The following is a 56,518-nucleotide window of genomic DNA, read 5'->3' on the forward strand; positions in this document are numbered from 1 at the left end:
TCGTTAGCTCAGTTGGTAGAGCAGTTGACTTTTAATCAATTGGTCGCAGGTTCGAATCCTGCACGACCCACCATCTTCCTCAGACGCGCTTTTACCGCGCAGTTTTAAGAAGAACACTTCAGCATTGCTTCACAACCTAAGATGGGTCGTTAGCTCAGTTGGTAGAGCAGTTGACTTTTAATCAATTGGTCGCAGGTTCGAATCCTGCACGACCCACCATCTTATCTCAGCCGCCTGGCGCGTTGAACGGTTGTAAGCCCCCAGCGGGTCGTTAGCTCAGTTGGTAGAGCAGTTGACTTTTAATCAATTGGTCGCAGGTTCGAATCCTGCACGACCCACCAATTAAGAAAAAAGCGCCCTCAGGGCGCTTTTTTTGTTTATGCGGCACGGCGTTCCCCGTGCAGGGTGAGAACCTGCAGCAGGTTCGACTGAATCGCCAGGCGATTCAGGCTGATGCGACAGCATCACCCGAAGGGCGAGGCCCCGGATGGGCCGAGGCAATCCTGCACGACCCACCAATTAAGAAAAAAGCGCCCTCAGGGCGCTTTTTTTGTTTCTGCGGTATCTGAAAATTTTTTCAAAGCAAAACGTCACTGGTTTTTGAAGTTGTTGGCAAACTCTGGCCCGTTCCGCTGAGAGATCGAGCCTGCGCAGAGAACAGGATCAGATCGGAAAGACGCAAAAGCCGTCATCCCTGACCTGCTCGGCCCGCACCGTACCTGGCGCGGGACGCTTTCCTCTTCTGACCCTGTTCCCTGCGCGTTGAGCTTTTTCGTTGCGGCCAAATCCAGTCGGGTGCGAGTTTGTAAGCAGTCTGGAAAAGCCTCTGGCGATGGCTGTCGGCCGCGCCATTCTCTTCTGACCCTGTTCCCTGCGTGTTGAGCTTTTTCGTTGCGGTCAGATTCAGTCGGGTGCGAGTTTGTAAGCAGTCTGGAAGAGGCTCTGCATTTTTAGTTTCTGCGATACCGACTATGCAGATCAGGGCAGACTATCTGCATCCTTACATCAACCGTCACGGCTTTTTCTTTGCCTTTGCTACTGCCAGGCTCTCCCAGATATGCATCACTGCATAGCTGCGCCAGGGACGCCATGACTGCGATCGCGCCTCCGCTTCTTTCGATGACATGCCGCCCAGGTTATTCCGGATGGCAATATCCTCTTTGGGAAAGGCATCCGGCCAGCGCAGGGCGCGCATCGCGATGTAGTGCGCGGTCCAGGGACCAATACCCGGCAGGCTGACCAGCTTTTTGATGACCTCGTCTGGCGCCTGAGCGGCGCTGAGACGCAAATCTCCGCTGGCGCAGGCATTTGCAAAGGCGATGATGGCGCGGGAGCGGGCGGCACTGACAATCCCCATCGGCGCGACATCGTCTACCGTCAGTCCGGCGATGCGTTCAGGATGGGCGGTGTAGCGGGTCAGATCGGCGAACGGCGTCTCACAGGGTTCGCCAAAAGCGGCGGCAAAACGGCTGCTGACCGTGGTGGCCGCTTTGACCGTCACCTGCTGGCCGATAATGGCGCGCACACCCAGCTCAAAGGCGTCGAATGCGCCAGGCACACGCAGACCCGGATGCGAGAGCAGGCTGGGTGCCAGCAGTGGGTCCTGCGCCAGACAGGCGGCGATACGCTGCGGCTGTGCGTCGAGATCGAACAGATCGCGCAGACGGCGCAGCAGCAGAGGCAGAACCGGCGTCAGCGAGGTGGAGAGCGTCACCTGCAACGCATTCTTTTGCGGCAGATGCGAAACAGAAACCCAGCCCCGGCAGCGGCCCAGCACCACGGTGCGTCGCCAGCTGCCATCTTCCACCGCCTCGACCTCTTTCATCAGATGCGTCTGCAAAAACCAGAGCATCGCCGCCCAGTCGTAGGGAGGGCGATAGGCCAGCCGCAGCGTCACACGGTCGCCGGGCTGCGCACACTGAGAGCCCGTATCGTCCCTGCGCAGCGAGCCTGGCGTCATGCGGTAACGCGCCTGGAAGACATCATTAAAGCGCCGCAGGCTGCCAAAGCCGCTGGCATAGGCAACGTCAATAATTGGCAGCCGGGTTTCGGTCAGCAGCTGTTTAGCCAGCAGCATGCGCCGCGTCTGCTTCAGTTCCAGCGGCGAGACACCCAGCTCCTGCTGCACGATACGGCGCAGCTGACGCAGGCTGATACCGAATTCAGCGGCAATCGCCTCCAGTCCTTCACGTTCCTCCAGCATGCCTTCCTCGATACGCTGAACCAGCCGCTCGGCCACACGGTGCGGCTGATCAACCGGCGCATTACCGGGTGCCAGTTCGGGCCGACAGCGCAGGCAGGGGCGAAAGCGGGCTTTCTCCGCCGCTTCCGCGCTGCTGAAGAAAAGGCAGTTCTTCTGCATTGGCGCTTTGACCGGGCAGACCGGACGACAATAGATACCGGTTGAGGTCACGCCAACAAAAAAAACGCCGTCAAAGCGGGTATCACGAGAGGTCAGCGCCTGATAGGCAATGTCGGGATCGAGCATGGCAGTTCTCCGGTAAATAAGCGCAGCCTACACCGGTGAATCCCGGCAGACTGGCTGTTTTCGGACAGCACAACAGTTTATCGCCATGACCGAAAACAGCCAGTCAGGCTGATGAAAAGTGCGATAATAGGCGACAGAACCGTGACGGGAGAATCACCATGTACTACTTCAAACCGATAGTCACCCCGGTGGGTGAACTGAAACTGGTCGCCAGCGATAGCGGCCTGGCGGGTATTTTGTGGGAAAACGACGATCCCAAACGCACCCGGTTTTTGCCGCAAACGCGCGATGACGATCATCCCATTCTGATCGAAACTGAGCGTCAGCTCAGCGAGTACTTCACCGGTGCTCGTCGCTGCTTTGAGCTGCCGCTCGATTTTGTCGGCACTGAGTTTCAGAAAAAAGTCTGGCAGGCGCTGGTGGCGATCCCGTTTGGTGAGACGCGCAGCTACAGCCAGATTGCGCGGGAGATCGGCCATCCGCTGGCGGTGCGAGCCGTCGGTGCGGCCAATGGGCGTAATCCGCTCTCGATTGTCGCACCGTGCCACCGCGTGATTGGGGCCAACGGCAAGCTGACCGGCTTTGCGGGCGGACTGGATATCAAAGCCTTTCTGCTGGCACTGGAAGCGCCGCAAAAACCGCTGGTACTGGCAGATGAAACGCAGCCCGGCAGGGTCGGCGCTGTGATGCAGACAGAATAAATATCGCACGACACAGCCAGGCTTTTCCGCTATCGTGTTTAGCATATAAAACACGATGGCGAATTCGACGCCATAAGTCGCCGGAACAGGCGATTTTCGTTAATTAGACAAAACGAGAGCTGTGTCATGAGTGTGATGTTCGATCCAGAAAGCGCCGTTTATCCCTTTCCGCCCAAACCCGCCCGTCTGAGTGACGACGAGAAGGCGTTCTACCGTGAGAAAATTAAAGCGCTGCTGAAGGCGCGAAACGCGGTGATGGTGGCGCACTACTACACCGATCCGGAAATTCAGGCGCTGGCAGAAGAGACGGGCGGCTGCGTTTCCGACTCGCTGGAGATGGCACGCTTTGGCAGCAACCATTCGGCGACGACACTGCTGGTGGCCGGCGTGCGCTTTATGGGGGAAACCGCCAAAATCCTCAGCCCGGAGAAAACCGTACTAATGCCGACGCTGCAGGCGGAGTGCTCACTGGATCTCGGCTGCCCGATTGAAGAGTTTAACGCCTTTTGCGACGCCCATCCCGATCGCACCGTGGTGGTCTACGCCAATACCTCGGCGGCGGTAAAAGCGCGGGCCGACTGGGTGGTGACCTCAAGCATTGCGGTCGAGCTGATTGAGCACCTCGACAGTCTGAGCGAAAAAATTATCTGGGCGCCGGATCGCCATCTTGGCCGCTACGTTACCCAAAAATCGGGTGCGGACGTGCTCTGCTGGCAGGGCGCATGCATTGTGCACGACGAGTTCAAAACCCAGGCGCTGCAGCGTATGAAAGCGCTCTATCCCGACGCGGCAGTGCTGGTGCATCCTGAGTCACCGCAGGCGATTGTCGATCTGGCCGATGCGGTCGGCTCGACCAGCCAGCTGATTCAGGCCGCCAAATCCCTGCCGCATCCGCAGATGATTGTGGCGACCGATCGCGGCATTTTCTACAAAATGCAGCAGGCGGTGCCGGATAAAGAGCTGCTTGAAGCGCCCACAGCCGGTGAAGGTGCCACCTGCCGCAGCTGTGCTCACTGTCCCTGGATGGCGATGAACGGCCTTAAAGCCATCGCAGAGGCGCTGGAGTCGGGTGGGGTGGAACATGAGATTCAGGTGGATGAGACGCTGCGTGAGGCGGCGTTACTGCCGCTTAATCGCATGCTATCCTTTGCAGCGGAACTTAAACTCAACGTGAAGGGAAACGCGTAAGCGTTTTCCGGACAGGTGCTCAGCATGGACTTCTTCAGCACACATAATATTCTGGTTCACATTCCTCTGGGTGCCGGAGGCTACGATCTCTCATGGATTGAGGCTATCGGCACGCTGGCAGGCTTACTCTGCATCTGGTTTGCCAGCCTGGAAAAAATCATCAACTATCCCTTTGGCCTGATTAACGTCACGCTGTTTGCGGTGATTTTCTTTCAGATCCAGCTCTACGCCAGCCTGCTGCTGCAGCTCTTCTTTTTTGCCGCCAATATCTACGGCTGGTACGCCTGGAGTCGGCAAACCTCCGATCATCAGGCGGCGCTGAAAATCCGCTGGCTGCCGCTGCCTAAGGCGCTGGCCTGGACGGCGGGCTGTGTGATTGCGATTGCGCTGATGACCCTCTATATCGATCCGGTGTTTGCGCTGTTAACCCGTGCGGCCGTCACGCTGATGAGCGGCCTTGGCCTGTCGGTGGCGATGCCCGCGCTGCAGCCGGATGCGTTCCCGTTCTGGGACTCCTGCATGATGGTGTTGTCGATTGCGGCGATGGTGCTGATGACGCGCAAATATGTTGAGAACTGGCTGCTGTGGGTCATCATCAACGTGATTAGCGTGATGATTTTTGCCCGACAGGGCGTCTATGCGATGTCGCTGGAGTATGTGATTCTGACGCTGATTGCGCTGAACGGCTCGCGCATGTGGATCCGCAGCGCGCGGCAACAGGGTTCCCGCGCGCTGTCGGCTCAGTGAGTGTGCGCTTCGCCTTTAGCGTGAGCGTGGCCATGATCATGGTCGTGAGAATGACTGTGGTCATGGCCGGTGGCGGCAGCGCCGCTTAAGCCGAGTTCACACTCGGCACCGGCACAGGGCTGATACTCCATCTGCACGGTCGCATGCGCAATCTGATAGTGCTGGCGCAGATAGTCGTGGATACGCTGCAGCAGCGCATCGTGATCGTAAGGCGGGATCACCTGCGCATGCAGCGTCAGCAGCGGCTTTTCGCCTACCTGCCACAGATGCACATGGTGAACATTGCGCACCTCTGCGATGTTCAGGGTGAGATCCCGTATCAGCCGGTTCACATCCAGCGAACGCGGCGCCCCTTCCAGTAACTCCTGCAGACTCTCACGCAGCAGCGCCCAGGCGCTGCGCAGCACCAGCAGTGACACCAGCAACGAAAGAATCGGATCGATTGGGGTCCAGCCGGTCAGCATAATAATCACCGCCGCGACAATCGCACCCACCGAGCCAAGCAGGTCGCCCATCACATGCAGCGCCGCGGCCCGCACGTTGAGATTCTTCTCTTCGCTGCCGTGATGCAGCAGCCAGAACGACAGAATATTGGCCAGCAGGCCGCCAATAGCAATCCCCAGCATCAGGCCGCCGGTCACCGGTTGCGGGTCGGCAAAGCGGCGCACCGCCTCCCAGACGATCAGTGCGGTAATGCCCAGCAGCGCAATGGCGTTAACAAATGCGGCCAGCGTGGTCAGACGCAGCAGGCCAAAGGTGTGGCGTGCATTGGGTTTACGGCGCGAGAACTGCACCGCCAGCAGCGCCATCAGCAGCGCGGCGGCATCGGTCAGCATATGCCCGGCGTCCGCCAGCAACGCCAGTGAACCCGAGAGCCAGCCGCCAATCACTTCAGCCACCATAAAGACAACGGTCACCCCGAAGGCGGCCGCCAGACGCGTGCGATTACTATCCTGCCCGCTATGAGTGTGGGTATGTGCCATAAGATTCCAGTTTTTTCAGTAACCTGTTTGCTAATAATATCAGTAATTGCCACGTCTCAGACGTGTCCTGATGCTGTTTTGCCTGCTCCGCCAGTTGCTGGCTGAGCTGTGCGCCGTGATCCAGTCCCACCAGTAACCAGCTTCCTTTCATCCGGTGCGCCGCTTCGGCGAACGGCATCCACGCCTCGCGCTCGCGTGCTTCGCGCATCACGGCCAGATCCTGCGTCACCGTGTTGTGCAGCGTCTGGCTCAGACGGCGGAGGAATTTCTCATTCTGCTGCGCCAGTTGCCACAGATTATCATCCAGCGCCGCCAGCGGATCTTCCTGCCACTCTGCCAGCAGCGCGCTGAGATCGGCTAACTGCACCGGTTTTATTATTACCCGCTCCCGCGCCTCCAGCGGTCGTGACAGCAGCTGGGCATCCGCGGAGCAGAGCACCCGCATCGCCTGACGCTTCCGCTGACGGTCACGCCGCCGCAATATCCGCAGCAGCAGTGTGCCGTCAGGCCGCGGCATCATCTGGTCGATAAACAGCAGGTCATAAGGCTGCTGCGCATCGGCCTGCAGCAGCGCGCGTCCCTGCTCAAAGATGTCAGCCTGAATCGCAAAACGCGACAGCTGCTGCTGCATCACCAGCAGATTGGTCGGATGGTCATCGACAATCGCCACCCGCAGTTGTGGAAGGTCGGGCAGGGCAGTTTCATCCACGTGGTTTGCTGGTGCGCAGACCGCCAGTGGCAGCGTCACGGTGACCTGGGTGCCGTGACCGGCTTCAGAGGCAAGCCGGATGTCGCCGCCCATCCGCTGCACCATTTCCCGGCAGATAAACAGCCCCAGGCCGCTGCCCTGCACCGAAACCGATTTACCGGACGGCGCCTGATACCAGGGATCAAACAGCTTCTGCTGCTCCTCTGGCGGAATACCGCTGCCGCTGTCGCTCACCGTCAGAATCAACTGTTGTTGCTGTGCGGCCAGCGTCAGGCGAATCGCGCCGTGGCGGGTAAATTTCAGCGCATTGGTCATCAGGTTGTTGACCACCTGCTGCAGGCGATCGGCATCGATCATCACGGCATCAGGCAGCGGCGTCAGCGCCTCGACGATCAGATGCGGGCCGTCTTCGCGCATTAACGGATGATAAAAGTGCTGCTGCTGATTGAGCCACTGCGCCAGCGCCAGCGGACGGGGCGCCAGGGTAAAACTGTTGCTCTCGATGCGCGCATGATCCTGCAGATCATTCAGCAACGTCAGCAGCGATTGCGCACTGCTGTGCAGCAGCGTCAGGTTCTGGCTGCTGTGCTGCTGCTTCTCCAGCTCCAGCAGGCCGAGGATCGCCTGCATCGGCGTGCGCAGCTCATGGCTGACGGTCGCCAGGAACTGGCTCTTCATCGCATTGGCGTGCTCAGCCTGTTCACGCTGCTGACGCTCCCGGCGCTGTTGCCAGTAGCGGCGCGCCAGCAGCAACAGCAGCAGCGCAATGGCCGCACCTGCCACCGCCAGCACCATCATCGGCAGCGAACGCATCACCATCACGCTGCCGGGCTGTGGCGGGGTTGACCAGCTGTCGCGCATCTGACTCTGTGTGTCAGCCGGGATCTGCTGCAGCGCGCGATCCAGCAGGGTGCGCAGCACCGGCTGGTCAGGCGTCACACCCAGCGCGATCGGCCAGGCGATGTCGCTGGCGGCAAAGGCGAGATGGATGCGCGCATCATCGCGGCTGGCGATACGCCAGCGGGCGGAGAGCACGTTATCCACCAGCGCATCGATCTGCCCCTTTGCCAGCGCGTCATAGAGGCTATTACGATCGGCAAACTGCTGCGGCTGCAGATCCGCAGGCAGCAGACGCAGCGCCAGGTCATCCTGCAACACGCCGACCCGCTTGCCGCGCAGGTCGCGCCAGTGCGCCAGCGTATCGGGCTGCAGGCTGTAGATGCCCCACAGTGCGCGCCACACCGGCAGCGAGGTGCTCTGCATCGCATCGCCGTTCAGCGGCTGCATCAGCTGCAGCATCGCCTGCTGCTGACCGATCAGCGTGTTCGCCTGACGCGGATTGCTGACCCACACCGGTTCAAACTGCAGGCCGGTGCTCTGAGCTATCGCTTTCAGCAAATCCACGCCATAGCCTCTGGCGGTCCCGCTGGCATCGCGATAACTCCAGGGATAGTTGTCCGGTTCGGCGGTGTAAGTAATACGCGGATGATCGGCAATCCAGGCACGTTCAGTGGGGCTGAGCATCAGGGTCTGCGTATCCTGGTAGCGCGGCAGGGTACTGCTCCAGCGCGCCTGCAGCGTGTTCATCAGTTCTGCTGGCAACTGACGCAGGCTCTGATTAATCCAGCTGATAAGCTCCGGATCGCGGGAGACCGCGCGCAGGTTGAGCTGTCCGGCCTCGATGTGTGAGGCGATCTGATAAATCTGGCCCTGTTGCAGCTGGCTCAGCAGAAATCCGGCGCTGGTCTCATCCGCCACCACATAATCATTCTGCTGATTCAGCAGGGTATAGAGCGCCTGCAGATCACTGCTGTAGCGTCGCCAGCTGTGGCGGGCCGCCAGCGCAGGCGGCAGCTGTGCCAGCGTGCTTTCGCTGATCGCCAGTTGGGCATTCTGGCTGTTAAACATCACGGCACGCTGGTTTTGCTGATTGCGGTAGACCCGAAGCGGGCTGCTGTACCAGTTATCGCTGCTCAGCGCGCCGGCTGGCAGGGGAGAAATCCACATGCCAAGCGCAAAATCGATCTGGCCGCTGTTCAGCGCCTGCATCAGATGCGGCTGATCGCTGTAGAGGTTGAGGCTGAACTGCGCGCCAGTCAGCTGGCGCAGTGCGGAAAGATAGTCAGCATTGATGCCATACAGGTCGTTGCCGATGCGCATCGCCCAGGGGGCGTGGTTCTCTTCCAGCAGGCCAACACGCAGAATTTTGCCCTGCATGGTTTCCGCGTGTGTCACCGGTAGCATCATCGGCAGATTGATGCTGCTCACCGGACGCACCTCAGCCAGAACGGAGCCGCACAGCAACAGCAGCATCAGCAGGAGAGTTCTCACTGCTGCGCCTTCCACAGGTCAGCCAGTTCCACCACCGAACGGGCGCCGGTTTTTTCCAGAATGTTCTTTTTATGGGTGCTGACCGTTTTGTTACTGATGTGCAACTGGGCGGCGATTTGCAGATTGGAGAGGCCGCTGGCCAGCAGCGCCAGAATCTGACGCTCTTTCTGGGTCAGCGGGAGTTCCGGCTCATCATCCATCACCGGAAACGCCGTCTGACCGCCCAGCACCGCCAGGATAGCGCTAAGCAGTTGCGCCATGCGCTGGCTCTTCACCACATAACCGGCGGCACCCAGCGCCTGGGCGCGACGCACATAGTGGCGGGTCTGCTGAGCAGAGTAGATCAATACCGGACAGTCGGGCCGATGGATCTTCAGGCGACGCAGGAACTCCAGCCCATCGCTGTCCGGCAGGCCAATATCCAGCACGATGATGTCCAGTGGCTGCTGAAGCAGGGGACGGGCGGCTTTTTCACTGCTGGCAGAGAGGAGCTGAACCGGAATGGGTGACTGGCTCAGAGCGGCTTCAAGTGCCACTTCAACCAGCGGATGATCGTCAATCAGAAGCAAAACGGCCATGAAGGATTTCCTGTAAAATTCACAGGATTAGCATAGCGGAAGAGTGGGACAGAGGGGAGAAAAACCAGGAGAGCGTCAGCTCTCCTGGCTAAACAGAATTACTGGGTGGTGCCGTCGGTTTTGGTATCTACGTCACCGCCGCCCACTTTAGTCTGAACTTTTTTATTGATGTTCGGACATTTACCATCTTTACACTGGGCGTTCTGGTCCATTTCGTTAGCAGACATATTACCATGGCTGGTGGTGCTGCCGGACGTTGCAGGATTGGTATCGTTGCCAGTGTTATTAATTTTGCTGTTATCGACATTATTTGGCGGCAGATTCTCTTTCGCTCCGCCCGCTGCTGCACCTGCACTGGCTGCCTGATTCGATGTACCGTTATTGCTGCTGCTGTCTGCAGCCAGTACCGCACCGCTGCTCAGTGTCATTGCTGCTGTCAAAAAGAGTAAGGCAAACTTTTTCATCATTATGCTCCCGTTAATAAATGAAGGTGCTTTAAGCCCAGAGGTGCAATTTCGGGTAATAAAATCCCTGACGAAATATAATTCGCCGGTTGGCTTAAACAGGGTGATTTAATTTGGTAAGCGGGACGTTCCTCAGTGCTTACCATTAAAAAGTCTAGTCGCTAACCTGATTAATGCAAATATCACCCGCACATTTAACCCGCAGCGGGAATTTACACCCCAGGCGCTTCGGGCTACATTGGGCAGGTTGTGTCCGGCGGGCGCCGGGCCAGAAATAATATGGAATCAGTATGAATTACCAGAACGATGACTTACGCATCAAAGAGATTAAAGAGCTGTTACCTCCGGTTGCGCTGCTCGAAAAATTCCCGGCGACCGATCGTGCTGCACAGACCGTTTCACAGGCCCGTCAGGCGATTCATCAGATCCTGCAGGGCAAGGACGATCGCCTGCTGGTGGTGATTGGCCCCTGCTCAATTCATGACACTGAAGCGGCAAAAGAGTATGCCGACCGCCTGCTGTCGCTGCGTGATGAGCTGAAAGGCGAGCTGGAAGTGGTGATGCGGGTCTATTTTGAAAAGCCGCGCACCACGGTGGGCTGGAAAGGGCTGATCAACGATCCCTACATGGACAACAGCTACCAGCTCAACGACGGTCTGCGTCTGGCGCGTAAACTGCTGCTGGATATTAACGACAGCGGCTTACCGGCGGCGGGCGAGTTTCTGGATATGATTACCCCGCAATATGTGGCTGACCTGATGAGCTGGGGCGCGATTGGTGCGCGCACCACGGAATCCCAGGTACACCGTGAGCTGGCGTCCGGTCTCTCCTGTCCGGTCGGCTTCAAAAACGGCACCGACGGCACCATTAAGGTGGCGATCGATGCCATTAACGCGGCGGGATCGCCGCACTGTTTCCTGTCTGTGACGAAGTATGGTCACTCCGCCATTGTGGAAACCAGCGGCAACGGTGACTGCCATATCATTCTGCGCGGCGGCAAAGAGCCGAACTACAGTGCGCAGCATGTTGCAGAGGTCAAAGAGGGCCTGGCAAAAGCGGGTCTGCCACAGCAGGTGATGATCGATTTCAGCCACGCCAACAGCAGCAAGCAGTTCCAGCGTCAGATGGTTGTGGCAGACGATGTCTCACAGCAGCTGATTAATGGTGAGCAGGCGATTGTCGGTGTGATGATCGAGAGTCATCTGGTGGAAGGCAACCAGAGTCTGGAGAGCGGCGAGCCGCTGGTCTATGGCAAAAGCGTCACCGACGCCTGTATCGGCTGGGAAGATACCGACAAGGTGCTGCGTCAGCTGGCGGCAGCGGTTAAACAGCGCCGCGGCTGAGTGGGATAACTGACAAGGTCTGACCCGGTTCGCTTTGAGGATTGTGCCTCTGACCGTGTACCCTGCGCTTTGAGCTAATCAGTTGTTGCCAGGCTCATTGAATTCTTTATTCTGACAACGAACACAGTGCGCAGCGTTCGTGCGCGCAGCCCAATAAAAAAGGCCAGACTTTCGTCTGGCCTTTTTGCATTTCAGCGAGAAATTACTTCGCTTTACCCTGATTCGCAACGGCTGCGGCTTTCGCGGCAATCTCGTCCTGGTCGCCAAGGTAGTAGCGTTTCAGCGGTTTGAAGTTTTCATCGAACTCATAAACCAGCGGTACGCCGGTAGGGATGTTCAGTTCGAGGATTTCATCTTCGCTCAGGTTATCCAGATATTTCACCAGCGCACGCAGTGAGTTGCCGTGTGCGGCAATGATCACTTTCTCACCGCTTTTGATGCGCGGCAGAATGGTGTCGTTCCAGTAAGGGATAACGCGGTCGATGGTCAGCGCCAGGCTTTCGGTGGTTGGCAGCTGCTCTGGGGTCAGTTTCGCGTAACGCGGATCATGGCCCGGGAAGCGCTCATCTGAACGATCCAGCTCTGGCGGAGTAACGGCAAAGCCGCGACGCCACTGCTTAACCTGCTCATCACCATATTTGGCAGCGGTTTCCGCTTTATCCAGACCCTGCAGCGCACCGTAGTGACGCTCGTTCAGACGCCAGGTTTTCTCAACCGGCAGCCAGGCCTGATCCAGCTCATCCAGCACATTCCACAGCGTGTGAATGGCACGCTTCAGTACTGAGGTGTAAGCGAAATCGAAAACAAAGCCCTCTTTTTTCAGCAGCTGACCTGCTGATTTGGCTTCGCCACGACCTTTCTCTGAAAGGTCAACATCATACCAACCGGTAAAGCGGTTTTCGTTGTTCCACTGGCTTTCGCCGTGTCGCACCAGAACCAGCTTAGTTACAGCCATAGCTTAACTCCTTAATACTGTGATGTTTCTGTGAGATTGGAAACCTGCTGCTGCCCGCCTGACACGCGAGCTGATTGCGCCATACCATAACGGAAAAGCGGGCAGCGCGTAAGCCTGTGTGTGACGCACTGCGCGTTTTTCAGCCGGAGGCTCAGCGTGGCGTGAAGCGATAACGCGTCACGGATTCCCAGCGATCTCCCGGCTGCAGCCAGCAATCAGGCTGAGGCCATTCATCATGATTAGGCGAATCCGGTAAAAATTCGCTCTCCAGCGCAATACCCTGAAATGCAGTATAGCTCGCCTGCTCACGGGCACGGGTGCCCGCCAGGTAGTTGCCGGAGTAGAACTGCAACGCCGGTGCCGAAGTGGTCACGCTGAGCTGCAGTCTGCCATCTTCCGACCAGAGTTCTGCCGCAGGCTGAGTGTCGTCGCCTGCGCTGTTGAGCAGAAACGCATGGTCATAGCCCTTCACCGCTCGCTGGTCGTCGTCTGCCAGAAACTCCTGTGCCACGACTTTGGCCTCGCGGAAATCAAAACTGGTTCCGACAACCTCTTTCAGCGGCGCATTCGGGATGCCTTCGCTGTCGACCGGCAGATAATGGTCGGCGTGCAGTTGTAAGCGATGCTGGCGGGCGTCGCCATGATGCGCATCAAGGTTAAAGTAGGCGTGGTTAGTCAGATTGACCGGGCAGGGCTGATCGCAGCGCGCTTCATAGCTAATGCTCAGGCAGTTCTGGTCATCCAGCTGATAGCGCAGATCGGCAATCAGATTGCCGGGATAGCCCTGATCGCCATCAGGCGAATCAATACGGTAGTGCACCTCGCTGTCAGACTGGCTGACAATCTGCCAGCGGCGCTTATCAAAGCCTTCCGGTCCGCCATGCAGCTGATGTGCGCCCTGGTTCGGCACCAGCTGGCGGTTCAGTTTATTCAGTTTTGCCCCGGCGATGCGGTTAGCGTAGCGGCCGACCGTCGCGCCCAGATAGGCATCCTGATGGAGATAGTCAGAGGGCGTGGCGCAGCCGAGCAGCGCTTCACGCACCGTGCCATCCTGCATCGGCACGCGGGCGGAGAGCCAGGTCGCGCCCCAGTCCATAAAGGTTGCCAGCATGCCGTTGGCATTGCGCAGCACCGTTATGCGCCACGGCTGACCGTCGGGCGCATGGGAGTTGACGTCGTTCAGCATTGGCCGGCTCCTTCAGAGGCTTTGCAGACGTAGAAGGTCTCTTTGATGCCGGTTGCTGCTTCATACTGCTCTGCTACGGCGGCTTTGACCTGATCGACCAGATCCAGTGGCATCAGCGCGACGATACAGCCACCAAAGCCGCCGCCGGTCATACGCACGCCGCCGCGCTCACCGATCTGCGCTTTCACGATCTCAACCAGGGTATCGATCGGTGGCACGGTGATCTCGAAGTCGTCACGCATCGAGGCGTGAGATTCGGCCATCAACTGGCCCATACGGGTCAGGTCGCCCTGCGTCAGCGCATCGGCTGCTTCCAGGGTGCGGGCGTTCTCGGTCAGGACGTGACGCACGCGTTTTGCCACCTGCGGGTCGAGCTGCGCCTGTGCCGCTTCAAACTCGGCCAGTTCAACGTCACGCAGCGCCTTCTTATTGAAGAAACGCGCGCCTGCTTCACACTGCTCACGACGCGTGTTGTATTCGCTGCCAACCAGGGTACGACGGAAGTTGGAGTTGATGATCACCACCGCGATATCTTCCGGCATCGACACCGGACGCGTGCCCAGCGTGCGGCAGTCGAGCAGCATGGCGTGATCTTTCCGGCCCAGCGCTGAGATCAGCTGGTCCATGATGCCGCAGTTACAGCCGACGAACTGGTTTTCCGCTTCCTGACCATTCACGGCAATGGCGGCGCCATCCAGCGGCAGATTATAGAGCTGCTGCACCACGGTGCCGACCGCCACTTCCAGCGACGCAGATGAGCTGAGGCCCGCGCCCTGAGGCACGTTGCCGCTGATCACCATATCGATACCGCCGAAATCGGCATGACGCTGCTGCAGATGTTTCACCACGCCGCGTACATAGTTGGCCCACATCGGTTCCTGCAGGCTGACGATCTCTTCATCGAGAGAGAATGTGTCCTGCGCATTTTCATAATCCGCAGCGACCACCCGAATCTGGCGATCGTCACGGCGGGCACAGGCAATCACCGTCTGGTAATCGATGGCGCACGGCAGCACGAAGCCGTCGTTATAGTCGGTATGCTCGCCAATCAGGTTAACGCGGCCCGGTGCCTGAATGGTATGCGTAGCGGCGTAACCGAAGATGTCAGAGAAAAGCTGCTGCGTGATGGTTTTTAAGCTCATTGTTGTGCCTCACGGAAGTGAACGTCGCTGACAGAACGCAGACGTTCCGCCGCCTGTTCCGCCGTTAAATCGCGTTGGGTTTCGGCCAGCATTTCATAGCCAACCATAAATTTACGCACCGTTGCTGAGCGCAGCAGCGGCGGATAGAAGTGAGCATGCAACTGCCAGTGATCGTTGGCTTCGTCGTTAAACGGCGCGCCGTGCCAGCCCATGGAGTAGGGGAATGAGCACTGGAACAGGTTGTCGTAGCGGCTGGTCAGCAGCTTCAGCGCCAGCGCCAGATCGGTACGCTGCGCCTCATTGAGGTCGGTAATTCGTTTGACGTGCGCTTTCGGCAGCAGCAGGGTTTCAAACGGCCAGGCGGCCCACCACGGCACCACCGCCAGCCAGTGATCGGTTTCCACCACGGCGCGGCTGCCATCCTGCTGTTCGCGAGCCAGATAATCGACCAGCATCGGCGAGCCATGTTTAGCGAAATAGTCGCGCTGATGATCATCTTCACGCTGCGCTTCATTCGGCAGGAAGCTGTTGGCCCAGATCTGACCATGGGGATGCGGGTTGGAGCAGCCCATCGCCGCGCCTTTGTTCTCAAACACCTGCACCCAGGGATAGTGCTGACCCAGATCGGCGGTCTCTGCCTGCCAGGTACGCACCACCTCTTCCAGCGCGTTCAGCGACATCTCCGGCAGGGTTTTGCTGTGATCGGGCGAGAAGCAGATGACCCGACTGGTGCCGCGTGCGCTTTCACAACGCATCAGGATATCGTCGCTCTCAGGCGCGTCTGGCGTGTCGGTCATCAGCGCAGCAAAGTCATTGGTAAAGACGTAGGTGCCTGCATAGTCCGGGTTTTTGTCGCCGGTGATGCGGGTGTTTCCGGCACACAGGAAGCAGTCCGGATCGTGCGCCGGTAACGTATTGACCGCCGGGGTTTCCTGCGCGCCTTGCCACGGACGTTTGGCCCGATGAGGTGAAACTAAAATCCATTGATCAATCAGTGGATTGTAACGGCGATGCGGGTGATCGACCGGGTTAAATTTTTCCATGTTAGATCCTGGTAAGCGTCAAAAGCCAAAAAGGCATCGGTAAAAAGTAGCACATCAGCGCGCCCGAAAGCGTGATCAAGTCTGGATAAATGGTATCGTTTACACAAGCTGAATATTCTTATTTCGTGGCAATGTGCGCGGATATATGGCGTGAAAGGTGATGTGGAATGGTAGCGCTTACACAAGAGCGCTTTAAAACGCCGCAGCAGCGGCGTGGGGTGACGCGTTACAAGAGCCTTAGTGCAGGGTTTCCTGCTGATAGTGATAGCCGCCGTCATGGGTGATAAAGCTCAGGCGATGTGTGATGCAGGCGGGCGCATCTTCCGCGTGATGCGAAACAAACAGCAGCTGAGTCCGTCCCTCGCCAATCAGCACATCGACAAAGCGCCGCACCAACTGGCGGTTAATCGGGTCGAGCCCCTGTAGTGGCTCATCCAGTATCAGCAGCGTCGGATGCTTAACCAGCGCGCGAGCAATCAGCACCAGCCGCTGCTGTCCCCATGAGAGCGAGTGGAATGGCGCATCGGCCTGTCCGTTATCCATCCCCAGCAGTGCCAGCCACTGCTGCGCCAGCGCTTTTTGCCGGTCAGAAGCCGCCTGATAGAGACCAATAGAGTCGAAGAAGCCCGACAGGATCACCGTGCGCACATTGGTGCTGACGCGGTAATCGAGATGCAGGCTGCTGCTGACATAGCCAATATGCTGCTTGATATCCCAGATGGTTTCACCACTGCCGCGACGGCGGCCAAACAGGGTTAAATCATTGCTGTAGCCCTGAGGATGATCGCCGGTCACCAGGCTGAGCAGGGTCGATTTCCCTGCGCCGTTCGGGCCGGTAATCTGCCAGTGCTCGCCGGCGTTGACCTGCCAGTTCAGCCCCTGAATTACTGGCTTATCGTTATACGAGACGGTGCCGTTGCGCAGGATAACGCGCGGCGCATCATCCGCCAGCGATGGCAGCTGATCCGGCGCATCCGCCTCAGGTAACGCCATTCCCATCAGCTGTTCACTGTGTGCCAGCTGCGCCACCAGCGCTTCCGTTAAAATGGACTGGCGTGGCCCGCTGTGGGTGAGGGTGCACTCCGCCAGCACGCCAACCTGCTGAATGAAATCGGGAATATCGTCAAAGCGATTGAGCACCAGCACCAGGGTAAATGTCGGTTGCTGCAGGCCGCGCAGCGTGTCGGTCAGGCTGGCGCGCGACGCCACATCCAGCCCGTCAAACGGCTCATCCAGAATCAGCAAATCTGGCTGGTTCATCAATGCCTGACAGAGCAGGGTTTTGCGGGTTTCGCCGGTAGAGAGATATTTGAAGCGGCGTGAAAGCAGCGCTTCGATGCCGAACTGCTGTGCCAGCTGCTCGCAGCGCTCGGGCTGCTGCACCTCCGCCTGAATCACCTCTGCCACGGTCAGCCCGGTATCCTCTTCACCTTCGCTGAGCATATCGGTGTTGTTGCGCTGCCACTCCTGCGCCACCAGGGTTTGTAGCTGCTCCAGCGACAGCCGGACCGGCCGTCTGAAATCGCTGCTGACTGAACCGGCCAGCGGCGGAAGTTCTCCAGAGAGTGCACGCGCCAGTGATGATTTGCCGCTGCCGTTGGCTCCGACAAACGCCCAGCTTTCGCCGCGCTGCAGTTCCACCTGATTCAGACTCAGTATCCGGGTATCGCTAAGACGAAACGTGCCTTGCGAAATGTGCAATGAAGCCATGATCTGTTCCATTTTTTGCATCGTGTCACTGAGTTGTAACCATTGCCCTTAATGAAGTCAAATCAACCGCTAGAGCAGGGTGGCGACGATGGCGTGTTCGGCATTGAAACTGGCGATCACGGCGTCGCCGGGCTGCAGCGTCAGTTGCTGCAGCTGATCGTTGCTCAGGGTCGCGCACAGGGTTTCGCCGCTGGGGAGCTTCATCAGCACTTCACTCATCTGCTCGCCGGGTTCGATGGCACTGACCGTCGCTGCCAGCTGATTGTCATCCTGTGCGGCGTCACGACTGATGCGGATCCACGGCGCCTTGATCAGCACCAGCACCTCTTTACCTGCGGCCAGTTGCAGGCGATCGGCGCTGCGCTGGGTCAGCGCCACATTAAGCTGCGTGACGCCATCGGCCAGTTGAATCAGCAGATGCTGGACCACCTGCTGCGCATCGTTACTGACGACGGTGCCAAACAGCTGGTTACGGGCGCTGGTTTGCAGCGAGAAACGGGCGATGGCCGCCAGCAGACTGTCGAGCGGTAACGTATCCTGCTGCAGCGCATCAAAGGCTTTCTGCTGGATCTGCTCCATCAGCTGGAACAGCTGAATCAGGCGTTCACCGTAGCGGGTCAGCGTTGCACCGCCGCCGCCTTTGCCACCGGTGGCCCGCTCCACCAGCGTTTCATCCGCCATCTGGTTCATCTCATTAATCGCATCCCAGGCACTTTTGTAGCTGATACCGGCCAGCTTCGCCCCCTGACTGATCGACCCGGTCTGCTGTACGCGTTTCAGCAGCTCAATACGTCGCGGATCGGCAAACAGTTTCTGTTGTAAACGGATATGAAGGGACAGTTCGGCTTCCATGACAGCTCCGGCAAAGGGTTAAGGCGAAGGCCGATGATAGCGGCGTTTTGTGACCAAAGTAAAAGCACGAAAAGGGCTGCGCAAAATTTTGCTGACCCGTTACAATCTCTTTTTTGTTAGCAGAGTGAGACTCTCCATGCTGGAATTACTTAAAAGCCTCGCCGTTGCCATACTGATGGTGCCTGTCGTGATGGCGCTGATGCTGGGCATGATTTATGGCCTGGGTGAAGTGTTTAACGTCATCTCTAAAATTGGTCATCGCGAAAAATCCTCAGCCCGTTCGCACAATTAATTGCTGCTACGCCCGCCATCTGCGCGGGCGTGGTCGTTTTTATCTCTCCTGATTTAACCTTTTGTTCCCCCTGCCGATAATTTACTGAACCTCACTGACATTGCGCTATATTATCCGCTACACAACGAATAGCCGGAGAAAATCATGTCATTTAAACACTATCGCTGGGGCGTCGCGGCCCTGATCACCGTTTCGCTGGCCGGGCAGGCTGTGGCCGCCGACAGCATCACTGTGTTTGCCGCGGCTTCACTGACCAACGCGATGCAGGATATTGCCAGCCGTTACAAGCAGGAAAAGGGGGTGACGGTGGTCTCTTCGTTTGCCTCCTCTTCAACGCTGGCGCGCCAGATTGAGCAGGGTGCTCCTGCCGATCTCTTTATCTCTGCCGATCAGCAGTGGATGGATGATGCGGTGGCGAAAAAAAGTGTGATTACCAGTAGCCGCTATACCCTGCTGGGCAACGATCTGGTATTGATTGCGCCACGCAGTGCTGACGCGAAAGCGGTGACGCTGGACCCGCAGACTGACTGGAAAACCTTGCTGCACGGTGAGCGTCTGGCAGTCGGCGATCCGGACCACGTTCCTGCGGGCATCTACGCCAAAGAGGCGCTGCAAAAGCTGGGTGCCTGGGAAGGCGTTGCGCCTTCGTTAGCGCCAGCCAATAATGTGCGGGCAGCGCTGGCGCTGGTCGAGCGTAATGAAACGCCCTATGGCATTGTCTACGGGTCTGACGCGGTCGCCAGCGATAAAGTGCAGGTCGTCGGGCATTTTCCGGCAACCAGCCATAAACCCGTAGAATATCCGATGGCGATCGTGAACGATCACGACAACGCCGCCGTTAAAGCGTTTTATGATTATCTGAAAGGGCCTCAGGCCGCGGCTATCTTTAAACATTACGGATTCACACCGACGAAATGATACTCAGCGATCCCGAATGGCAGGCGGTACTGCTTAGCCTTAAAGTCTCTGGCATAGCCGTGATAGGCAGTCTGCCGTTTGGCATCCTGATGGCCTGGATTCTGGTGCGCTGCCGTTTTCCTGGTAAAGCGCTGCTCGACAGCCTGATCCATCTGCCGCTGGTGCTGCCGCCGGTGGTGGTGGGTTATCTGCTGCTGATTAGCCTTGGGCGGCGCGGCATCATAGGCGAAAAGCTTTATGACTGGTTTGGCTTCAGCTTTGCTTTCAGCTGGCGCGGTGCCGCACTGGCCTCTGCCGTGATCGCCTTTCCGTTGATGGTGCGTGCCATCCGGCTGGCGCTGGAGGCGGTGGATAGCCGGCTGGAGCAGGCGGCGCGCACGCTGGGCGCCGGACGCTGGCGGGTCTTTTTCACCATTACGCTCCCGCTGACGTTGCCGGGCGTGATCGTTGGAACGGTGCTGGCGTTTGCCCGATCGCTGGGCGAGTTCGGCGCCACCATCACCTTTGTTTCCAATATTCCCGGCGAGACGCGCACGCTGCCGCTGGCGATGTTTACCCTGATAGAGACACCGGGTGCGGAAGGGGCGGCGGCACGGCTCTGCGTCATCGCGATCGTGCTGGCCCTGGCGTCACTGCTGGCGTCGGAATGGCTGGCACGTGCAGGCCGTAAGCGGATGGGAAACTGATGCTATCACTCAACATTATGCAGCAGCAGGGCGATCACGTGCTGGAGGTCGACCTGCAGATCCCGGCCAAAGGGATCACCGCTATTTTCGGCGTGTCAGGTGCCGGAAAAACCTCCCTGATCAACGCGATCAGCGGGCTGACCCAGCCGCAGCGGGGACGGATCCAGCTGCACGATCGTCTGCTGTTTGATGCAGAGCAGAAGATTGCGCTGCCGCCGGAAAAACGGCGTATCGGTTATGTATTCCAGGATGCGCGACTGTTCCCGCACTATCGGGTCCGTGGCAACCTGCAATATGGTATGGCACCTAAGATGAAAGCGCAGTTCGACAGTCTGGTCTCTCTGCTGGGTCTGGAGGCGCTGCTGCCGCGCTTTCCGCTGTCGCTGTCGGGCGGGGAAAAGCAGCGGGTCGCGATTGGCCGTGCGCTGCTGACCGCACCGGATATGCTGCTGCTGGATGAGCCGCTGGCGTCACTGGATCTGCCACGCAAACGTGAACTGATGCCCTATCTGCAAAAGCTGGCGAAGCAGGTTGAGATTCCGATGCTCTACGTTTCGCACAGTCTGGAGGAGATCCTGCAGCTGGCTGATAACGTGCTGGTGCTGGATTCGGGCAAGGTCAAAGCCTTTGGTCCGCTGGAGCGGGTCTGGAGCAGCAGCGCGATGCGGCCCTGGCTGCCGGTGAGTGAACTGACCAGCGTGCTGCGGGTGCAGGTGCTGGAGCAGCATCCCGACTATCCAATGACCGCGCTGTCGCTGGGCGATCAGCACATCTGGGTCAGCCGGGTGAATCAGCCGGTTAAAACTCCGCTGCGTATTCGCATTGCCTCGGCCGATGTCTCGCTGGCGCTGCAACCGCCGCAACACAGCTCGATCCGCAACATTTTACCGGCACAGGTGGTGGAATTGCTGGAGGTCGGGGACCAGGTTGAGGTAAAGCTGCGCATCGGCATCAGCGAACTCTGGGCGCGCATCACGCCGTGGGCGCGGGATGAGCTGGGCATCCGGCCAGATCAGTGGCTTTATGCCCAGATCAAAAGCGTCTCGGTGACGCCCTGATTACAACACGTACTGATAGAGGGTATCGGCAATACCGGTTTCAAGGTTGGTGCCGATCACCATTTTCGCCCGCGCTTTAATCGCCTCATCGGCATTACCCATCGCCACGCCCAGTCCGGCCGTTTCCAGCATGCTGAGATCGTTATAGTTATCACCGAACGCGATCACATCGGACATACTCAGCCCCAGTGATTCAACCCACTGCGCCAGTCGTTTGCCTTTGCTGTTGCCGCCTTTGGCGATATCCACCTGATCGTGCCACGACCATTCGCAGGCCAGTCCCAGTTCCGCTTCCACCCTGGTGGCGAACTGCTGCAGTTCCGGGATGTTGTTGTGCGACAGGGCAAACTTCCAGATCGAACCGGCGTCGCGTGCCGCCTGGGCCAGGTCGGGCACCTGGCGGAACAGTGGACGCTGGTGGGCGGGCAGCGATTCGGCCCACTTCAGGGTGCGCATCACGTGGCCGGTCGGGGTCTGATAGAGCATCGCATCATCCACGTAGAGCAACCCGTGAATCTGCTGCTGATTCAGCATCTCAATCACCTGCAACGCCAGCTGCGGGTCGAGGGGATCGGACGCCAGCACCTTTTTCGCCTGGTAATCATACAAATAGGTGCCATTACAGCAGATTGCGGGTGTATCCAGCTGTAACGCCTGATAAAAAGGGTGGATAGCGCAGTGATGGCGTCCGGTCACGATAGCGACATGAACGCCCGCCTGGCGTGCCTGATTTAGCGCTTCGATTGACTGCGGCAGAATCGTTTTGGCTGGGGTCAGCAGCGTGCCGTCGAGGTCGAGGGCAATTACACGGTAGTTCATTAATCCTCTCGTTTTTCCTGGTTTGCAGGGGCTGAAGTCTACACCTCACCACGGCCCGGAGACAAAAAACAGGGCACAAATGATCCCAGCGCAGGGCAATAAAACAGGCTACAGTGATTCACAGATCATGATCAGGCAGCAAAAAAGGAGAATGCATGAAACAAGTTGTCTACACCGCCAGTCCCGAGAGCCAGCAGATCCACGTCTGGCAGATGAATGATGAGGGCGGGCTGACGTTGCTTCAGGTGACCGATGTCGCCGGCCAGGTTCAGCCGATGGTGGTGAGTCCGAACCGCGATTTTCTCTATGTCGGTGTGCGTCCCAATTTCCGCGTGCTGGCGTTTCGCATTGCCGCCGATGGCACGCTGACCGAAGCGGGTCAGGCGCCGTTGCCCGGCAGTCCGACTCACATTTCCACCGATCGGCAGGGCAGGTTCCTGTTCTGCGGCTCCTACAATGATGCCTGCGTCAGCGTCAGCCCGATTGGCGATGACGGCATTCCGCAGGCCCCGCTGCAGGTGATCAGCGGACTGGATGGTTGTCACTCGGCCAACATCGATAATGACAACAAGACGCTCTACGTGCCGGCTCTGAAGCAGGACCGTATCTGTTTGTTTACGCTGGGCGAAGATGGTCAGCTGACGCCGCGTAAACAGACGCAGGTCACGACGGTAGAAGGCGCTGGCCCGCGTCATATGCAGTTCCATCCGGGCGGCCAGTATGCTTACTGCGTGAATGAGCTCGACAGCACGGTTGAGGTGTGGGCATTAAATACGGGCGAAGGCGAAGCAGAAAGCGTGCAGACGCTGGATATGATGCCGCCTGACTTCAGCGGTACGCGCTGGGCAGCCGATATTCATCTGACGCCGGATGGCCGTTTCCTCTATGCCTGCGATCGCACCAGCAGCACGCTGGCGGTCTTCAGCGTCAGCGACCTGGGCGATGAGCTGACCCTGGAAGGGTTCCAGCCGACGGAAACGCAGCCGCGCGGATTTAATATCGATCACAGCGGACGCTATCTGGTGGCGGCGGGACAGAAATCTCATCACATCGAAGTTTATGCGATTACCGAACCGAAAGGGCTGCTAAAGCCGCTGGGACGTTATGCGGTGGGGCAGGGCCCGATGTGGGTTGTGATTCATCAGTTACAGGCGTAACCCGCTACGAAAAACGCCTCTCCTGTCAGGAGAGGTATGAGATAGTTGACGAAGTCTGCCACAGCCCAGCTGTGAGATCGAGCTGACACAGGGAACGGCGTCAGATCGGAAAGACGCAAAAACCGCCATCCATGGCACGCTCTGCCCCCGCGATTACGCACCTCATCCCTGAGGTGCGCCCGTAGCCGGGCCAACGCTTTGCGTTGTTCAAAAACGCTCCCGGCGTTTTTGTCCCTGGGCGTGGGACGCTTTCCTCTTCTGACGCCCTTCCCTGCGTTTTGAGCTAATACGTTGCTGCCAGGTCACCCAGCCTTGGGTTTGCCAGTAGTCTGTCGTGCTGAATTACTGATAATTCACGGTCAGCGAGGCGCTCGCCAGTGCGTGGAAATGCACATTAAAGCCGACCATTGCGCCACTGGCGCCTTCATCTACTTCAATCGTCTCCACATCCAGCGCATGCACGGTGAAAATGTAGCGATGGGTTTCGCCCTGTGGCGGCGCCGCGCCACCGTAACCCGCCTGACCGAAATCGGTACGGGTCTGGATTGCGCCTGCTGGCAGTGACGCTTTGCCGGAACCGGCACCCTGCGGCAGTGACGTCGTGCTGGCCGGAATATTCGCCACCACCCAGTGCCACCAGCCGGAACCGGTCGGGGCATCAGGATCGTAGCAGGTCACCACAAAACTTTTGGTACCCTCTGGTGCCGCTTCCCAGGCAAGATGGGGAGAGATGTTCTCGCCCTGATAACCCATGCCGTTGAAAACATGTTTTTCAGGCATCTTCTCGCCGTCATTAAAATCCTGACTAAAAACGCGCATCACATCTCCTTAATTGTCGATGAATAGCCTGTCATCATAACCAAAAGTGCCGTCAGTGCCAGCGGTCAGCCCGCTTCAGGCGGCAAAATGTTGAGAATGCTCCAGCGCGCCGCCAATCGCCTGCACCAGCCTGCTCAGCGCCTGCGGCGTGATGATGTAGGGTGGCATCAGGTAGATCAGCCGGCCAAAAGGCCGGATCCAGACGCCCTGTTCAACAAAGAACTGCTGCAGCGCCGCCATATTAACCGCCTGATGGGTTTCCACTACGCCAATCGCGCCCAGCACGCGCACATCGGCCACCTGCGGTGAACTGCGCAGCGGCAGCAGCTCAGCCCGTAACTGCTGTTCGATCGCCGCCACCTGGCGCTGCCAGTGACCTTCCGCCAGCATGGTCAGGCTCTCCGCCGCGACCGCGCAGGCCAGCGGATTGCCCATAAAGGTCGGGCCATGCATAAAGCAGCCCGCCGCGCTGCGGCTGATGGTGTCCGCGACCTCGCGGCTGGTCAGGGTCGCCGCCAGCGTCATCATGCCACCGGTCAGCGCTTTGCCGACGCAGAGAATATCCGGGGTAATGCCCGCATGCTCGCAGGCAAAGAGTTTGCCGGTACGGCCAAAGCCGGTGGCGATCTCATCCGCAATCAAAAGCACGCCATAGCGATCACAGGCTTCCCGTACCTGCTGCAGATAGCGCGGATGGTAGAAACGCATGCCGCCCGCACCCTGCACAATCGGCTCCAGAATGACGGCTGCCAGTTGCCGGTGATGCTGTTCTATCAGCCTGGCGAAATCATCGAAATCAGGCTGGTGCCATTCATCATCAAAGCCGCAGGCAGGGGCCGCCGCAAAGTGATGCTCGGGCAGATAGCCGCGCCACAGGCTGTGCATCGAGTTCTCGGGGTCGCACACCGACATCGCTGCAAAGGTATCGCCGTGATAGCCGCGTTTCAGCGTCAGGAACTGCTGACGCGTCTCGCCACGCCCCAGCCAGTACTGCAGCGCCATCTTCATCGACACTTCCACCGCCACCGAGCCTGAATCGGCCAGGAAGACGCACTCCAGCGCCTCAGGCGTCATCGCCACCAGCTGACGGCAGAGCGCCACCGCCGCCGGATGGGTAATGCCGCCAAACATCACGTGCGACATCTGGGTGACCTGCTCTGTCAGCGCCCGATTCAGGCGCGGATGGTTGTAACCGTGGATCGCCGCCCACCACGAGGACATCCCATCCACCAGCTCACGGCCATCGGCCAGTTGCAGCTGAAAACCCTGTGCGGCGACCACCGGGTAGCAGGGCAGCGGATCCTGCATCGAGGTGTAGGGATGCCAGATATGCTGGCGGTCAAAGCGGGCATCGTCTGAGGAGAAAACGGGGATAGTCATCGGAGTTGTAAACCAAAATAAAAAAATATAGTTTACAAGTATAACCCTGCTTTTCGTCGGGATGACACCCTTTTTGGAGTAAGTAATGGCTCAACGCTGGACAATTGCACAGGCGCAAGCGCTGTTTGATCAACCTTTTCTTGAACTGATGTTTAACGCGCAGCAGGTGCATCGGCAGCACTTCGATCCGCGCCAGGTGCAGGTCAGTACCCTGCTGTCGATTAAAACCGGTGCCTGTCCGGAAGATTGTAAATACTGCCCGCAGAGCGCGCGCTACAAGACCGGCCTGGAGTCGGAGCGGCTGATGGAAGTGGAAGAGGTGCTGACCTCAGCGCGTCAGGCCAAAGCCGCCGGTTCAACCCGTTTCTGCATGGGTGCCGCGTGGAAAAACCCGCACGAGCGCGATATGCCCTATCTGGAGAAGATGGTGGAAGGCGTGAAGGCGATGGGAATGGAAACCTGCATGACGCTGGGCACGCTCAGCGAGCACCAGGCGCAGCGACTGGCGGGCGCGGGGCTCGATTTTTACAATCATAACCTCGACACCTCACCGGAATTCTACGGCTCCATCATCACCACCCGCAGCTATCAGGAACGTCTGGATACGCTGGGCAAAGTGCGCGACGCCGGCATTAAGGTCTGTTCGGGTGGCATTGTCGGCCTGGGCGAAACCGTTAACGACCGCGCCGGTCTGCTGGTGCAGTTAGCCAACCTGCCAACGCCGCCGGAGAGTGTACCGATCAATATGCTGGTGAAGGTCAAAGGCACGCCATTGGCGGATAACGATGATGTGGAACCGTTCGATTTTATCCGCACCATCGCGGTGGCGCGCATCATGATGCCGACCTCGCATGTGCGCCTCTCAGCGGGCCGTGAGCAGATGAGTGAGCAGACCCAGGCGATGTGCTTTATGGCCGGGGCGAACTCGATTTTCTACGGCTGCAAACTGCTGACCACGCCGAATCCGGAAGAGGACAAAGACCGCGTGCTGTTCCGCAAACTGGGTCTTAACCCGGAGCATACTCACACTCAGCACGGCGATCAGCAGCAGGAGCAGCAACTCAGCGAGCAGCTATTCCATGCCGACACTGAACAGTTCTACAACGCGGCGCTGTAATGGGCTGGCAGCAACGTATCCGTCAGGCGCTGACGCAGCGCCGGGTGGCCGATGGCTGGCGGCAGCGACGGGTGATCGATCAGCAATCGACCCGCACACTGCACAGCGGCGGCCGCAGCTATCTCCACTTCTCCAGCAATGATTATCTCGGCTTAACCCAGCATCTGGCGGTGATTGCGGGCTGGCAACAGGGCGCGGCGCAGGCGGGCGCAGGTGCCGGTGCTTCAGGGCATGTCACCGGTTATCACCGTCAGCACGCCGATCTTGAGGCGCAGCTGGCCGACTGGCTCGGCTACGACCGTGCGCTGCTGTTTATCTCTGGCTTTGCGGCCAATCAGGCGGTCATTCATCTGCTGGGCGAGAAAAACGATCGCATCCTGGCCGATAAACTCAGCCACGCCTCGCTGCTCGACGCCGCCAGCCATAGTCCGGCACAGCTACGACGTTTCCATCACAACGCGCCGGAGAGCCTGGCAGCCCGGCTCGCCTCCCCCTGTGAGGGCGAAACGCTGGTGGTGACGGAAGGTATTTTCAGCATGGATGGCGACAGTGCGCCGCTGGCCGCCCTGGCGCAACAGACGCGCCAGGCAGAGGGCTGGCTGCTGGTGGATGATGCGCACGGCATTGGCGTGGTGGGTGAGCAGGGGCGCGGCAGCTGCTGGCAGCAGGGCGTTAAACCGGAACTGCTGGTGGTCACCTTTGGTAAAGCCTTTGGCGTCAGCGGTGCCGCGCTGCTGTGCGACGCAGCCACCGCCGACTATTTCTTGCAGTTCAGCCGACATCTGATCTACTCCACCGCGATGCCCGCGGCGCAGGCGAGCGCGCTGCAGGCGGCGCTGCGTGAAGTTCAGCAGGGCGATGCCCTGCGGCAGCAACTGCAGCAGAACATTGGCCATTTCCGGCGCGGTGCGGCCTCGCTGCCGTGGCAACTGATGGACTCCGGCAGCGCGATTCAGCCGCTGCTGGTGGGCGAAAATGGTGATGCGATGGCGCTCTCCCAGCGGCTGGCTGAGGCGGGCTGCTGGGTCAGCGCGATCCGGCCACCGACCGTGCCGCCGGGGACGGCCCGGCTGCGCATCACCCTGACCGCGGCTCATCGCCCCGAGGATATTGACCGGTTACTGGAGGCGCTGCATGACGCTGCGGGTTGACAAGCAGGCGGTGGCACGCGCCTTTGGCCGGGCGGCCAGCCATTACGATGCCCATGCGGCGCTGCAACGCCTCAGCGGCGATGCCCTGCTGGCACTGGCGCCCGCACAGAGTGGTCTGCAGCTGCTGGATGCCGGTTGTGGCACCGGCTGGTACAGCAGGCTGTGGCGCGAACGTGGCAAACAGGTAACGGCTCTGGATCTCTCTCCGCAGATGCTGCAACAGGCGCGGGACAATGACGCGGCGCAGCACTATCTGGCCGGTGATATCGACGCGCTGCCGCTGGCGGATAACACGATTGATCTGGTGTGGAGCAACCTGGCGGTGCAGTGGAGCGAGGATCTGCCCGGCGCGCTGAGCCAGTTCCGGCGGGTGCTGCGGCCCGATGGCACGCTGCTGTTTTCCACTCTGGGCGACGGTTCTCTACAGGAGGTTCATGAAGCCTGGTCCCATCTGGATGCGCTGCCTCACGCTAATCGCTTTCTCAGCGAGCCGCAGATTGCGGCGGCCTGCCACGCAGAGCAGCTGCGCTGTACCTCAGAGGTGGTGACCCTGCATTTTCCCGATGCGCTCAGCGCCATGCGCTCCCTGAAGGGGATTGGCGCGACTCATCTGCATCAGGGGCGTGACGGGCAGGTATTAACCCGACAACGGCTCAACCAGTTAGAGGCGCGCTGGCCGCGCGATCGGCACGGCTATCGCCTGAGTTACCATTTAATCTATGGAGTAAGTGCATCATGAAACGCCTGTTTATCACTGGCACCGACACCGAGGTCGGTAAAACCGTGGCCAGCGGCGGGCTGCTGCAGGCGGCAGCCGCAGCGGGCTATCGCTGTGCGGGCTATAAGCCGGTTGCCTCTGGCTGTGAGATGACGCCAGAGGGCATCCGTAACAGCGATGCGCTGGCGCTGCAGCGTTACAGCAGCGTGCCGTTAACCTATCAGCAGGTCAATCCACTGGCGTTTCTTGAGCCGACATCGCCGCACATCGTCAGCGCCGAAGAGGGCAGGCCGATCACCCATCTGGCGCTGTCGGCGGGTCTGGCGGCGCTGCAACCGCTGGCAGACTGGATTCTGGTAGAGGGCGCGGGCGGCTGGTACACCCCATTGTCGGAGACGCACACTTATGCGGACTGGGTGGTCAGCGAAAAGCTGCCCGTGATTCTGGTGGTGGGGATTAAGCTCGGCTGCATCAATCACGCCATGCTCACCGCTGACGCGGTGCGGGCAAGCGGCCTGTCGCTGGTGGGCTGGATCGCCAACACCGTCGAACCGCCGGGTAAACGCTATCAGGAGTATCTCACCAGCCTGAAAAACAGGTTACCTGCGCCCTGTCTGGGCACCATCCCGTTTCTCACCGATGCGGCGCAGCAGGCATCCTGTGGTCAATACCTGACGCTGCCGGAGTAACCGCGTGGCCTGGCTATTTTATTTGTCGTGCTGAATCCGGGCAGTGCTCTCCATCCTTGCGCGCTGTGTACACGCTCCGGTGGTTCCGCGCGCTCCGTCTCCAGCCTGCCTGCAACACTTACGCCTAGTGGGGCAGGCGCTGAGTGTCAGGCCACCGTCAGCCATTTATCGACGGTGTGGTCATCGAGCTGTTCCATGCTGCCCTGCGCCACATTGCGGCCGCGGTGCAGCAGCAGGAAATAGTCCGCTACGCGACGGATCAGCGACAGGCGCTGCTCCAGCAGCAGGATGGTCAGCCCGTAGTCGAGGTTAAGCCGACGGATCAGATTGCCCATCTCCTCTTCCAGCCACGGCGACATCCCGTCGGTCGGCTCATCCAGAATCAGCAGTTTGGGCTGCAGCACCAGCGCGCGCGCCAGGGCCAGCTGTTGCTGCTGATCGATCGGCAGATCGCCGCTGCGCTGCTGGCGCAGAGAGTAGAGCGCCGGGAAGAGGTCGAACACCATTTCGGGAATGGCGCGATGCCGATCACGCTGGCTGGCACCCGCCAGCAGGGCAATCAGCAGATTATCTTCCACGCTCATCTGGGTAAAAATATGGCGGCCCTGCGGCACATAGCCAATCCCCATCTGCGCCCGCTGTTCAGCCGGTTGCAGCAGCAGATCTTCCGGCGGCGAGCCATCCTCTTTCCAGGAGATAGAGCCGCTGTTAATTGGCAATCTACCCATGATGCAGTTTACCAGCGTGGTTTTACCCATGCCAGGACGGCCCAGAATGCCGGTGCAGGTGCCAGGCGACAGATCCAGGTCCACATCCCACAGAATATGGTTTTGACCGTAAAATTGATTTACCGAACGTAAACTCAGCATCTGACACTCTCCTTCCCGATCGTTAGCCTGATTGCTTCCGCGCTCTGTCGTCTGGCAAACAAGTCATCAGCAACGGCAGCCTCGCCATTGCAGCACAGTGCGCGTTTCGCGCGGTGACGCCACTGAACTCCTGCAATTCCCAGGCCAGATCTAAAAACGGCCCTGTTTCCTGCTGCAGCGCCGCGTGTCAGGGATGAAAGGTGAGAAAAACTTATCAATTCCCCACGGTGACCACGCGCCTGCACTTTTGCAGTGCCCTGGAGCGCTGTTTCTGGTGCAGACGTACTGTAACGTGGCAGGAAGTCCGATTAAGAATCTTAGTATGAGGCGTGCAAATTTGCGTACGACACCCGGTGACAGATTAAAATTGCAGAATAATCCGTCAGCAGGTGATGCGAAATTTAACGCAAAAAAAATTATTTTCACGGTAGTGAGAAGGCAGGGAAAAATTATACACAGCTGATGGCGTCGGGGCTGCCATCACTTATCCACCATTCCTGTGGATAACCTTGTGCATTAGGTAATGAAAACCAGTTGGAAGCGAGGAAATACGCGGCCTGGTAACATAATGACGAGAATCTGGCCTCATAGCCTTATATCAGTAAAATCAGTTGTTTATCAAAAAACAAGCCTGAGAATTATCTGTCAGGTAACCGTACTGTAATTTTGTGACACTCTATTGACAAATGTTAAATCAGATCTCTGCCTGGGGATAACATTGCGCAACATGCTGAGCGATAACGCTGCCAGCCTGCGGGGACATCAGGTGCCATCCTGCTGGCGTTAACATTGCACCAATACTGTTTTTATATCCAGTATTATTTTCTGGCAAAATCACCATAGCAGAGTAAAATAAGTGCCTGCCCGCCGACTTCTCCAGCAGGAACTGCATTCATGAGCAAAGCCTTTAAATTGAACTCCGCCTTTAAACCTTCGGGCGACCAGCCTGAGGCGATACGTCGCCTGGAAGAGGGGCTGGAGGATGGACTGGCCCATCAGACCTTATTAGGCGTAACCGGCTCCGGTAAAACGTTTACCGTCGCCAACGTGATTGCCGACCTCAACCGGCCGACCATGGTACTGGCGCCGAACAAGACGCTGGCCGCCCAGCTCTATGGCGAGATGAAAGAGTTTTTCCCGGATAACGCCGTCGAGTTTTTCGTCTCTTACTACGACTACTACCAGCCTGAAGCCTATGTGCCGAGCTCCGACACCTTTATCGAAAAGGATGCGTCGGTGAACGAACATATCGAACAGATGCGTCTGTCGGCCACCAAGGCGCTGCTGGAACGGCGCGATGTCATTGTGGTGGCATCGGTTTCGGCTATCTACGGTCTGGGCGATCCCGATCTCTATCTGAAAATGATGCTCCACCTGACCCGCGGCATGATTATCGATCAGCGCAGTATTCTGCGCCGTCTGTCAGAGCTGCAGTACACCCGCAACGACCAGGCGTTCCAGCGCGGCACCTTCCGGGTGCGCGGCGAAGTGATCGATATCTTCCCGGCGGAGTCGGACGATATTGCGCTGCGCGTCGAGCTGTTTGATGAAGAGGTTGAGCGTCTGTCGCTGTTTGACCCGCTGACCGGCCAGATCGATTCGGTCGTGCCGCGCTTTACCATCTACCCCAAGACGCACTACGTCACGCCGCGTGAGCGTATTCTGCAGGCGATGGAAGATATCAAAGTTGAGCTGGCGGACCGCCGCCGGGTGCTGCTGGAGAACAATAAGCTGCTGGAAGAGCAGCGCATTACCCAGCGTACCCAGTTTGACCTGGAGATGATGAGTGAGCTGGGTTACTGCTCTGGCATTGAGAACTACTCACGCTACCTCTCCGCACGCGGACCGGGCGAAGCGCCGCCGACGCTGTTTGACTATCTGCCCGCCGATGGCCTGCTGGTGGTGGATGAGTCGCACGTGACCATTCCGCAGATTGGCGGCATGTACAAAGGCGACCGGGCGCGTAAAGAGACGCTGGTGGAGTATGGCTTCCGCCTGCCGTCGGCGCTGGATAACCGTCCGATGAAGTTTGAAGAGTTTGAGGCACTGGCACCACAGACCATCTATGTTTCGGCGACGCCGGGCAAATATGAGCTGGAAAAGTCGGGCGACGAAGTGATCGATCAGGTGGTGCGTCCTACCGGTCTGCTGGATCCGATCATCGAAGTGCGTCCGGTCGGTACCCAGGTCGACGATCTGCTGTCAGAAATCCGTCAGCGCGTGGCGATCAACGAACGTGTACTGGTGACGGTGCTGACCAAACGCATGGCGGAAGATCTCACCGAATATCTGTCTGAGCATGGTGAGAAGGTGCGTTATCTGCACTCCGATATCGACACGGTAGAGCGTATGGAGATTATACGCGACTTACGTCTGGGCGAGTTTGATGTGCTGGTGGGCATTAACTTACTGCGTGAGGGGCTGGATATGCCGGAAGTGTCGCTGGTGGCGATTCTCGATGCGGATAAAGAGGGCTTCCTGCGCTCCGAACGCTCGCTGATTCAGACCATTGGCCGTGCGGCGCGTAACATCAACGGTAAGGCGATTCTCTACGGGGATAAAATCACGCCGTCGATGGCGCGCGCCATTGAAGAGACCGAGCGCCGCCGTGAGAAACAGCAGTTGCACAACGAAGAGAATGGCATCGTGCCGCAGGGCCTGAATAAGAAGATCACCGATATTCTGGAACTGGGCAAAAACGTGGTGAAAACCCGAGGCAAAGCGAAACCCGCCCGTCCTGGCGAAGCCCAGGCGCTGGCCGATTTCCAGCTGTTAACGCCGCAGGCTCTGCAGAAGAAGATCCACGAACTGGAAGGGCAGATGCAGCAGCATGCTCAGAACCTGGAGTTCGAACAGGCGGCCAACGTGCGCGATCAGCTGCATGAACTGCGAACGCTGTTTATTGCGGCCTCGTAGCGCCGTTAAAGCCCTGAATGGCGTGTTCCAGCGCCACCCGTAACAGCTGGCGGTCGTGACGATATTGGATATCGGCGGCCTCCAGCGGTTCACGGACAATCAGCCGGTTTTCAATGCCACGGGTGTCCACCGCCGGGCTGACGACCAGCGCATCAATCACCCGCTTGCCGATATAACGCTCCATCATCTGCAGCTTGTCAGCCACTGAGAGACTGGCGGCGGCAGGACTCAGCTCGCGGCCCAGATTGCCGATAAACACCATAGTGGCAGGCGTGCGACGCAAGGCCTGCGCCATCTCTTCCATCAGCAGAATCGGCATCAGGCTGGTGTAAAAGCTGCCGGGTCCAATCAGGATCAGATCCGCTTCACCAACCGCCTGCAGCGCTTCCCGCGTTGGCTGGACGTTGGGATGCAGCATCAGCTCCTGCGGCGGCTGTTTCATCTCGTCAATTGCGGTTTCGCCATAAACCATGTTGCCTTCAACATCCATCGCCACCAGATCCACCGGCTGCTCCGACATCGGGATTAAAAAGGCGTCGACCTTCAGCAGGTTACGGATAATGTTGATCGCTTCCAGCGGACGAACGCTGAGATGATCCAGCGCCCGCAGCATCAGATTACCCAGGTTGTGTCCGGCCAGTTCGCCGTTACCGGCAAAACGGTACTCAAACATCGCCGAGGCGACGCTGGGTTCTGCAATCAGCTGGTTAAGGCAGTTACGCATATCGCCCCAGGCGATACCGCCTTCTGAGCGACGAATACGGCCGGTCGATCCGCCGTTGTCGGTGGTGGTGACTATGCCGGTGAGACGCGAGCCCAGCGGGGAAAGGGCAGACATGACGCGGCCTAAACCGTGTCCGCCTCCCAGTGCCACAACGCGATCAAGATCGGCCAGTGTGCGATTCATACTTCTCCTTAATATCCCTTCGCGTGGCGTGGCTCTAATCGCTAAGCCCACGCGGATGACTTACGTCAAAATCTGGATCGCATTTTAACGTATCCTGTCGCGAAAATGCGGTGAAAATTCGATATGTATAAGAATATATAGCGAAAACAGCAAATGGAAGAGTGACGAAAATCACGCTACCATCATGCTTACCGCGCTGATCAACGGGTCAGCGTACACTCAAGCCTGAATGCCTACGTCTGCGGATAGGGGGTTCAGGCCGTAGCCATCGAGCTGCCAGGGTGCAGGAAGAAATGACTGCATCTCCCAATCTGGAAAGGTGTTCTGGTGTCACAATTTACTGATGCATACGCGCGTAAGTTCTATTACCTGCGCCTGTCGGTCACGGATGTCTGTAATTTCCGCTGTACCTACTGTCTTCCTGACGGCTACAAACCGCAGGGAATTCGTAACAAAAGCTTTCTCTCGCTGGATGAAATCCGCCGCGTCACGCGGGCCTTTGCCGCTGCCGGAACGGAAAAAGTGCGGCTGACTGGCGGTGAGCCGTCGCTGCGCCGCGATTTCACCGACATCATTGCGGCGGTGCGCGAAAACGCCTCCATTCGCCAGATCGCGGTAACCACCAATGGCTACCGGCTGGCGCGTGACGTGAAACAGTGGCGTGACGCGGGGTTAACCGCACTCAACGTCAGCGTCGACAGCCTGGATGCCCGTCAGTTTCACGCCATTACCGGTCAGGATAAATTCCATCAGGTCATGAGCGGTATTGATGCTGCCCTCGACGCCGGTTTTCGTCAGGTCAAAGTCAACAGCGTGCTGATGCGCGATCTCAACAGCCGTAATCTGGCCACGTTCCTCGACTGGATCCGCACCCGTCCGATTCAGCTGCGCTTTATCGAACTGATGGAGACCGGCGACGGCGGCACGCTGTTCCGCGATCAGCATGTTTCCGGCATGGTCATCCGCGATCAGCTGATCGCCCAGGGCTGGCAGCGTCGTGAGAGCGGACGCAGCGACGGCCCGGCGCAGGTCTTTTACCATCCCGATTATGTCGGCGAGATTGGTCTGATCATGCCTTATGCCAAAGATTTCTGTGCCAGCTGCAACCGTCTGCGCGTTTCGGCGCACGGTAATCTGCACCTTTGCCTGTTTGGTGACGGCGGTGTGCCGCTGCGCGATCTGCTGGCGTCAGACGACCAGCAGGCCGAACTGCAGGCGCGCATCGCCAGCAGCCTGGGGCAGAAAAAGCAGACGCACTTTCTGCATCAGGGCAACACCGGCATCACACAGAATCTCTCTTACATTGGCGGCTAATTTCAGGAGGCAGTATGGGTAAACCAGCCAGCGAATTTCAGGCAGTGCAGATTGCGGTGATGACAGTGTCAGATCGTCGCGATGCCAGTGACGATACCTCCGGCGACTATCTGCGCGAAGCCGCAGCCGAAGCGGGGCATGAGGTGGTCGATCACGCCATCGTGCCGGATAATCTTTATCGTATTCGCGCCACCGTGTCGCGCTGGATCGCCAGTGAAGATGTTCAGGTCGTGATTATTAATGGCGGAACCGGCTTTAACCTGAAAAACAGCACGCCGGAAGCACTCCTGCCGCTGTTCGACCGCGAGATTGATGGATTTGGCGAACTGTTCCGGATGATCTCCTATGAAGAGATTGGCGGTTCGACATTGCAGTCTCGCGCGATTGCCGGTCTGGCTAATCAGACGCTGATCCTGGCCGTGCCGGGTTCCACCAGCGCCTGCCGCACCGCCTGGGAACGCATTATCGCTGACCAGCTTGATGCGCGAACCGCGCCCTGTAATTTTGTCTCACATCTCAAGAAACGGTAAGTATGTCTCAACTCACACACATAAACGCCGCGGGCGAAGCGCACATGGTGGATGTCTCCGCCAAGGCGGAAACCGTGCGCGAAGCGCGGGCAGAAGTGCTGGTGCTGATGCAGCCGGAAACGCTGCAGATGATTATTGAAGGCAGCCACCACAAAGGGGATGTCTTTGCCACCGCGCGCATCGCCGGCATTCAGGCGGCGAAACGCACCTGGGAACTGATTCCGCTCTGTCATCCGCTGATGCTGAGTAAAGTGGAAGTGAACCTGGAGGCGGAACCGGACCACTGCCGGGTCCGCATCACCACGCTCTGTCGCCTGACCGGCAAAACCGGCGTGGAGATGGAAGCGCTGACGGCCGCATCGGTTGCCGCGCTCACCATCTATGACATGTGCAAAGCGGTGCAGAAAGATATCGTTATCGATCAGCTGCGGTTAATCAGCAAGAGCGGTGGCAAAAGCGGCGATTTCCAGGCGGTCGCGCATGATTAAGGTGCTGTTTTTCGCCCAGGTCCGTGAGCTGACCGGCACCTCATCGCTTGAGGTCGGTGCTGATTATCCGGATGTGGCCGCGCTGCGCAGTGCGCTGGCAGAACGCGATGACCGCTGGGCGCTGGCGCTCGAGTCGGGCAAGCTGCTGGCGGCGGTGAATCAGACGCTGGTGTCGATGAGTCATCCGCTGCACGCCGGTGATGAAGTGGCCTTCTTCCCGCCCGTGACCGGAGGCTAAGATGGAAACGCAGATTCGCGTCGGCCCCGCGCCCTTTGATATGGCGGAAGCCTATCGCTGGCTGGCGGCCTGTGATGAAGATGGTGCGGTAGTGACCTTTACCGGCAAAGTCCGTAACCACAATCTGGGCAACGACGTCGCGGCACTGACGCTGGAGCACTATCCCGGCATGACCGAAAAAGCGCTACAGGAGATTGTTGATGCGGCGCGCGAACGCTGGCCGCTTCAACGCGTCACGGTGATCCATCGCGTGGGCGAACTGTTTCCCGGCGATGAAATCGTGCTGGTGGGCGTGACCAGCGCCCATCGCGGCAGCGCCTTTTCCGCTGCAGAGTTCATCATGGATTACCTGAAAACCCGCGCGCCGTTCTGGAAGCGAGAAGCGACAGAGCAGGGCGATCGCTGGGTGGATGCCCGCGACAGCGACCACCAGGCGGCTCAGCGCTGGGACTAAGCTGCATTAACGGCTTAGCGGGCAGAAGTGTCTGCGCCCGCTGAGCCGTTAACTGCAGACACGCCGCTGCCCGCATCCCCGGACATCACGACGCTTAGGGCAGGATTAAGGCTGCTTTAGCTGCTCAGCCGGACCAAAACCGGTCTGACCGTGGCTGTGTTCGCCGCCGCCGGCGGTGCGCTTCAGCTGAATGACCTGGCCCTGTTGCCAGGCGTTGGCACCTGCCGCGGCAGGATGCGCCACGATATCCGCACGCTGGGCGCGGATCTTTTTGCTGTCGACGTCAAAACGACGATCGCGGTCCGCCAGCAGTCGCGAGTCCATCTGACCATCCTCCGTAAAGCCCATCATCAGCGCCGGAATGCCGATCGGCAGCGTTTTGTCGCGATCGGTGTGCCAGGTGTGCCAGGTTTTCCCGTAGGTGTTCACAATGCGCTTCATCAGGGCGTGGTCGGCGGCTTCCGGTAAGCCTGGTGCAATCAGCGTGCCCGATTTCACCTCATACTGATGGCTGTGCCAGAGCTTCTTCTCTTCGGGCGGCAGGGTGTTAAACAGCCGTTCGCTGATAATGTACTCCACGCCCATCAGCCGTGCATCGCGCGTGTTGCCGTCGTAAATCACCGCCTGCATCACATCGTCGTTCAGCACGGTGACATAGTGGTGCGCCTCCATCTGACCGTTCTTATCGCCGTTATAAAAATGGAATCCGTCAAGATAGGTGTTGATGGCGTCGATGGGCGGACGTGACTGCATCACGCTGGCGCCGGTCTCCAGCACCTTAAGCGAGGAGGAGGTGGGGGCGCCCGGTGATTTTACCTGGGCAGGCGTATTATTGGCGCCGCAGCCGGTTAAGAACAGGCTGAACGCCGCAACAGGCCAGAGTTTAAACATCGTAAGTTCCTTTAACGGTAAAAAAGATAACCTTAGTTCAGTTCTCGCCTGCCTGTGAAACTCTGGCAATGGTAGAGTAGAGCTTTGGTTCATTCTGAGGACAGGCATGTCATCCACCCCGATTCTGCAACGTCTGACACTGGTCGCCGCACTGGTGCTGGCAGGTTGTAGCAGCAAGAAAACCCCTGAGGCGCCGGTGCGGCAGCCTGAAGATGTCAAAGCGCAGATCCAGCGGCTGTTGCCCTCGCACGTCAGCAATAAAGCGGCATGGAGCGACGATATCTACACCACCTTCCGCACTCAGCAGATCGATCCCAGCGCCAGCAACCTCTGCGCGGTGATCGCCGTGGCGGATCAGGAGAGCAACTTCAGCGCCGAGGCCGCCGTGCCGGGTCTGCCAAAAATCGCCTGGGGCGAGATCAACCGCCGTGCGGCGCAGGTGCACGTCCCGGCATTCCTGGTGCGTACCGCGCTGCAGATCAAATCGCCCACCGGTGAAAGCTACGCCGCCCGGCTGGACAAAGTGCGCAGTGAGAAAGAGCTGAGCGCTATTTTCGATGACCTGATCGATATGGTGCCGATGGGCCAGACGCTGTTTGGTAATCTCAATCCAATCCACACCGGCGGGCCGATGCAGGTCAGCATTGCGTTTGCCGAAGCGCATGCCAAAGGCTACCCGTGGCCGATCGATGGCACCATCCGGCGTGAAGTCTTTACCCGTCATGGCGGGATCTACTTCGGGACGATGCACCTGCTCGGCTATCCGGCTGACTACAGCCAGCCGCTCTACCGCTTTGCCGACTACAATGCGGGCTGGTATGCCAGCCGCAATGCGGCCTTCCAGGCGGCGGTGTCGCGCGCCACCGGCATGAAGCTGGCGCTGGATGGCGATCTGATTCTTTATGGATCGGATGCGGCGGGCGGCACCGAACTGGCGGTGCGCACGCTGTCGAAGCAGATCGATATGAGCAACAGCGACATTCGCCGCGATCTGGAGAAAGGAGAGAAAGCGTCGTTCAGCGACAGCGAACTCTGGAAACAGGTCTTTACCCTGGCGGATAAAATGGCGGGTAGAAAGTTACCGCGTGAAATGCTGCCGGGAATCAAGCTGGAAAGCCCGAAAATTACCCGTAATCTCACCACGGCGTGGTTTGCGCAGCGTGTCGACAGCCGTTATCAGCAGTGCCTGTCGCGACGTTAAGCGGCATGTTGTGGCGCAGTTGAGCTGAGCTGTGCCACACTTAGAGCCAGTTCCGGGCGACTTTTATTGTTATTCTGGCCCTGAACTGTGCGCATCCTCATAAGGCCGTACGGGCCCGTGGCGGTTGTGTCGCGCTGTCGCTGGCCCAACGGGCTGAAACAGAAACAACGTATGCCTGCCAGACCAGGTTATTCATCCGGTTCCCTGTGTGGAGCCGGTCCTAATCCGTTTAACAAGAGGTGCATCATGGACCGATATCCACGAAATGATTCCATCGTTCAATCCGCATCTCGCGGTTTACAAGCTTATATGGCGCAGGTTTATGGCTGGATGACCTGCGGTCTGTTACTGACGGCGTTTGTCTCCTGGTACGCTGCGCGCACGCCAGCGATCATGGAGCTGGTGTTTGCTAACCGCATCACCTTCTTCGGACTGATTATCGTGCAGCTGGGGCTGGTCTTCTTCCTGTCAGGCATGGTGCATCGCCTGAGCGGGGCCGTGGCAACCGGGCTGTTTATGCTCTATTCGGCGCTGACCGGCCTGACCATGGCGAGTATCTTCCTGGTTTACACTAACTCCTCGATCGCCAGCACCTTCTTTATCACGGCGGGTATGTTTGGCGCGATGAGCTTCTACGGCTATACCACCAAACGCGATCTCAGCCGTTTTGGCAGCCTGTTGTTTATGGCGCTGATTGGCATCGTGCTGGCGTCGCTGGTGAACTTCTGGCTGAAAAGCCCGGCGCTGATGTGGGCGATTACCTACATCGGGGTGGTGGTGTTTGTGGGGTTAACGGCCTATGACACGCAGAAGCTGAAAAATATCGGTGAGCAGATCGATGCCCGCGATACGGAAAACCTGCGTCGCTACTCGATTATGGGCGCACTGACGCTGTATCTGGACTTTATCAACCTGTTCCTGATGCTGCTGCGGATTTTCGGCAACCGCCGTTAAGCCTGAGGGAGTAGCGGGGGAGGCGCACTGTCTGCGCCTCCCCTTTTTTATTACGATTTTTGCAACTTCTGCTCATTCTTCTGGCGCAGATGCTTCGCCCGGCTCTCCAGCCCCAGATAGAGCACCAGCGCTAACAGCAGCGGCAGGATAAAGTAGAGCACGCGATAAGCCAGCAGCGCCGCAATGATAGTGCCATGCGAAGCGTGCTGACCGCTGAGTAAGGCCAGGAAGACCGCTTCCAGTACGCCAATGCCCGCCGGAATATGAATGATTACCCCGGCAATACTGCTGATCAGCAGCACGCCCAGCACCATCGGATAACCGACGTCTCGTCCCAGCAGCAGCCAGATAATCGCCCCCATCACCATCCAGTTGGCACAGGAAACCGCAAATTGCAGCAGCGCCATGCGCAGCGAGGGCAGCTGCAGCGTCTGGCCTTTTACCGTCCAGCGACGCTGCTTTGAGAAGGCACAGGCCCAGAGGTAGACCGCCACCAGCACCAGCAGAGCGCCACCAATCAGCCGCAGGGTGGTTTCACCAATAAACCAGCCGCTGGGAATCGACACCATGCCCGCACTGAATACCACGCCCGCCAGCAGAATATAGCCCAGCCAGTTAGTGGCGATGCTCAGAGAGAAGATGCGGGTGATGGTGCCGCTATCCAGCCCTAACCGTGAATAGAGCCGGTAGCGCATCGCGACGCCACCCACCCAGGTGCTCAGCGTCAGGTTGAAGGCGTAACAGATAAACGACACCAGCATCACCTGCCGCTTCGCCAGCTTATGGCCGCAGTAGGCGCGTCCAATCAGGTCATAGCAGCCATACACCAGGTAACTCAGCACCACCAGTCCGGCGGCGGTCAGTACCACAAAGCGGTTGTAGTTAACGATGACGTCATAAACATCTTCCCAGTTCACTTTGCGGGCATAGACCACCAGCAGAACCACCACCGCGATGAAAAAGAGCACGGTGAGGATTTTTTTCGCCAGTTGCCAGCGTGGATGTTTTTTTGCCATCAGGATTTTGCTCCCGGGTTATCAGTTTCAACGCGATCCTGCGTCTCCATTTCAGGCTGTACCGGCTCACCCACCTGGGCCAGCAGCGGCGTATGCGCCGGCAGCCAGCCAGCGATGGCCGGGAAATGGCGCAGGAAGTGGAATACCACCACGCTTTTACTCAGTTGCCACCAGTTGCGCGACGGTAAGCGATCTTCCTGCACGCGCTGGCAATCGTTGGCCAGCAGCGCTTCCAGGTTATCGCGCAGCGTCTGGTTAAACGGCCTGTCGTGGATGATCAGATTGGCTTCAAGGTTAAGTGACAGGCTGAGCGGATCGAGATTGCTGGAGCCGACGGTGGCCCAGTAGTCGTCTTTTACCGCGATCTTGCCGTGCAGCGGGCGACGGATATATTCGTAGACTTCGACGCCGCCATCGACCAGATAGTTGTAGAGCAGCTCCGCGCCCACTTTCACAATCGGCATATCCGGTTCGCCCTGCACAATCAGTCGCACCCGGACGCCACGCTGCGCGGCGTTGCGCATCTCACGCAGCAGCCGGTAACCCGGGAAGAAGTAGGCATTGGCGATAATCACATCCCGCTTCGCCTCACGCAGCATCTCCAGGTAGTGGACTTCGATGTCGTCACGATGCTCGTCGTTATCGCGATAAACATAGAGCACCTGAGCATCGCCGGGCGTGGCGTTGACCGCCGGACGATGAGAGCGCGATCCCCACCAGCGGCGGGTATTCTGTTCGCTGCCAATCGCCTGTTGCAGATAGCGGGCGATGTCACCCACCACCGGGCCTTTGACCTGTACCGCATAATCCTGTTTCGCTTCCGGGCCATAATCCGTGTTGTGCTCGGCCGAGAAGTTAATGCCGCCCACAAAGGCCACCACGTCATCCACCACCACGGTTTTGCGGTGCAGGCGGCGGAAAACGTTGGTGCGCATCCCCATCACCAGCGGACGCGGATCGTAATAGATGAAACGCACGCCAGCGCTGGTCAGGCTGTTAACAAATTTGTCGGAGAGTTCGGCAGAGCCATAACCATCGACCATCACTTCGACCCGCACGCCGCGCTGGGCTGCCGCCAGCAGTTCGCGGTGCAGGGCGTTGCCCACGTCATCCTCAAACAGAATAAAGGTTTCGATTAATACCGTACGTTCCGCCCGCTGAATGGCGCCAAAGACCCGCGGGAAAAACGCTTCGCCATTTTCCAGCAACAGCAGCCGGTTGCCTTCCTGCCAGCTAAAATTCATAGGTGAATCTCCACCGCCAGCGGCGCATGGTCGGAAAGATGGGACCAGGGCTTGCGCGGCAGCGCCCACGGATGACTGACGGTGGCGTTGCGGACATAGATGCGGTCAAGCCGCAGGATCGGGAAGCGCGCCGGGAAGGTGCGCGCCGGGCGTCCGGTTTTCATACTGAATACCTCTTTCAGGCCTGCGCCATGTTTCAGAATGGAGTTAGCGCGTCGCTGCCAGTCGTTGAAATCGCCCGCCACCACCACCGGCGCGTCGGGCGGCAGTGAGTTAACCATTTCACATATTTTCTTCATCTGCGCGTGACGATGGGCCACTTTCAGACCCAGATGAACGCAGATGACATGCAGCGTGCCGTGCGGCTCGGGCAGGGCGATCTGGCAGTGCAGCATGCCGCGATTTTCACTGCCCGCCACCGAAATATCCCGGTTCTCATAGTCGGCGATTGGGAAGCGAGACAGCACCGCATTGCCGTGATGCCCCTCCGGATAGACCGCATTACGCCCATAGGCGAAATCGTTCCATATGGTGTCGGCCAGAAACTCATAATGAGGAGAATCGGGCCACTCCTCATGGTTAAGGGAGTGGATGGCATGCGTGCCCATCACCTCCTGCAGAAAGACCACATCCGCCTCCGTTGCGCGAACGGCGTCGCGTAATTCGGGCAGGATGAAGCGGCGATTGAAAGGGGCAAAACCCTTATGTGTATTGATCGTCAGGACTTTTATTGAAAATCCTTGCTTGTTTTGTGGCATACTCGCGACGCACTCCTTTTCATCATCAATAGAATCAAAGTGTAGTCTTTGTCACAAATGGGTGGTGAAAGAGGGCGAAAATTAGGGCGTTATCCGAAAATTGTTTTACATTGAGGAAATCGTTTCCGGCTTGTGCCGGTAGCACTTGGGCGACCTGTTGGGTCTGCCAGGAGAACTGAATGAAATGGTCTAATCGTATTCAAATTATCACGGGTCAAACGTTGTTGCATATTGCTATGCATCTGCTGGTGATCGCTGCACTGATCTGGGGCTGGAAGCACAAAGCGCTGGTTGATGTCTGCAGTACGCTGGTGGCGATGTACGCACTGGTTTTTGTTGCCATGCTGGTGACACAGCGCATTGCCCGTTTACGTACTCTCGGCGATTATCTTGAAGAAGCGACCACCACTTACTACTTTGGCGCCGCCATGATGACACTGTTCCTGGTGTCGCGGATTTACCACAACAACCTGCTGCTGGCGTGTCTCGGCGTAGTGATGTTGCTGGGTCCGGCGCTGGTCTCGCTGCTGGTGAAAGAGCCACCGCGACGAATCGAAAACAAACGTAGTTAAGTTGAAGGCCACCGGAAGGTGGCCTTCCTGTTTTCAGGCGGTTAAGTTGTGTCAGGAAATGTGAGCTATCTCGCACACTTCTCTTAAAGCTGTTACACTCGCCCGCTTACGCATCGTAGTTTGCGCCCTTTTCACGCGTCAGCCCTGGCTGGCGTCACTATCCCTCTGAAAACTACACCGTGAATCACGGTCAGAGCGGACCGGAGTAAATCACTTAATGTCTTTTGACTCTCTCGGCCTGAGTGCCGATATTTTGCGCGCGGTCGCCGAACAAGGCTACAGCGAACCCACACCTATCCAGCGCCAGGCGATTCCTGTTGTGCTGGCAGGCCGCGATCTGCTGGCGAGCGCCCAGACCGGCACCGGCAAAACAGCCGGCTTTACCTTACCGATGTTACAAAAACTCTCTGCCACTGCCACGCCCATCCGCGGTCGTCGCCCGGTGCGCGCCCTGATCCTGACCCCAACCCGTGAGCTCGCGGCGCAGGTTGGCGAAAACGTCAGCGACTACAGCAAATATCTCTCGCTGCGTTCCATGGTGGTGTTTGGTGGCGTCAGCATCAATCCACAGATGGTAAAACTGCGTGGCGGCGTCGATATCCTGGTGGCAACGCCTGGACGCCTGCTGGATCTGGCACAACAGAATGCGGTTGACCTGTCACAGGTCGAAATTCTGGTGCTGGATGAAGCGGACCGTATGCTGGATATGGGCTTTATCCACGACATCCGTCGCGTACTGGCGCGTCTGCCGGCCAAACGTCAGAACCTGCTGTTCTCTGCCACCTTCTCTGATGAGATCAAAGGCCTGGCTGAGAAACTGCTGACCAACCCGGAAATGATTGAAGTGGCTCGCCGCAACACCGCCTCCGAGCAGGTCGCGCAGCAGGTGGCTTTCGTTGATAAGAAGCGTAAGCGTGAATTGTTGTCTCAGCTGATTGGCGAAGGCAACTGGCAGCAGGTGCTGGTCTTTACCCGGACCAAACACGGCGCGAACCACCTTGCCGAGCAGCTGGGTAAAGATGGTATCTCCGCTGCCGCGATCCACGGCAACAAGAGCCAGGGTGCACGTACCCGCGCGCTGGCCGACTTTAAGTCAGGCGGAATTCGCGTCCTGGTTGCCACCGATATCGCGGCCCGTGGCCTGGATATCGAAGAGCTGCCACACGTCGTGAACTATGAGCTGCCTAACGTCGCCGAAGATTACGTTCACCGTATTGGCCGTACCGGCCGTGCGGCGGCGACCGGTGTCGCACTGTCACTGGTCTGCGTCGATGAGCATAAACTGCTGCGTGATATCGAACGTCTGCTGAAGCGTGAAATCCCGCGTCTGGCCGTTGAAGGTTATGAACCCGATCCGAGCATCAAAGCGGAGCCGATCATCAACGGTCGTCAGCAGCAGTCTCGCGGCGGTGCAGGTGGCGGTGGCGGCGGCCGTGGTCGCAGCCAGGGCGGACAGGGTGCAGGCGCATCGCGCTCATCTTCATCCGGCGAAAAGCGTCCTCAGGCGCGTCGTCAGAGCCAGGCCGCTCCTCAGGGCGATAGGCCCGCAGCCCGTCCGCGTCGTCCGGCAGCAGCGAAGCGTACCGGAAACGTCTGAGTATGAGGGTTTTACTGGCACCGATGGAGGGCGTGCTGGATTCACTGGTGCGCCAGCTGTTATCGGAAGTGAACGACTACGATCTCTGCATCACTGAGTTTTTGCGCGTGGTCGATCAACTGCTGCCGGTAAAATCTTTCTACCGTCTCTGCCCCGAACTGCATAACGCCAGCCGCACGCCTTCCGGCACGCGGGTGCGTATGCAGCTGCTGGGGCAGCATCCCGAATGGTTAGCCGAAAACGCCGCACGTGCGGTGGAACTGGGCTCATGGGGTGTGGATCTCAACTGTGGTTGTCCTTCTAAACTGGTCAACGGCAGCGGAGGCGGCGCAACTCTTCTTAAAGATCCCGATCTGATCTATCGCGGCGCGAAAGCGATGCGTGAAGCGGTGCCTGCAGATTTGCCGGTAACGGTAAAAGTTCGGCTCGGCTGGGACTCCAGCGCCCGCAGTCTGGAGATTGCCGATGCGGTGCAACAGGCCGGTGCCAGCGAGCTGGTGGTGCATGGGCGGACTAAAGAAGAGGGCTATCGCGCAGAGGCGATCAACTGGCAGGCGATTGGCGACATTCGTCAGCGGCTGCGCATTCCGGTGATTGCCAATGGCGAAATCTGGGACTGGCAAAGCGCGCAACACTGTATGGCGGTAACCGGCTGCGATGCGGTGATGATTGGCCGTGGCGCACTGAACATCCCCAACCTGAGCCGGGTAGTGAAATATAACGAGCCGCCGATGGCCTGGCCTGATGTGGTGCGGTTATTACAGAAATACAGCCGGCTGGAAAAGCAGGGCGATACCGGTCTCTATCACGTGGCGCGTATCAAACAGTGGCTCGGTTATCTGCGCAAAGCCTATGGCGAAGCCGATGGCTTATTCAGCGAAATCCGTGCGTTAAAATCGTCGGGCGACATTGCACAGGCGATTGATCGTCACGCACATGTTCATGGTTTGTGATAAAAAATCAGGCGACCCCTTAGCGGCCTGACGGTATAGTGGGAAAAATTTCCTGGACCCCTTGCCTGCTATGTCTGACTCCGCTGTGTTGAGCAACAGCCAGCTCAACAAACGAATCCTCTCCGTTATTATCTTCACCTTCTTCTGCTATCTCTCTGTCGGACTGCCGCTGGCCGTGCTGCCAGGCTTCGTCAAAAATCATCTTGGCTTCAGCTCCTTTATCGCCGGACTGATTATCAGCATTCAATATTTTGCGACGCTGCTCAGCCGTCCGCAGTCGGGCCGTCTGGCCGATCGCCTTGGGCCAAAGCGGGTGGTGATGCTGGGACTGCTCTGCTGCGGCATGAGCGGGGTGCTGACTATCGTGGCCGCACTGCTGAGCGGCTGGCCATGGCTGAGTCTGGCGCTGCTGGCCATCGGGCGGCTGTTTCTCGGCGTAGGTGAAAGCTTCAGCAGCACCGGCTCTACCCTGTGGGGTATGAACATCGTCGGGCCAATGCAGACCGCGCGCGTGATCTCCTGGAACGGTGTTGCGACCTATCTGGCAATGGCCGTCGGTGCACCGCTGGGTGTGCTGCTGAACAGTGAATTTGGTATGAGTGGATTTGCCGGGCTGATTGCGCTGATGGGCGTGGCGGGCTATCTGATGGCCAGTCGCAAACCGGCGGTGACGGTCAGTGTGGGCGAGCGCATTCCGTTTCACCGCGTCTTCTCCCGCGTCTGGCTTTATGGTCTGGCGCTGGGCTTCGGCACCATCGGTTTTGGCGTTATCGCCACCTTTATCACCCTCTATTTTGCCAGCCGTGACTGGCAGGGCGCGGCCTATGCGCTGACGCTGTTCAGCCTGGGTTTTGTGCTGGTGCGTCTGGGGTTTGGTCGCTTTATTACCCGTTTCGGCGGGCTGCGCGTGTCGCTCTTCTCATTCCTGCTGGAGTGCCTGGGACTGCTGATTATCTGGCAGGCGGACAGCGCCTGGCTGGTAGGGGCGGGCGCATTCCTTACCGGCAGCGGATTTTCGCTGGTCTTTCCGGCACTGGGCGTTGAGGCGGTTAAACGGGTTGAGCGCCAGGATCAGGGCTCGGCGCTGGGCACCTATTCCGCTTTTCTCGATCTGGGCCTGGGTTTAACCGGCCCGGTGGCGGGATTGCTTATCGGACACTGGGGGATGCAGTCAGTCTATCTGGCGGCGGCGTTGATGGTGCTGGGAGCGCTACTGATTACCCTGCGGCTTTACTGGCAGCAGCGGCTTATCGCCTGAATGACGATAAGCCGCAAACCGTTAAAAATGGCTGAACGCCCAGTAGAGCAGGGCAGAGAGCAGAATAGAAACCGGCAGCGTTAAAATCCAGGCGACGGCCAGGTTACGCAGCGTCGAGAGCTGCAAGCCGGAACGGTTCGCCGCCATGGTGCCCGCCACGCCGGATGAGAGCACGTGGGTGGTAGAAACCGGTAAACCGAAACCGTCTGCCGCGCCAATGGTCATCATCGCCACCAGTTCGGCGCTGGCGCCCTGGGCATAGCTCAGATGGGTTTTACCGATCCGTTCTCCCACGGTGACCACAATCCGGCGCCAGCCGACCATGGTGCCCAGTCCCAGCGCAATCGCCACCACCACTTTCACCCACATCGGAATAAAGCGGGTGGCGCTGTCGAGTTCCGTTTTCACTGCCTTAAGGTTGCGTTCCGTCTCCTGCGGCAGTCTGACCTCGGCGCCCTGCAGATGCTTGATCGATTCTGACGCCAGATACATCTGGTTGCGGGTATTGGTCACCGCCTGGGCTGGAATGTTTTCCATTGAACCGTAACGACGAATCTCATCGCCGACTTCGCGCAGCGTCATCGCCAGCGCGGGCAGCACGTCGGGATTCATGCTGTTGCTGCCAACAAAGCCGGTCAGTACCTCACGGGCCGGTGGAGGATTGGCTGACGCGGGCTGCAGTTGCAGCAGCTGATGGGCGGTCACTTCGTTCAGCGCCGCGACGCGCGGGATCTGATCGGGTGGTAGCGATCGGTTCAGGGCGTAGGCGATCGGCATGGTGCCCACCAGGATCAGCATAATCAGCCCCATCCCTTTCTGACCATCGTTGGAGCCGTGCGCAAACGACACGCCGGTACAGGTCAGGATCAGCAGGCCGCGGATCCAGACCGGTGGCGGCTGATTGCTTTCCGGCGCCTGATAAAGCTGGCGATTGCGGATAAACAGTTTCATCACCCACAGCAGCAGCCCGGCGCAGACAAAGCCGACCACCGGCGACAGCAGCAGTGCATAGCCGACCTTCAAGGCCTGATCCCAGTCAACCCCGCTCAGACCGCTGCGTCCGTGCAGCATCGCATTGGCAACGCCGACGCCGATGATCGAGCCGATCAGCGTATGGGACGACGACGACGGCAGCCCTAAATACCAGGTGCCCAGGTTCCAGATAATCGCTGAGAAGAGCAGCGCATAGACCATGGCAAACCCGCTGCCGCTGCTGGCTTGCAGGATCAACTCCACCGGCAGCAGTGAGATAATGCCAAACGCCACCACGCCGCTGGAGAGCAGCACACCCAGAAAGTTACAGAAACCGGACCAGACCACCGCGACGCCGGGCGTCAGCGAATGGGTGTAGATCACGGTCGCCACGGCATTGGCGGTATCGTGAAAGCCATTCACGAACTCAAAGCCGAGCGCAATCAGCAGTGCCAGCCCCAGCAGAAAGAACGGCAGATAGCTGGTGACCGGCATATTGGTCTCTTCAACATCGCTGACCAGATTGAGGCCAGCGAACGCCAGTCCGGCAACCAGCAGAATAAAGAACAGCGGTTTACTGAAACGGCTATTTTTGCCGTTGAAATCGGGGCGACCTCGGGCTGATGAGGACGAGAGACTGTTTTCGCTCATGGTGTACCTCTGGTGGCTGATGCCGGATGCTGATTTGCACCGGGTCAACGCAGTGTGATACGCGCTTTATATGACAGATTAATGATCGTCGGACGGGGCATTCTGAGCGGAGTGCGGGGAAAAATGCGGAAACGCAGGCAATAAAAAAGCCAGCGACAGGCGCTGGCTTCTGCAAGCAGGGCGGCAATTACGAGCTGGTATTGGCCGCGGCTGCAGGTGCTGCTGGTGTTACCGGAGCGGCCGGTGCGGCTGGCTCAGTGGCCGGCTGCTGTGGCTGCGCGGCATCACTGTTTGCACCCTGAGAGGTGACTGGCGTCATTGGCTCTTCCTGTGGCACAGCCTGCGGATTTTCCGGCATCGGAACTGGCGCAGTCTGGATGTTGTTCTCCACGCCGTTCACTTTTACTGGCATACCGGTACGGCCCTGAATCGCGCCATTAACCTGATCCTGATTGACGCTGGCATCAACCAGAACTTTGCTCACCGCCTGATTCAGCGTAATCGGCACCAGCTCACGCGAGTTGAACTGCTCTTCGGTGGTCGACAGCGGGTTATGCACTTCTACATACCGTGAACCGTCTGGCTCCACGGTCGCTTTTACCGGCTGATCAACAAACTGTACGCGCGTGCCGACCGGCACGTTCTGATACAGCCATTTAATATCGTCAGCGCGCAGACGCACACAACCATGGCTCACGCGCAGGCCGATACCGAAGTTGGCGTTGGTGCCGTGAATCGCATAGAGACGACCGATATAGAGCGCATACAGGCCCATCGGGTTATCCGGGCCTGGCGGGAAGACCGCTGGCAGGGTTTCACCGCGCGCCGCGTAATCCGCATGCATGCCTTTGGTTGGCGTCCAGGTCGGGCCATCTTTTTTACGTTCTACCGCTGTGGTCCAGTTAATCGGGGTATCTTTACCCAGTTCACCGATACCAATAGGCAACACCACCACGGTTTTGCTGCCTTTCGGATAGTAGTAAAGACGCATCTCCGCGCTGTTAATCACAATGCCTTCACGCGGTGCGTCCGGCAGGATCAGCTGCTGTGGGATGATCATTTTGCTGCCAGCCTTAGGCAGATAAACGTCAACGCCCGGATTGGCTTCCAGCATATTGCTGAGGCCCATCTGGTACTGCGCCGCAAAAGCTTCCAGCGGCAGTTTGCTGTCTTCAGGGACAGTAATTTCGATATTTTCGCCGATCAGACGACTGTTGGCCGGCGGTAACGGGTAAACCACAGCAAAGGCTGACTGGCTGAAGGCCGCCAGAGCCAGTGCGATTGAAGCGAAAGCGCGAATGATTTTCATATTTTACAATTCTTTATCGCCATATTTCAGGCTGTTCAGTGTGTCGAATTCATGCTGGCCAATGTGACCTGCTGCGCATTATATGTTCATTAATCTGACGTTGTGAATCGGGATTTTAACCTGCCTGCAATACTTTACGTAAATTCACCGCGGATGTTAGCGCATTTCCGTAAAGCAGGGCGCTAAAAATGGGGCTTTCCGGGGTTATCCCTGACTAAGGTTGCCACTGCGTTTGTTCGCCGCTGAGTTTGCGGTTCAGGAAAAAGGCGGCACTGATTAACGCCAGATGGGTCAGCGCCTGCGGCGTGTTGCCCAGCGCATGGCCGTGGCTGTCAAACTCCTCCGCGTAGAGGCCCAGTGGATTGGCGTAGCTCAGCAACTTTTCAAATTCAAAATGCGCTTCCTGAATCCGGCCCGCGCGCGCCAGACACTCGACATACCAGAAGGAGCAGGCTCCGAACGACCCTTCTGAGCCTTTCAGGCCATCGGCGGGCGTCTCATGCGTATTGTAACGGCGCACCATACCGTCGCTGACCAGATTGGTTTTGATCGCATCCAGCGTGGCAATCCAGTCCGGGTCGGTGGCTCCCACAAAACGCACCAGCGGCATCAGCAGCATTGAGGCGTCGAGATGTTCGCCATGACGGGTCGAAGAGAAGTGACCCCGCTCACTGTTCCAGAAGTTAGCCCAGATATCCTCGCGGATCTCCCGGCGCGCCCGATCCCAGCGTTCATAAGGCATCGGCAGCGATCGCTTCATGCCCAGACGCAGCGCGCGATCCATCGCCACCCAGCACATCAGACGCGAGTGCAGGAAATGTTCCGGTTCACCGCGCATCTCCCAGATACCGGCATCGGGCTGATCCCAGTTATCACACAGCCAGTCGATCATTTTGACGACATGTTCCCAGCCGCGCTGGGAGATCGCCTCACCATATTTATTGGCCAGATAGACCGCATCCATCAGCTCGCCATAGATATCGAGCTGTGTCTGCTGCCAGGCGTCATTGCCGATGCGCACCGGACGGGAGTCGGCATAGCCGGAGAGATTCAGCAGCTCCATCTCGTGCAGTTCGGTGCCGCTGTCCAGCCGGTACATGACCTGCAGGCGCATCTCATCATGATGGCTGTTTTCAACGCAGCGACCAACCCAGTGGGTAAAGTGTTTGGCTTCATCGATATAGCCCAGCCGCATCAGGGCATACATGCTGAACGAGGCGTCACGGATCCAGGAGGCGCGATAGTCCCAGTTGCGTTCACCGCCCAGCTCTTCGGGCAGGCCAAAGGTCGCTGCCGCCGCAATAGAGCCGTGCTGATGTGAGGTCAGCAGTTTGAGGACCAGCGCCGAACGCTGCACCATTTCGCGCCAGCGTCCCTGATAGTTACTGTGGGCGCTCCAGCGTCGCCAGTAGTTCAGCGTCTCTTCAAAGCAGTGTTCGGTGGTCAGGGCTTCGATATGCGCATCATCCACGCTGCCAAATTCAAACTGCGCATGTTCACCGGGTTGTAACGTGAAGAGGGCGGTCGCGCTCTCATCCTCCAGCGTCATCACCACGCTGGCGGCGAGACGCAACGACGGCTGGCCTTCGGCATGAAAATCGATACAGCCGTTGTGCGCCTCTGCGCGGGTCTGCGCCCGGGCATAGTCGTGGCGCGGTGAACAGCGCAGGCTAAAGGTCGCGCTGCCGCGTACCATTTTGACCCGCCGGATCAGACGCGGCAGCTTGTCCTTGTCATCACAAATCGGCATGTAGTCGGTAATCTCCGCCACGCCTTCATCATCCAGCCAGCGGGTCTGCAGGATGTTGGTATCGGGCAGGTAGAGCTGCTGACGTCGCGCATTGGGCCAGTCAGGGGCCAGGGAGAAAAGCCCGGCATCATCGCTGTCGAGCAGGGCGGCAAAGACCGACGGGCTGTCGAGTTCCGGCCAGCAGAGATAATCAATGGTGCCATCATTCGCGACCAGCGCGCAGGTGCGCAAATCTCCGATGACGCCATGGTCTTCAATCTTACGTTTTACCTTACTCATCCTCATCTCCCTGTCAGTGTCCATCCTAACTATAGCTGAGCCATCTGATGCGGCTTCGTTTGGGCACAGATGGTTAACGTATGGTTGAATGAGGCAGGGAAGGGGTGAGGGCGGGTGAGACATGGGAAATCGCCAGCAGGGTCGCCTGGCGCTGCTCAGCGTCGGCGACCTGTGCCACCGGTCAGCTCTCTCTTATAGCCGGTGGCGTCTGCTGGCGAATCCGTGGTTCATTTATTCCTGGTCGGCACGACGGTTGTGCCAGCGGCGGATCACCCAGCGCAGCGCAAAGGCGAATACCACTGCGCCGACCAGCCATAGCAGATGCTTCAGATGCTGGTCGAGTTTATGCAGCCACGGCGCGATGATACCGCCCGCGAAATAACCCAGCGTGACAAAAATCAGCGCCCAGATGGCTGCCCCGATGACGTTAAGAATAAAAAACTTCATCGGATTGAGGCGGCTGGCCCCGATGATGATTGGGCCAATCAGTCGAAAGCCATACATAAAGCGCACGCCAATCACAAACAGGCTGGGACGGCGTTTAATCAGGCGGTTCGCCTTGACCACTTTATCCTGATGCTTTTTAAAGCGGCGCAGGATCTGCGTGCCCCAGCGGCGACCGACCCAGTAGAGCAGTTGATCGCCGACAATACCGCCACCCATCGCGGCCAGCACCACTCCCACGTAATGCAGCAGCCCCTCATGCGCGGCGACGCCGCCCAGCAACGTAAATGTTTCCCCCTCGGCGATACAGCCAATAAAAAGTGCCAGATAACCGTACTGCGTAATTAATGCGTTGATATCCAGATGCAAAATGACCCTCCCTGTTCAGTGACTGTTTCTTCCAGTCTATACGCGATTTGGCTTCGCTTCCGCCCATGCCTCATGGGTCCGTTTATTTATGCTGTTTTTTTGTCCGATCACCACGAAAGTTTCGCTGCCGTTTATACTTGAGAGGACGCTGCCCCCAAAGACGGATGCATCATCGGGCGGCCCACTGCATCAGAGGAGTGAATCTATGAATCATGTCTGGGGTCTGCTGGCGCATCCGAATCAGGAAATGCGTCATATCAAGCAAGAGAATGAGAGCGTATCGCACCATTACACCCACCATGTTCTGCTGATGGCGGCGATTCCGGTGATCTGCGCCTTTATCGGCACAACTCAGCTGGGCTGGAATCTGGGCGAGGGGCAATATGTGCAACTCAACCTGTTGACCGGGATTGGGCTTGGCATTCTGTTCTATCTGATTATTCTGGGTGGCGTCGCGGTAATGGGACGCGTGATTCACTGGATGGCACGTGATTATCCGCAGCGCCCCGGCGTACAGCGCTGTACGGTGTTTGCGGGCTATGTGGCCACGCCGCTGTTTCTCAGCGGGCTGGTGGCGCTCTATCCGCTGGTCTGGCTCTGCGTGCTGGCGGGCGCGCTGGCGCTGCTCTACACCGGTTATCTGCTCTATATCGGCATTCCACTGTTTCTGAATATCGACCGCGAAGAGAGTCTGCGCTTTTCCGGTTCAACGCTGGCCATCGGCGTGCTGGTATTTGAAGTATTACTGGCATTAACCGTGGTGCTGTGGGGATATGGACCGCATCTGTTCTGACCGATCGCTGCCGCCGCTCTGGCGGCAGTTCTCTTTTTACGCCCGGAAACACTCTCACCAGGAAATTTCTTAACCTTACGGGTATGATATCGCCGCCAGCCCGCGCTCCGACCTCACTGAAGCGGGCGGCCTGTGTCGGTCTGACACAGTACATATTCATAACCGGGTTTTTTCTACGATGCCTGCAAAAATTCGTTCCACCCTGCTTTCGCTGGCGCTGCTCGTTTCAGGGCAGATTGTTTCACTGCCGGCGCAGGCGACGACGTCGCTGTCGCAACTGGCGCCGATTGCTCAGCCGCAGATCGCCTCTGGCAGTGCGATGATTGTCGATCTCACGACCAATAAAGTGCTGTTTTCCAGCCACCCTGACCGGGTCAGGCCCATTGCCTCCATCACCAAGCTGATGACTGCTATGGTGGTGCTGGATGCGCATCTGCCGATGAACGAGATGATAACCGTCGATGTCAGCCAGACGCCGGAAATGCGGGGTGTCTTCTCACGCGTTAAGCTCAACAGCCAGATCAGCCGCCGGAATATGCTGCTGCTGGCGCTGATGTCCTCGGAAAACCGCGCCGCCGCCAGCCTGGCTCATGCTTATCCGGGCGGCTATAACGCCTTTATCCGGGCGATGAACGCGAAAGCGCGGTCACTGGGCATGAAACAGACCCGCTACGTGGAGCCAACCGGCCTGTCGACGCAAAACGTCTCCAGCGCCCAGGATCTGGTTAAATTACTCAAAGCAACGCGGGAATATCCGCTGCTTGGCGCGCTCAGCACCACTAAAGAGGAGACGGCAGTGTTTGCCCATCCGAGCTATGCGCTGCCGTTCCGCAACACCAACCATCTGGTCTATAAAGATGACTGGCACATTCAGCTGACCAAAACCGGTTACACCGATGAGGCGGGCCACTGCCTGGTGATGCGCACCATGATTAATAATCGTCCGGTGGCGCTGGTGGTGCTGGATGCCTTTGGCAAATATACCCACTTCGCCGACGCTAACCGTCTGCGCAGCTGGATTGAGACCGGTAAAGCGGCGCCGGTGCCGGCTGCCGCGCTGGCATATAAAAAACAAAAATCGGGCCAGGTTGCCAGTAATGGGGCCAGCAGCGCCGACGTTGAGTAGAAAACAACCGGTGTTACGCGCTGCGGACACTGGCATTACCTGCAGGCTGAGCGGGTATCCGGAATGATGCAGGCAGAGGCGTAGAGTGAGTTTCACGCCTCTGTCTGCACCGAATTAGCCCGAAAAATGCCCGTTATTCCTATATTGCCATCCCTTGCAAAGCCCTACACTACGCGCGACTGGCGAGGGACGATCGCCTGATTTAAGCTGCCGGAATCTTACTCATATGTTTAAGCTACGATCCTTTTTTGCATTGTTAATGCTGGCGCTGGTGGCGTTTGCCCCGGCGCTGACGCTGGCCGCGGATGATAAGGCCAGTGCTGCTCAGGAACAGGATGCGCCGCCGAAGCTGAATGCTGCGGTTGAACTGCCGAAAATGCAGAAGATCCTCGATAAAATCAAAAGTCAGGTCTCCGTTGATGCTGGCGAAAACAAGCTGACTCAGCTGAATGAAATGGCGCTTGAGCTCTCAGGCAGTGCCGACACGCTGGGCCAGGCGCTGCTCCCCGATCGCCAGCAACTGGACGCCCAGTTGCAGGTTCTGGGGCCGGCACCTAAAGCCGACAGCGGCGTAAAAGAGACGTCGGAAGTGACGCGCAAGCGTAACGCGCTGGAGAGTCAGAAAAGCAAACTCGACGATCAGATTAAACAGGCCGAAGGCATTAAAAATGGCGCGCTGATGCTCTCCTCGCAGATTGTTAACCTGCGCCGCGATCAGCTGAAAAGCCAGCTGGCGCTGAACTCCGGCACCATTCTGGGGCCGCGCTTCTGGTCACCACTGCTCAATAGTCAGGATCTGGATGGCGAGAAAATCGGTGAATTCCTGCAGGAGTTGCAGGACACTGCGGCACTCTCATGGGAGCCGGGCTGGCGCGTGGGCAGTGTCTTCTGGCTGCTGGCTGCCATGCTGGTGATGACGGCTGGCCGTCGTTACAGCGAAGAGTTTCTGGCCTGGATTAGCATTCACAAACTGCCGGAAGGGAAGCTGCGCCGCAGTTTCCTGGCGGCAGCGATAGCCCTGACCACCCTGGTGGCTGTCGTCCTCACCTTTAACTTTATCGCCCTGGCCTTTACCCGCCGTGATGAGGTTTCTGAAAACGTTCAGGACTTTGTGGATCAACTGGTTCGGCTCAGTGTCTTTTGTGGCCTGATTGCCGGACTGGGACGCGCTTTCCTCTCTACCCGTCGACCCAGCTGGCGTTTACCGACCATCTCCAATGAAGTGGCGATGGCGTTAAAACCGTTTCCACCGATTACCGCCGTGCTGGTCTTTATCTTCCAGACGGTCGAAGCGTTTAACTACAGCGTCGGCACCAGCCTGAATACCACCATTTTTGCCAACGGGCTGACGGCACTGCTGATTGGTACTACCGCGCTGGCGATCAGCATGCGCACCAACCGGGTTCGTCGCCGTATGACCCAGGCGGGCACACCACCAGAG

The 56,518-nt window shown here is 58.4% G+C and carries 52 protein-coding genes, 2 tRNA genes, 1 other RNA gene and 1 riboswitch (1 of these 56 cut by a window edge); of the genes, 31 read left to right on the top strand and 24 right to left on the bottom strand.

What is annotated here, in order from left to right:
- The first annotated feature begins 143 nt into the window (after positions 1 to 143).
- The 3 genes from NR201_RS04290 (at position 144) to NR201_RS04300 (ending at position 518) form a co-directional block, all read left to right on the top strand.
- Positions 144 to 219: transfer RNA gene (locus NR201_RS04290), tRNA-Lys, on the top strand.
- Between the two features lie 46 nt (positions 220 to 265).
- Positions 266 to 341: transfer RNA gene (locus tag NR201_RS04295), tRNA-Lys, on the top strand.
- Positions 342 to 384: 43 nt separating this feature from the next.
- Positions 385 to 518: non-coding RNA, RtT sRNA (locus tag NR201_RS04300), on the top strand.
- A gap of 494 nt (positions 519 to 1,012) precedes the next feature.
- On the opposite strand, the gene NR201_RS04305 is transcribed toward NR201_RS04300, so the two are convergent.
- Complete coding sequence (locus NR201_RS04305; protein WP_256849395.1) at positions 1,013 to 2,488, bottom strand: AlkA N-terminal domain-containing protein; 1,476 nt, start codon at positions 2,486 to 2,488, stop codon at positions 1,013 to 1,015.
- A 158-nt stretch (positions 2,489 to 2,646) separates the two neighbouring features.
- On the opposite strand from NR201_RS04305, the gene NR201_RS04310 reads away from it, so the two are divergent.
- The 3 genes from NR201_RS04310 (at position 2,647) to pnuC (ending at position 5,124) form a co-directional block, all read left to right on the top strand.
- Positions 2,647 to 3,189 carry a methylated-DNA--[protein]-cysteine S-methyltransferase gene (locus tag NR201_RS04310; protein WP_010260149.1) on the top strand — a complete coding sequence of 181 codons (543 nt, stop codon included), beginning with the start codon at positions 2,647 to 2,649 and terminating at the stop codon, positions 3,187 to 3,189.
- 126 nt (positions 3,190 to 3,315) lie between these two features.
- Positions 3,316 to 4,377 (top strand): quinolinate synthase NadA, encoded by a 1,062-nt coding sequence (gene nadA, locus NR201_RS04315; protein WP_256849396.1) that lies wholly within the window; start codon positions 3,316 to 3,318, stop codon positions 4,375 to 4,377.
- A 24-nt stretch (positions 4,378 to 4,401) separates the two neighbouring features.
- Entirely contained in the window at positions 4,402 to 5,124 is a 723-nt protein-coding gene (gene pnuC, locus NR201_RS04320; protein WP_256849397.1) for a nicotinamide riboside transporter PnuC, read from the top strand.
- Here the strand turns inward: pnuC and zitB are convergent.
- The 4 genes from zitB to NR201_RS04340 form a co-directional block, all read right to left on the bottom strand.
- Positions 5,118 to 6,107 (bottom strand): CDF family zinc transporter ZitB, encoded by a 990-nt coding sequence (gene zitB / locus NR201_RS04325; RefSeq protein WP_256849398.1) that lies wholly within the window; start codon positions 6,105 to 6,107, stop codon positions 5,118 to 5,120. The genes pnuC and zitB overlap by 7 nt on opposite strands.
- On the bottom strand, positions 6,085 to 9,129 hold the full coding sequence (locus NR201_RS04330; protein ID WP_256849492.1) for an ATP-binding protein: 3,045 nt from the start codon (positions 9,127 to 9,129) through the stop codon (positions 6,085 to 6,087). Before NR201_RS04330 ends, zitB begins: the two co-directional genes overlap by 23 nt.
- A gap of 14 nt (positions 9,130 to 9,143) precedes the next feature.
- The gene (locus tag NR201_RS04335; RefSeq protein WP_033756983.1) at positions 9,144 to 9,725 is read right to left on the bottom strand and encodes a response regulator transcription factor; all 582 of its coding nucleotides are present in this window, start codon (positions 9,723 to 9,725) and stop codon (positions 9,144 to 9,146) included.
- Positions 9,726 to 9,823: 98 nt separating this feature from the next.
- Complete coding sequence (locus NR201_RS04340; protein ID WP_022626030.1) at positions 9,824 to 10,192, bottom strand: YbgS-like family protein; 369 nt, start codon at positions 10,190 to 10,192, stop codon at positions 9,824 to 9,826.
- Positions 10,193 to 10,479: 287 nt separating this feature from the next.
- On the opposite strand from NR201_RS04340, the gene aroG reads away from it, so the two are divergent.
- Positions 10,480 to 11,532, top strand: a complete 1,053-nt coding sequence (gene aroG, locus NR201_RS04345; protein ID WP_256849399.1) for a 3-deoxy-7-phosphoheptulonate synthase AroG — start codon at positions 10,480 to 10,482, stop codon at positions 11,530 to 11,532.
- Between the two features lie 202 nt (positions 11,533 to 11,734).
- Here the strand turns inward: aroG and gpmA are convergent, their stop codons facing one another.
- The 6 genes from gpmA to modE all read right to left on the bottom strand — a co-directional run bounded on the left by gpmA (position 11,735) and on the right by modE (position 18,420).
- A complete protein-coding gene (gene gpmA, locus NR201_RS04350) occupies positions 11,735 to 12,487 on the bottom strand; it encodes a 2,3-diphosphoglycerate-dependent phosphoglycerate mutase (protein WP_003851893.1) in 753 nt (250 codons plus the stop codon).
- A gap of 151 nt (positions 12,488 to 12,638) precedes the next feature.
- Positions 12,639 to 13,673: a galactose-1-epimerase gene (gene galM, locus NR201_RS04355; protein ID WP_010260170.1), complete on the bottom strand. Its 1,035-nt coding sequence runs from the start codon at positions 13,671 to 13,673 to the stop codon at positions 12,639 to 12,641.
- Positions 13,667 to 14,815: a galactokinase gene (gene galK / locus NR201_RS04360; protein ID WP_256849400.1), complete on the bottom strand. Its 1,149-nt coding sequence runs from the start codon at positions 14,813 to 14,815 to the stop codon at positions 13,667 to 13,669. The genes galM and galK overlap by 7 nt, the downstream gene beginning before the upstream one ends.
- Entirely contained in the window at positions 14,812 to 15,858 is a 1,047-nt protein-coding gene (gene galT / locus NR201_RS04365) for a galactose-1-phosphate uridylyltransferase (protein ID WP_256849401.1), read from the bottom strand. The genes galK and galT overlap by 4 nt, the downstream gene beginning before the upstream one ends.
- Before the next feature lie 237 nt (positions 15,859 to 16,095).
- A complete protein-coding gene (modF, locus tag NR201_RS04370; protein ID WP_256849402.1) occupies positions 16,096 to 17,568 on the bottom strand; it encodes a molybdate ABC transporter ATP-binding protein ModF in 1,473 nt (490 codons plus the stop codon).
- 69 nt (positions 17,569 to 17,637) lie between these two features.
- Positions 17,638 to 18,420: a molybdenum-dependent transcriptional regulator gene (gene modE / locus NR201_RS04375; protein WP_052270815.1), complete on the bottom strand. Its 783-nt coding sequence runs from the start codon at positions 18,418 to 18,420 to the stop codon at positions 17,638 to 17,640.
- Between the two features lie 136 nt (positions 18,421 to 18,556).
- Here modE and NR201_RS04380 point away from each other — a divergent pair, with 136 nt between their 5' ends.
- The 4 genes from NR201_RS04380 (at position 18,557) to modC (ending at position 21,374) form a co-directional block, all read left to right on the top strand.
- Positions 18,557 to 18,712 (top strand): AcrZ family multidrug efflux pump-associated protein, encoded by a 156-nt coding sequence (locus tag NR201_RS04380; protein ID WP_010260183.1) that lies wholly within the window; start codon positions 18,557 to 18,559, stop codon positions 18,710 to 18,712.
- A gap of 144 nt (positions 18,713 to 18,856) precedes the next feature.
- Positions 18,857 to 19,630 carry a molybdate ABC transporter substrate-binding protein gene (modA, locus tag NR201_RS04385; protein ID WP_033771171.1) on the top strand — a complete coding sequence of 258 codons (774 nt, stop codon included), beginning with the start codon at positions 18,857 to 18,859 and terminating at the stop codon, positions 19,628 to 19,630.
- The gene (gene modB, locus NR201_RS04390; RefSeq protein ID WP_010260189.1) at positions 19,627 to 20,316 is read left to right on the top strand and encodes a molybdate ABC transporter permease subunit; all 690 of its coding nucleotides are present in this window, start codon (positions 19,627 to 19,629) and stop codon (positions 20,314 to 20,316) included. Before modA ends, modB begins: the two co-directional genes overlap by 4 nt.
- The gene (gene modC, locus NR201_RS04395; protein WP_256849403.1) at positions 20,316 to 21,374 is read left to right on the top strand and encodes a molybdenum ABC transporter ATP-binding protein ModC; all 1,059 of its coding nucleotides are present in this window, start codon (positions 20,316 to 20,318) and stop codon (positions 21,372 to 21,374) included. The genes modB and modC overlap by 1 nt, the downstream gene beginning before the upstream one ends.
- Here the strand turns inward: modC and NR201_RS04400 are convergent, their stop codons facing one another.
- Positions 21,375 to 22,193 (bottom strand): pyridoxal phosphatase, encoded by an 819-nt coding sequence (locus NR201_RS04400; RefSeq protein WP_010260198.1) that lies wholly within the window; start codon positions 22,191 to 22,193, stop codon positions 21,375 to 21,377.
- A 155-nt stretch (positions 22,194 to 22,348) separates the two neighbouring features.
- Here NR201_RS04400 and pgl point away from each other — a divergent pair, with 155 nt between their 5' ends.
- Positions 22,349 to 23,350 (top strand): 6-phosphogluconolactonase, encoded by a 1,002-nt coding sequence (gene pgl, locus NR201_RS04405; RefSeq protein ID WP_010669667.1) that lies wholly within the window; start codon positions 22,349 to 22,351, stop codon positions 23,348 to 23,350.
- A 342-nt stretch (positions 23,351 to 23,692) separates the two neighbouring features.
- On the opposite strand, the gene NR201_RS04410 is transcribed toward pgl, so the two are convergent.
- Both NR201_RS04410 and bioA read right to left on the bottom strand, forming a co-directional pair.
- Positions 23,693 to 24,169: a kinase inhibitor gene (locus NR201_RS04410; protein WP_013357177.1), complete on the bottom strand. Its 477-nt coding sequence runs from the start codon at positions 24,167 to 24,169 to the stop codon at positions 23,693 to 23,695.
- 75 nt (positions 24,170 to 24,244) lie between these two features.
- Complete coding sequence (gene bioA, locus NR201_RS04415) at positions 24,245 to 25,549, bottom strand: adenosylmethionine--8-amino-7-oxononanoate transaminase (RefSeq protein WP_191917197.1); 1,305 nt, start codon at positions 25,547 to 25,549, stop codon at positions 24,245 to 24,247.
- An 85-nt stretch (positions 25,550 to 25,634) separates the two neighbouring features.
- Between bioA and bioB the strand changes: the two genes are divergently transcribed.
- Genes bioB through bioD form a run of 4 tightly spaced genes read left to right on the top strand, consistent with a single transcriptional unit; the run spans position 25,635 to position 29,224 of the window.
- Complete coding sequence (gene bioB, locus NR201_RS04420; protein WP_122459028.1) at positions 25,635 to 26,666, top strand: biotin synthase BioB; 1,032 nt, start codon at positions 25,635 to 25,637, stop codon at positions 26,664 to 26,666.
- Entirely contained in the window at positions 26,666 to 27,817 is a 1,152-nt protein-coding gene (gene bioF, locus NR201_RS04425) for an 8-amino-7-oxononanoate synthase (RefSeq protein WP_256849404.1), read from the top strand. The genes bioB and bioF overlap by 1 nt, the downstream gene beginning before the upstream one ends.
- Positions 27,801 to 28,556 carry a malonyl-ACP O-methyltransferase BioC gene (bioC, locus tag NR201_RS04430; RefSeq protein ID WP_187491604.1) on the top strand — a complete coding sequence of 252 codons (756 nt, stop codon included), beginning with the start codon at positions 27,801 to 27,803 and terminating at the stop codon, positions 28,554 to 28,556. Before bioF ends, bioC begins: the two co-directional genes overlap by 17 nt.
- A complete protein-coding gene (bioD, locus tag NR201_RS04435; RefSeq protein ID WP_256849405.1) occupies positions 28,553 to 29,224 on the top strand; it encodes a dethiobiotin synthase in 672 nt (223 codons plus the stop codon). The genes bioC and bioD overlap by 4 nt, the downstream gene beginning before the upstream one ends.
- Before the next feature lie 146 nt (positions 29,225 to 29,370).
- On the opposite strand, the gene NR201_RS04440 is transcribed toward bioD, so the two are convergent.
- Positions 29,371 to 30,093, bottom strand: coding sequence for an ABC transporter ATP-binding protein (locus NR201_RS04440; RefSeq protein ID WP_010260222.1), 723 nt, complete (start codon positions 30,091 to 30,093; stop codon positions 29,371 to 29,373).
- A gap of 894 nt (positions 30,094 to 30,987) precedes the next feature.
- Between NR201_RS04440 and uvrB the strand changes: the two genes are divergently transcribed.
- Positions 30,988 to 33,009, top strand: a complete 2,022-nt coding sequence (gene uvrB, locus NR201_RS04445) for an excinuclease ABC subunit UvrB (protein ID WP_010260230.1) — start codon at positions 30,988 to 30,990, stop codon at positions 33,007 to 33,009.
- On the opposite strand, the gene yvcK is transcribed toward uvrB, so the two are convergent.
- The gene (gene yvcK, locus NR201_RS04450; RefSeq protein WP_010260233.1) at positions 32,993 to 33,916 is read right to left on the bottom strand and encodes a uridine diphosphate-N-acetylglucosamine-binding protein YvcK; all 924 of its coding nucleotides are present in this window, start codon (positions 33,914 to 33,916) and stop codon (positions 32,993 to 32,995) included. The two genes, uvrB and yvcK, sit on opposite strands and share 17 nt — an antisense overlap.
- A gap of 204 nt (positions 33,917 to 34,120) precedes the next feature.
- Positions 34,121 to 34,254: riboswitch (molybdenum cofactor riboswitch) on the top strand.
- Here yvcK and moaA point away from each other — a divergent pair.
- The 5 genes from moaA (at position 34,244) to moaE (ending at position 36,940) form a co-directional block, all read left to right on the top strand.
- The gene (gene moaA / locus NR201_RS04455) at positions 34,244 to 35,230 is read left to right on the top strand and encodes a GTP 3',8-cyclase MoaA (protein ID WP_022626014.1); all 987 of its coding nucleotides are present in this window, start codon (positions 34,244 to 34,246) and stop codon (positions 35,228 to 35,230) included. Its footprint overlaps the riboswitch before it by 11 nt.
- A gap of 14 nt (positions 35,231 to 35,244) precedes the next feature.
- The gene (gene moaB / locus NR201_RS04460; RefSeq protein WP_022626013.1) at positions 35,245 to 35,760 is read left to right on the top strand and encodes a molybdenum cofactor biosynthesis protein B; all 516 of its coding nucleotides are present in this window, start codon (positions 35,245 to 35,247) and stop codon (positions 35,758 to 35,760) included.
- 2 nt (positions 35,761 to 35,762) lie between these two features.
- The gene (moaC, locus tag NR201_RS04465; protein WP_256849406.1) at positions 35,763 to 36,248 is read left to right on the top strand and encodes a cyclic pyranopterin monophosphate synthase MoaC; all 486 of its coding nucleotides are present in this window, start codon (positions 35,763 to 35,765) and stop codon (positions 36,246 to 36,248) included.
- A complete protein-coding gene (gene moaD / locus NR201_RS04470; protein ID WP_256849407.1) occupies positions 36,241 to 36,486 on the top strand; it encodes a molybdopterin synthase sulfur carrier subunit in 246 nt (81 codons plus the stop codon). Before moaC ends, moaD begins: the two co-directional genes overlap by 8 nt.
- Position 36,487: 1 nt before the next feature.
- The gene (gene moaE, locus NR201_RS04475; RefSeq protein ID WP_010260246.1) at positions 36,488 to 36,940 is read left to right on the top strand and encodes a molybdopterin synthase catalytic subunit MoaE; all 453 of its coding nucleotides are present in this window, start codon (positions 36,488 to 36,490) and stop codon (positions 36,938 to 36,940) included.
- A 105-nt stretch (positions 36,941 to 37,045) separates the two neighbouring features.
- Here moaE and NR201_RS04480 read toward each other — a convergent pair whose 3' ends face one another.
- Positions 37,046 to 37,831 (bottom strand): OBAP family protein, encoded by a 786-nt coding sequence (locus NR201_RS04480; RefSeq protein ID WP_111533530.1) that lies wholly within the window; start codon positions 37,829 to 37,831, stop codon positions 37,046 to 37,048.
- Between the two features lie 106 nt (positions 37,832 to 37,937).
- Here NR201_RS04480 and NR201_RS04485 point away from each other — a divergent pair, with 106 nt between their 5' ends.
- Together NR201_RS04485 and NR201_RS04490 are read left to right on the top strand one after the other, a co-directional pair.
- Positions 37,938 to 39,032: a DUF1615 domain-containing protein gene (locus tag NR201_RS04485; protein WP_010669679.1), complete on the top strand. Its 1,095-nt coding sequence runs from the start codon at positions 37,938 to 37,940 to the stop codon at positions 39,030 to 39,032.
- Positions 39,033 to 39,278: 246 nt separating this feature from the next.
- A complete protein-coding gene (locus tag NR201_RS04490; protein WP_010260256.1) occupies positions 39,279 to 39,986 on the top strand; it encodes a Bax inhibitor-1/YccA family protein in 708 nt (235 codons plus the stop codon).
- Between the two features lie 50 nt (positions 39,987 to 40,036).
- On the opposite strand, the gene NR201_RS04495 is transcribed toward NR201_RS04490, so the two are convergent.
- Genes NR201_RS04495 through NR201_RS04505 form a run of 3 tightly spaced genes read right to left on the bottom strand, consistent with a single transcriptional unit; the run spans position 40,037 to position 43,004 of the window.
- Positions 40,037 to 41,002 (bottom strand): lysylphosphatidylglycerol synthase domain-containing protein, encoded by a 966-nt coding sequence (locus NR201_RS04495; RefSeq protein ID WP_033757029.1) that lies wholly within the window; start codon positions 41,000 to 41,002, stop codon positions 40,037 to 40,039.
- Positions 41,002 to 42,246, bottom strand: a complete 1,245-nt coding sequence (clsB, locus tag NR201_RS04500; RefSeq protein ID WP_256849408.1) for a cardiolipin synthase ClsB — start codon at positions 42,244 to 42,246, stop codon at positions 41,002 to 41,004. Before clsB ends, NR201_RS04495 begins: the two co-directional genes overlap by 1 nt.
- Positions 42,243 to 43,004 (bottom strand): endonuclease/exonuclease/phosphatase family protein, encoded by a 762-nt coding sequence (locus tag NR201_RS04505; protein WP_022626009.1) that lies wholly within the window; start codon positions 43,002 to 43,004, stop codon positions 42,243 to 42,245. Before NR201_RS04505 ends, clsB begins: the two co-directional genes overlap by 4 nt.
- Positions 43,005 to 43,183: 179 nt before the next feature.
- Between NR201_RS04505 and NR201_RS04510 the strand changes: the two genes are divergently transcribed.
- From NR201_RS04510 to NR201_RS04525, 4 genes are all read left to right on the top strand, one after another.
- Complete coding sequence (locus NR201_RS04510) at positions 43,184 to 43,576, top strand: YbhQ family protein (protein ID WP_010669681.1); 393 nt, start codon at positions 43,184 to 43,186, stop codon at positions 43,574 to 43,576.
- A 217-nt stretch (positions 43,577 to 43,793) separates the two neighbouring features.
- Complete coding sequence (gene rhlE / locus NR201_RS04515; RefSeq protein WP_022626008.1) at positions 43,794 to 45,173, top strand: ATP-dependent RNA helicase RhlE; 1,380 nt, start codon at positions 43,794 to 43,796, stop codon at positions 45,171 to 45,173.
- A gap of 2 nt (positions 45,174 to 45,175) precedes the next feature.
- The gene (gene dusC, locus NR201_RS04520; RefSeq protein ID WP_033771193.1) at positions 45,176 to 46,126 is read left to right on the top strand and encodes a tRNA dihydrouridine(16) synthase DusC; all 951 of its coding nucleotides are present in this window, start codon (positions 45,176 to 45,178) and stop codon (positions 46,124 to 46,126) included.
- 70 nt (positions 46,127 to 46,196) lie between these two features.
- Positions 46,197 to 47,384 carry an MFS transporter gene (locus tag NR201_RS04525; RefSeq protein WP_010260279.1) on the top strand — a complete coding sequence of 396 codons (1,188 nt, stop codon included), beginning with the start codon at positions 46,197 to 46,199 and terminating at the stop codon, positions 47,382 to 47,384.
- 21 nt (positions 47,385 to 47,405) lie between these two features.
- Here the strand turns inward: NR201_RS04525 and NR201_RS04530 are convergent, their stop codons facing one another.
- The 4 genes from NR201_RS04530 to NR201_RS04545 all read right to left on the bottom strand — a co-directional run bounded on the left by NR201_RS04530 (position 47,406) and on the right by NR201_RS04545 (position 53,158).
- Complete coding sequence (locus tag NR201_RS04530) at positions 47,406 to 49,007, bottom strand: inorganic phosphate transporter (protein WP_033785492.1); 1,602 nt, start codon at positions 49,005 to 49,007, stop codon at positions 47,406 to 47,408.
- Between the two features lie 187 nt (positions 49,008 to 49,194).
- Positions 49,195 to 50,316: a L,D-transpeptidase family protein gene (locus tag NR201_RS04535; protein ID WP_010260287.1), complete on the bottom strand. Its 1,122-nt coding sequence runs from the start codon at positions 50,314 to 50,316 to the stop codon at positions 49,195 to 49,197.
- Between the two features lie 214 nt (positions 50,317 to 50,530).
- Complete coding sequence (locus NR201_RS04540) at positions 50,531 to 52,345, bottom strand: glycoside hydrolase family 15 protein (RefSeq protein ID WP_143789247.1); 1,815 nt, start codon at positions 52,343 to 52,345, stop codon at positions 50,531 to 50,533.
- 231 nt (positions 52,346 to 52,576) lie between these two features.
- Positions 52,577 to 53,158 carry a DedA family protein gene (locus NR201_RS04545; protein ID WP_010260294.1) on the bottom strand — a complete coding sequence of 194 codons (582 nt, stop codon included), beginning with the start codon at positions 53,156 to 53,158 and terminating at the stop codon, positions 52,577 to 52,579.
- Between the two features lie 205 nt (positions 53,159 to 53,363).
- Between NR201_RS04545 and NR201_RS04550 the strand changes: the two genes are divergently transcribed.
- The 3 genes from NR201_RS04550 to NR201_RS04560 all read left to right on the top strand — a co-directional run.
- A complete protein-coding gene (locus NR201_RS04550; protein ID WP_010260296.1) occupies positions 53,364 to 53,951 on the top strand; it encodes a Yip1 family protein in 588 nt (195 codons plus the stop codon).
- 178 nt (positions 53,952 to 54,129) lie between these two features.
- A complete protein-coding gene (gene pbpG, locus NR201_RS04555; protein WP_010669685.1) occupies positions 54,130 to 55,077 on the top strand; it encodes a D-alanyl-D-alanine endopeptidase in 948 nt (315 codons plus the stop codon).
- Between the two features lie 226 nt (positions 55,078 to 55,303).
- On the top strand, positions 55,304 to 56,518 hold the start of the coding sequence (locus tag NR201_RS04560; protein WP_064704689.1) for a DUF3772 domain-containing protein. 1,233 nt of this gene lie beyond the right edge of the window; 1,215 of the gene's 2,448 nt are visible here — the first part of the coding sequence; the start codon lies at positions 55,304 to 55,306; its stop codon lies off the right edge, out of view.

Origin of the sequence: Pantoea sp. Fr-CA_6 (assembly GCF_024520895.1) — a bacterium.
In the GTDB taxonomy this organism is placed as follows: Bacteria; Pseudomonadota; Gammaproteobacteria; order Enterobacterales; family Enterobacteriaceae; genus Pantoea; species Pantoea agglomerans.

Coding starts and splice junctions, on each gene's coding strand:
- NR201_RS04305 (WP_256849395.1), bottom strand. CDS start 2,488: ATGCTCGATCCCGACATTGCCTATCAGGCGCTGACCTCTCGTGATACC.
- NR201_RS04310 (WP_010260149.1), top strand. CDS start 2,647: ATGTACTACTTCAAACCGATAGTCACCCCGGTGGGTGAACTGAAACTG.
- nadA (WP_256849396.1), top strand. CDS start 3,316: ATGAGTGTGATGTTCGATCCAGAAAGCGCCGTTTATCCCTTTCCGCCC.
- pnuC (WP_256849397.1), top strand. CDS start 4,402: ATGGACTTCTTCAGCACACATAATATTCTGGTTCACATTCCTCTGGGT.
- zitB (WP_256849398.1), bottom strand. CDS start 6,107: ATGGCACATACCCACACTCATAGCGGGCAGGATAGTAATCGCACGCGT.
- NR201_RS04330 (WP_256849492.1), bottom strand. CDS start 9,129: ATGCTGCTGTTGCTGTGCGGCTCCGTTCTGGCTGAGGTGCGTCCGGTG.
- NR201_RS04335 (WP_033756983.1), bottom strand. CDS start 9,725: ATGGCCGTTTTGCTTCTGATTGACGATCATCCGCTGGTTGAAGTGGCA.
- NR201_RS04340 (WP_022626030.1), bottom strand. CDS start 10,192: ATGATGAAAAAGTTTGCCTTACTCTTTTTGACAGCAGCAATGACACTG.
- aroG (WP_256849399.1), top strand. CDS start 10,480: ATGAATTACCAGAACGATGACTTACGCATCAAAGAGATTAAAGAGCTG.
- gpmA (WP_003851893.1), bottom strand. CDS start 12,487: ATGGCTGTAACTAAGCTGGTTCTGGTGCGACACGGCGAAAGCCAGTGG.
- galM (WP_010260170.1), bottom strand. CDS start 13,673: ATGCTGAACGACGTCAACTCCCATGCGCCCGACGGTCAGCCGTGGCGC.
- galK (WP_256849400.1), bottom strand. CDS start 14,815: ATGAGCTTAAAAACCATCACGCAGCAGCTTTTCTCTGACATCTTCGGT.
- galT (WP_256849401.1), bottom strand. CDS start 15,858: ATGGAAAAATTTAACCCGGTCGATCACCCGCATCGCCGTTACAATCCA.
- modF (WP_256849402.1), bottom strand. CDS start 17,568: ATGGCTTCATTGCACATTTCGCAAGGCACGTTTCGTCTTAGCGATACC.
- modE (WP_052270815.1), bottom strand. CDS start 18,420: ATGGAAGCCGAACTGTCCCTTCATATCCGTTTACAACAGAAACTGTTT.
- NR201_RS04380 (WP_010260183.1), top strand. CDS start 18,557: ATGCTGGAATTACTTAAAAGCCTCGCCGTTGCCATACTGATGGTGCCT.
- modA (WP_033771171.1), top strand. CDS start 18,857: ATGTCATTTAAACACTATCGCTGGGGCGTCGCGGCCCTGATCACCGTT.
- modB (WP_010260189.1), top strand. CDS start 19,627: ATGATACTCAGCGATCCCGAATGGCAGGCGGTACTGCTTAGCCTTAAA.
- modC (WP_256849403.1), top strand. CDS start 20,316: ATGCTATCACTCAACATTATGCAGCAGCAGGGCGATCACGTGCTGGAG.
- NR201_RS04400 (WP_010260198.1), bottom strand. CDS start 22,193: ATGAACTACCGTGTAATTGCCCTCGACCTCGACGGCACGCTGCTGACC.
- pgl (WP_010669667.1), top strand. CDS start 22,349: ATGAAACAAGTTGTCTACACCGCCAGTCCCGAGAGCCAGCAGATCCAC.
- NR201_RS04410 (WP_013357177.1), bottom strand. CDS start 24,169: ATGCGCGTTTTTAGTCAGGATTTTAATGACGGCGAGAAGATGCCTGAA.
- bioA (WP_191917197.1), bottom strand. CDS start 25,549: ATGACTATCCCCGTTTTCTCCTCAGACGATGCCCGCTTTGACCGCCAG.
- bioB (WP_122459028.1), top strand. CDS start 25,635: ATGGCTCAACGCTGGACAATTGCACAGGCGCAAGCGCTGTTTGATCAA.
- bioF (WP_256849404.1), top strand. CDS start 26,666: ATGGGCTGGCAGCAACGTATCCGTCAGGCGCTGACGCAGCGCCGGGTG.
- bioC (WP_187491604.1), top strand. CDS start 27,801: ATGACGCTGCGGGTTGACAAGCAGGCGGTGGCACGCGCCTTTGGCCGG.
- bioD (WP_256849405.1), top strand. CDS start 28,553: ATGAAACGCCTGTTTATCACTGGCACCGACACCGAGGTCGGTAAAACC.
- NR201_RS04440 (WP_010260222.1), bottom strand. CDS start 30,093: ATGCTGAGTTTACGTTCGGTAAATCAATTTTACGGTCAAAACCATATT.
- uvrB (WP_010260230.1), top strand. CDS start 30,988: ATGAGCAAAGCCTTTAAATTGAACTCCGCCTTTAAACCTTCGGGCGAC.
- yvcK (WP_010260233.1), bottom strand. CDS start 33,916: ATGAATCGCACACTGGCCGATCTTGATCGCGTTGTGGCACTGGGAGGC.
- moaB (WP_022626013.1), top strand. CDS start 35,245: ATGGGTAAACCAGCCAGCGAATTTCAGGCAGTGCAGATTGCGGTGATG.
- moaC (WP_256849406.1), top strand. CDS start 35,763: ATGTCTCAACTCACACACATAAACGCCGCGGGCGAAGCGCACATGGTG.
- moaD (WP_256849407.1), top strand. CDS start 36,241: ATGATTAAGGTGCTGTTTTTCGCCCAGGTCCGTGAGCTGACCGGCACC.
- moaE (WP_010260246.1), top strand. CDS start 36,488: ATGGAAACGCAGATTCGCGTCGGCCCCGCGCCCTTTGATATGGCGGAA.
- NR201_RS04480 (WP_111533530.1), bottom strand. CDS start 37,831: ATGTTTAAACTCTGGCCTGTTGCGGCGTTCAGCCTGTTCTTAACCGGC.
- NR201_RS04485 (WP_010669679.1), top strand. CDS start 37,938: ATGTCATCCACCCCGATTCTGCAACGTCTGACACTGGTCGCCGCACTG.
- NR201_RS04490 (WP_010260256.1), top strand. CDS start 39,279: ATGGACCGATATCCACGAAATGATTCCATCGTTCAATCCGCATCTCGC.
- NR201_RS04495 (WP_033757029.1), bottom strand. CDS start 41,002: ATGGCAAAAAAACATCCACGCTGGCAACTGGCGAAAAAAATCCTCACC.
- clsB (WP_256849408.1), bottom strand. CDS start 42,246: ATGAATTTTAGCTGGCAGGAAGGCAACCGGCTGCTGTTGCTGGAAAAT.
- NR201_RS04505 (WP_022626009.1), bottom strand. CDS start 43,004: ATGCCACAAAACAAGCAAGGATTTTCAATAAAAGTCCTGACGATCAAT.
- NR201_RS04510 (WP_010669681.1), top strand. CDS start 43,184: ATGAAATGGTCTAATCGTATTCAAATTATCACGGGTCAAACGTTGTTG.
- rhlE (WP_022626008.1), top strand. CDS start 43,794: ATGTCTTTTGACTCTCTCGGCCTGAGTGCCGATATTTTGCGCGCGGTC.
- dusC (WP_033771193.1), top strand. CDS start 45,176: ATGAGGGTTTTACTGGCACCGATGGAGGGCGTGCTGGATTCACTGGTG.
- NR201_RS04525 (WP_010260279.1), top strand. CDS start 46,197: ATGTCTGACTCCGCTGTGTTGAGCAACAGCCAGCTCAACAAACGAATC.
- NR201_RS04530 (WP_033785492.1), bottom strand. CDS start 49,007: ATGAGCGAAAACAGTCTCTCGTCCTCATCAGCCCGAGGTCGCCCCGAT.
- NR201_RS04535 (WP_010260287.1), bottom strand. CDS start 50,316: ATGAAAATCATTCGCGCTTTCGCTTCAATCGCACTGGCTCTGGCGGCC.
- NR201_RS04540 (WP_143789247.1), bottom strand. CDS start 52,345: ATGAGTAAGGTAAAACGTAAGATTGAAGACCATGGCGTCATCGGAGAT.
- NR201_RS04550 (WP_010260296.1), top strand. CDS start 53,364: ATGAATCATGTCTGGGGTCTGCTGGCGCATCCGAATCAGGAAATGCGT.
- pbpG (WP_010669685.1), top strand. CDS start 54,130: ATGCCTGCAAAAATTCGTTCCACCCTGCTTTCGCTGGCGCTGCTCGTT.